General features: G+C 46.3%; 52 protein-coding genes and 1 pseudogene (1 of these 53 running past the window's edge). 44 read left to right on the top strand and 9 right to left on the bottom strand.

What is annotated here, in order from left to right; translation table 11 throughout:
- A protein-coding gene (locus HQN90_RS15050) for an Lrp/AsnC family transcriptional regulator (protein ID WP_173219979.1) crosses the window boundary here: on the bottom strand, window positions 1–108 show its 5' portion. 354 nt of this gene lie to the left of the window's left edge; 108 of the gene's 462 nt are visible here — the first part of the coding sequence; it begins with the start codon at window positions 106–108; its stop codon lies off the left edge, out of view.
- Between the two features lie 280 nt (window positions 109–388).
- Here HQN90_RS15050 and HQN90_RS15045 point away from each other — a divergent pair, with 280 nt between their 5' ends.
- The 11 genes from HQN90_RS15045 (at window position 389) to HQN90_RS14995 (ending at window position 13,842) form a co-directional block, all read left to right on the top strand.
- Complete coding sequence (locus tag HQN90_RS15045; protein ID WP_173219977.1) at window positions 389–1,774, top strand: amidohydrolase family protein; 1,386 nt, start codon at window positions 389–391, stop codon at window positions 1,772–1,774.
- 27 nt (window positions 1,775–1,801) lie between these two features.
- On the top strand, window positions 1,802–2,797 hold the full coding sequence (locus HQN90_RS15040) for an aromatic ring-hydroxylating dioxygenase subunit alpha (protein ID WP_246362429.1): 996 nt from the start codon (window positions 1,802–1,804) through the stop codon (window positions 2,795–2,797).
- A 200-nt stretch (window positions 2,798–2,997) separates the two neighbouring features.
- The gene (locus HQN90_RS15035) at window positions 2,998–4,077 is read left to right on the top strand and encodes an ABC transporter substrate-binding protein (RefSeq protein ID WP_246362427.1); all 1,080 of its coding nucleotides are present in this window, start codon (window positions 2,998–3,000) and stop codon (window positions 4,075–4,077) included.
- Window positions 4,078–4,101: 24 nt separating this feature from the next.
- Complete coding sequence (locus HQN90_RS15030; RefSeq protein WP_246362425.1) at window positions 4,102–5,481, top strand: amidohydrolase family protein; 1,380 nt, start codon at window positions 4,102–4,104, stop codon at window positions 5,479–5,481.
- A 10-nt stretch (window positions 5,482–5,491) separates the two neighbouring features.
- Window positions 5,492–6,211 (top strand): NAD(P)H-dependent oxidoreductase, encoded by a 720-nt coding sequence (locus HQN90_RS15025; RefSeq protein WP_173219971.1) that lies wholly within the window; start codon window positions 5,492–5,494, stop codon window positions 6,209–6,211.
- 111 nt (window positions 6,212–6,322) lie between these two features.
- Window positions 6,323–7,135, top strand: a complete 813-nt coding sequence (locus HQN90_RS15020) for a creatininase family protein (RefSeq protein ID WP_246362422.1) — start codon at window positions 6,323–6,325, stop codon at window positions 7,133–7,135.
- 44 nt (window positions 7,136–7,179) lie between these two features.
- Window positions 7,180–7,986, top strand: a complete 807-nt coding sequence (locus HQN90_RS15015) for an ABC transporter ATP-binding protein (RefSeq protein ID WP_420851050.1) — start codon at window positions 7,180–7,182, stop codon at window positions 7,984–7,986.
- A 12-nt stretch (window positions 7,987–7,998) separates the two neighbouring features.
- On the top strand, window positions 7,999–9,342 hold the full coding sequence (locus HQN90_RS15010) for an FAD-binding oxidoreductase (protein WP_246362419.1): 1,344 nt from the start codon (window positions 7,999–8,001) through the stop codon (window positions 9,340–9,342).
- A gap of 17 nt (window positions 9,343–9,359) precedes the next feature.
- A complete protein-coding gene (locus HQN90_RS15005; protein WP_173219965.1) occupies window positions 9,360–10,256 on the top strand; it encodes an ABC transporter permease in 897 nt (298 codons plus the stop codon).
- 32 nt (window positions 10,257–10,288) lie between these two features.
- A complete protein-coding gene (codA, locus tag HQN90_RS15000; protein WP_246362417.1) occupies window positions 10,289–11,536 on the top strand; it encodes a cytosine deaminase in 1,248 nt (415 codons plus the stop codon).
- Between the two features lie 410 nt (window positions 11,537–11,946).
- A complete protein-coding gene (locus tag HQN90_RS14995) occupies window positions 11,947–13,842 on the top strand; it encodes a sensor histidine kinase (protein WP_173219959.1) in 1,896 nt (631 codons plus the stop codon).
- Between the two features lie 125 nt (window positions 13,843–13,967).
- Here the strand turns inward: HQN90_RS14995 and HQN90_RS14990 are convergent, their stop codons facing one another.
- Together HQN90_RS14990 and HQN90_RS14985 are read right to left on the bottom strand one after the other, a co-directional pair.
- Window positions 13,968–14,207, bottom strand: a complete 240-nt coding sequence (locus HQN90_RS14990) for an NHLP leader peptide family RiPP precursor (protein WP_173219956.1) — start codon at window positions 14,205–14,207, stop codon at window positions 13,968–13,970.
- An 83-nt stretch (window positions 14,208–14,290) separates the two neighbouring features.
- The gene (locus HQN90_RS14985) at window positions 14,291–15,223 is read right to left on the bottom strand and encodes a hypothetical protein (RefSeq protein ID WP_173219953.1); all 933 of its coding nucleotides are present in this window, start codon (window positions 15,221–15,223) and stop codon (window positions 14,291–14,293) included.
- 253 nt (window positions 15,224–15,476) lie between these two features.
- Here HQN90_RS14985 and HQN90_RS14980 point away from each other — a divergent pair, with 253 nt between their 5' ends.
- The 3 genes from HQN90_RS14980 to HQN90_RS14970 all read left to right on the top strand — a co-directional run bounded on the left by HQN90_RS14980 (window position 15,477) and on the right by HQN90_RS14970 (window position 18,957).
- Complete coding sequence (locus tag HQN90_RS14980) at window positions 15,477–16,400, top strand: ABC transporter permease (RefSeq protein ID WP_173219950.1); 924 nt, start codon at window positions 15,477–15,479, stop codon at window positions 16,398–16,400.
- Between the two features lie 19 nt (window positions 16,401–16,419).
- A complete protein-coding gene (locus tag HQN90_RS14975; protein ID WP_173219946.1) occupies window positions 16,420–17,313 on the top strand; it encodes an ABC transporter permease subunit in 894 nt (297 codons plus the stop codon).
- A gap of 69 nt (window positions 17,314–17,382) precedes the next feature.
- Complete coding sequence (locus HQN90_RS14970; RefSeq protein WP_173219943.1) at window positions 17,383–18,957, top strand: extracellular solute-binding protein; 1,575 nt, start codon at window positions 17,383–17,385, stop codon at window positions 18,955–18,957.
- A 41-nt stretch (window positions 18,958–18,998) separates the two neighbouring features.
- On the opposite strand, the gene HQN90_RS14965 is transcribed toward HQN90_RS14970, so the two are convergent.
- On the bottom strand, window positions 18,999–21,263 hold the full coding sequence (locus HQN90_RS14965) for a helix-turn-helix domain-containing protein (RefSeq protein WP_246362415.1): 2,265 nt from the start codon (window positions 21,261–21,263) through the stop codon (window positions 18,999–19,001).
- 205 nt (window positions 21,264–21,468) lie between these two features.
- Between HQN90_RS14965 and HQN90_RS14960 the strand changes: the two genes are divergently transcribed.
- The 7 genes from HQN90_RS14960 to HQN90_RS14930 all read left to right on the top strand — a co-directional run bounded on the left by HQN90_RS14960 (window position 21,469) and on the right by HQN90_RS14930 (window position 27,865).
- Window positions 21,469–21,909 carry a MarR family winged helix-turn-helix transcriptional regulator gene (locus tag HQN90_RS14960; protein ID WP_173219937.1) on the top strand — a complete coding sequence of 147 codons (441 nt, stop codon included), beginning with the start codon at window positions 21,469–21,471 and terminating at the stop codon, window positions 21,907–21,909.
- 14 nt (window positions 21,910–21,923) lie between these two features.
- On the top strand, window positions 21,924–22,253 hold the full coding sequence (locus HQN90_RS14955) for a DUF1904 family protein (RefSeq protein WP_173219934.1): 330 nt from the start codon (window positions 21,924–21,926) through the stop codon (window positions 22,251–22,253).
- Window positions 22,254–22,262: 9 nt separating this feature from the next.
- Entirely contained in the window at window positions 22,263–23,183 is a 921-nt protein-coding gene (locus HQN90_RS14950; protein WP_079421200.1) for an AEC family transporter, read from the top strand.
- A 95-nt stretch (window positions 23,184–23,278) separates the two neighbouring features.
- Window positions 23,279–23,581 (top strand): hypothetical protein, encoded by a 303-nt coding sequence (locus tag HQN90_RS14945; RefSeq protein ID WP_173219931.1) that lies wholly within the window; start codon window positions 23,279–23,281, stop codon window positions 23,579–23,581.
- Window positions 23,582–23,617: 36 nt separating this feature from the next.
- Window positions 23,618–23,986, top strand: coding sequence for a DUF423 domain-containing protein (locus tag HQN90_RS14940; protein ID WP_167388060.1), 369 nt, complete (start codon window positions 23,618–23,620; stop codon window positions 23,984–23,986).
- Window positions 23,987–24,116: 130 nt separating this feature from the next.
- Window positions 24,117–25,988, top strand: coding sequence for a PAS domain S-box protein (locus HQN90_RS14935; RefSeq protein ID WP_173219928.1), 1,872 nt, complete (start codon window positions 24,117–24,119; stop codon window positions 25,986–25,988).
- A 26-nt stretch (window positions 25,989–26,014) separates the two neighbouring features.
- The gene (locus HQN90_RS14930; RefSeq protein ID WP_338042325.1) at window positions 26,015–27,865 is read left to right on the top strand and encodes a sensor domain-containing protein; all 1,851 of its coding nucleotides are present in this window, start codon (window positions 26,015–26,017) and stop codon (window positions 27,863–27,865) included.
- Window positions 27,866–27,911: 46 nt separating this feature from the next.
- On the opposite strand, the gene HQN90_RS14925 is transcribed toward HQN90_RS14930, so the two are convergent.
- Window positions 27,912–28,409 (bottom strand): hypothetical protein, encoded by a 498-nt coding sequence (locus tag HQN90_RS14925; RefSeq protein ID WP_173219925.1) that lies wholly within the window; start codon window positions 28,407–28,409, stop codon window positions 27,912–27,914.
- Between the two features lie 195 nt (window positions 28,410–28,604).
- Here HQN90_RS14925 and HQN90_RS14920 point away from each other — a divergent pair, with 195 nt between their 5' ends.
- Window positions 28,605–28,766 (top strand): hypothetical protein, encoded by a 162-nt coding sequence (locus HQN90_RS14920; protein WP_173219922.1) that lies wholly within the window; start codon window positions 28,605–28,607, stop codon window positions 28,764–28,766.
- 96 nt (window positions 28,767–28,862) lie between these two features.
- Here the strand turns inward: HQN90_RS14920 and HQN90_RS14915 are convergent, their stop codons facing one another.
- Window positions 28,863–29,111 carry a hypothetical protein gene (locus HQN90_RS14915; RefSeq protein WP_173219919.1) on the bottom strand — a complete coding sequence of 83 codons (249 nt, stop codon included), beginning with the start codon at window positions 29,109–29,111 and terminating at the stop codon, window positions 28,863–28,865.
- A gap of 201 nt (window positions 29,112–29,312) precedes the next feature.
- On the opposite strand from HQN90_RS14915, the gene HQN90_RS14910 reads away from it, so the two are divergent.
- The 10 genes from HQN90_RS14910 to HQN90_RS14865 all read left to right on the top strand — a co-directional run bounded on the left by HQN90_RS14910 (window position 29,313) and on the right by HQN90_RS14865 (window position 41,836).
- On the top strand, window positions 29,313–29,615 hold the full coding sequence (locus HQN90_RS14910; RefSeq protein WP_079421194.1) for a YunC family protein: 303 nt from the start codon (window positions 29,313–29,315) through the stop codon (window positions 29,613–29,615).
- A gap of 860 nt (window positions 29,616–30,475) precedes the next feature.
- Entirely contained in the window at window positions 30,476–31,279 is an 804-nt protein-coding gene (locus HQN90_RS14905; protein WP_173220221.1) for a basic amino acid ABC transporter substrate-binding protein, read from the top strand.
- An 84-nt stretch (window positions 31,280–31,363) separates the two neighbouring features.
- Complete coding sequence (locus tag HQN90_RS14900; RefSeq protein ID WP_173219916.1) at window positions 31,364–32,011, top strand: amino acid ABC transporter permease; 648 nt, start codon at window positions 31,364–31,366, stop codon at window positions 32,009–32,011.
- Window positions 32,012–32,024: 13 nt separating this feature from the next.
- The gene (locus tag HQN90_RS14895; protein WP_173220219.1) at window positions 32,025–32,747 is read left to right on the top strand and encodes an amino acid ABC transporter ATP-binding protein; all 723 of its coding nucleotides are present in this window, start codon (window positions 32,025–32,027) and stop codon (window positions 32,745–32,747) included.
- A gap of 119 nt (window positions 32,748–32,866) precedes the next feature.
- Complete coding sequence (locus tag HQN90_RS14890; RefSeq protein WP_173219913.1) at window positions 32,867–34,612, top strand: sensor histidine kinase; 1,746 nt, start codon at window positions 32,867–32,869, stop codon at window positions 34,610–34,612.
- A 7-nt stretch (window positions 34,613–34,619) separates the two neighbouring features.
- Window positions 34,620–36,176, top strand: a complete 1,557-nt coding sequence (locus HQN90_RS14885) for a response regulator (protein ID WP_173219910.1) — start codon at window positions 34,620–34,622, stop codon at window positions 36,174–36,176.
- 153 nt (window positions 36,177–36,329) lie between these two features.
- Complete coding sequence (locus HQN90_RS14880; RefSeq protein ID WP_173220217.1) at window positions 36,330–36,998, top strand: ABC transporter ATP-binding protein; 669 nt, start codon at window positions 36,330–36,332, stop codon at window positions 36,996–36,998.
- Window positions 36,988–38,022 (top strand): efflux RND transporter periplasmic adaptor subunit, encoded by a 1,035-nt coding sequence (locus HQN90_RS14875; protein WP_173220215.1) that lies wholly within the window; start codon window positions 36,988–36,990, stop codon window positions 38,020–38,022. Before HQN90_RS14880 ends, HQN90_RS14875 begins: the two co-directional genes overlap by 11 nt.
- A gap of 20 nt (window positions 38,023–38,042) precedes the next feature.
- Window positions 38,043–40,952, top strand: a complete 2,910-nt coding sequence (locus HQN90_RS14870; RefSeq protein WP_173219907.1) for an ABC transporter permease — start codon at window positions 38,043–38,045, stop codon at window positions 40,950–40,952.
- A 2-nt stretch (window positions 40,953–40,954) separates the two neighbouring features.
- Window positions 40,955–41,836: an ABC transporter ATP-binding protein gene (locus HQN90_RS14865; protein ID WP_173219904.1), complete on the top strand. Its 882-nt coding sequence runs from the start codon at window positions 40,955–40,957 to the stop codon at window positions 41,834–41,836.
- A 202-nt stretch (window positions 41,837–42,038) separates the two neighbouring features.
- Here the strand turns inward: HQN90_RS14865 and namA are convergent, their stop codons facing one another.
- Window positions 42,039–43,043: an NADPH dehydrogenase NamA gene (namA, locus tag HQN90_RS14860; RefSeq protein ID WP_173219901.1), complete on the bottom strand. Its 1,005-nt coding sequence runs from the start codon at window positions 43,041–43,043 to the stop codon at window positions 42,039–42,041.
- A gap of 167 nt (window positions 43,044–43,210) precedes the next feature.
- On the opposite strand from namA, the gene HQN90_RS14855 reads away from it, so the two are divergent.
- The 4 genes and pseudogenes from HQN90_RS14855 (at window position 43,211) to HQN90_RS14840 (ending at window position 47,663) form a co-directional block, all read left to right on the top strand.
- Window positions 43,211–44,506, top strand: a complete 1,296-nt coding sequence (locus HQN90_RS14855; RefSeq protein WP_173219898.1) for a homocysteine synthase — start codon at window positions 43,211–43,213, stop codon at window positions 44,504–44,506.
- Window positions 44,507–44,715: 209 nt separating this feature from the next.
- A pseudogene (locus tag HQN90_RS14850) lies at window positions 44,716–45,487 on the top strand (M15 family metallopeptidase); the annotation flags it as partial.
- 178 nt (window positions 45,488–45,665) lie between these two features.
- A complete protein-coding gene (locus HQN90_RS14845; protein WP_173219895.1) occupies window positions 45,666–46,685 on the top strand; it encodes a Gfo/Idh/MocA family protein in 1,020 nt (339 codons plus the stop codon).
- Window positions 46,686–46,718: 33 nt separating this feature from the next.
- Entirely contained in the window at window positions 46,719–47,663 is a 945-nt protein-coding gene (locus HQN90_RS14840; protein ID WP_173219892.1) for an AraC family transcriptional regulator, read from the top strand.
- A 90-nt stretch (window positions 47,664–47,753) separates the two neighbouring features.
- Here HQN90_RS14840 and mtnA read toward each other — a convergent pair whose 3' ends face one another.
- Entirely contained in the window at window positions 47,754–48,857 is a 1,104-nt protein-coding gene (gene mtnA / locus HQN90_RS14835; protein ID WP_173219889.1) for an S-methyl-5-thioribose-1-phosphate isomerase, read from the bottom strand.
- The gene (gene mtnK, locus HQN90_RS14830) at window positions 48,854–50,080 is read right to left on the bottom strand and encodes an S-methyl-5-thioribose kinase (RefSeq protein ID WP_173219886.1); all 1,227 of its coding nucleotides are present in this window, start codon (window positions 50,078–50,080) and stop codon (window positions 48,854–48,856) included. Before mtnK ends, mtnA begins: the two co-directional genes overlap by 4 nt.
- A 212-nt stretch (window positions 50,081–50,292) precedes the next feature.
- Here mtnK and HQN90_RS14825 point away from each other — a divergent pair, with 212 nt between their 5' ends.
- The 8 genes from HQN90_RS14825 (at window position 50,293) to sufB (ending at window position 57,114) form a co-directional block, all read left to right on the top strand.
- Entirely contained in the window at window positions 50,293–50,742 is a 450-nt protein-coding gene (locus HQN90_RS14825; protein ID WP_173219883.1) for a Dps family protein, read from the top strand.
- A 90-nt stretch (window positions 50,743–50,832) separates the two neighbouring features.
- On the top strand, window positions 50,833–51,003 hold the full coding sequence (locus HQN90_RS14820; RefSeq protein ID WP_158082389.1) for a hypothetical protein: 171 nt from the start codon (window positions 50,833–50,835) through the stop codon (window positions 51,001–51,003).
- A gap of 132 nt (window positions 51,004–51,135) precedes the next feature.
- Window positions 51,136–51,705 carry a DUF1802 family protein gene (locus tag HQN90_RS14815; protein WP_173219880.1) on the top strand — a complete coding sequence of 190 codons (570 nt, stop codon included), beginning with the start codon at window positions 51,136–51,138 and terminating at the stop codon, window positions 51,703–51,705.
- A 164-nt stretch (window positions 51,706–51,869) separates the two neighbouring features.
- Complete coding sequence (gene sufC / locus HQN90_RS14810) at window positions 51,870–52,700, top strand: Fe-S cluster assembly ATPase SufC (protein ID WP_079421178.1); 831 nt, start codon at window positions 51,870–51,872, stop codon at window positions 52,698–52,700.
- 14 nt (window positions 52,701–52,714) lie between these two features.
- Complete coding sequence (gene sufD, locus HQN90_RS14805; RefSeq protein ID WP_173219877.1) at window positions 52,715–54,010, top strand: Fe-S cluster assembly protein SufD; 1,296 nt, start codon at window positions 52,715–52,717, stop codon at window positions 54,008–54,010.
- Window positions 54,007–55,233, top strand: a complete 1,227-nt coding sequence (locus tag HQN90_RS14800) for a cysteine desulfurase (RefSeq protein WP_173219874.1) — start codon at window positions 54,007–54,009, stop codon at window positions 55,231–55,233. Before sufD ends, HQN90_RS14800 begins: the two co-directional genes overlap by 4 nt.
- A complete protein-coding gene (gene sufU, locus HQN90_RS14795; protein WP_173219871.1) occupies window positions 55,220–55,654 on the top strand; it encodes a Fe-S cluster assembly sulfur transfer protein SufU in 435 nt (144 codons plus the stop codon). The genes HQN90_RS14800 and sufU overlap by 14 nt, the downstream gene beginning before the upstream one ends.
- Window positions 55,655–55,716: 62 nt before the next feature.
- Window positions 55,717–57,114: a Fe-S cluster assembly protein SufB gene (gene sufB, locus HQN90_RS14790; protein ID WP_173219868.1), complete on the top strand. Its 1,398-nt coding sequence runs from the start codon at window positions 55,717–55,719 to the stop codon at window positions 57,112–57,114.
- Window positions 57,115–57,671: the final 557 nt, after the last annotated feature.

Below are 57,671 nucleotides of genomic sequence, written 5' to 3'. Positions count from 1 at the left end.
AGATAGATTTAGGGTTTCACCGATTTTGGCAAAAGACATTCGTCCATTCTCATGCAGTAATTTGATGATATCCTGATCCACTTGATCAAGGTGAGGCAGATCTAACATACGCTTATCTCCTTTGAAATCTAAAATATATACAGTTGTTGCTAGAAAAGAAGTTTTTGTATACAAAAAGCAAAATTACAGCGAAAACGAAGATATTGTTAACCGCAATGCTGATAATAAACACCAAAACGTAACTATTCAGTCTTTTCTTATTTACAAAGTTAGTTGACTGAATATTCGATCACGCATATAATCGTGTCAATAAACATAACACAAAAATAAGATTTTTTAAATTAATGTTAGATAAATTAACATTTTTATATTTCGAGGAGGTGGTCACATGTCAAATAAACTGATTTATAACGGCACCGTATTAACGATGAATGCCGCCAATCCAATATTTAAACCTGGCTATGTGTATGTGGAGCATGATGTCATCAAGGAAGTAGGTGAGTGGAAAACAGACGGAAGTATGGATCATCTGCTTGCGAAGTCTTCTTACAGCTACAATGCAGCAGGTAAAGTTGTTATTCCTGGAATAATTAACGGACACACGCACTTGTTTCAAACCTTCATGAGAGGGGTATCCGACCATTCGCCTTTAGCCCAGTGGCTTAAGGAAATTATATGGCCGATGAGCCTTGCGATGGAACCGGAAGATTTCTATTTGGCCGCATTAATTGGATGTATCGAAAATTTAAAATCAGGCGCTACGTATATGATGGACCATCATTATATTCACACGTATCCGGAGAACGACGCGAGTGTGCTGCGGGCGATGGTCGATTCGGGGATTCGAGGACATTTGGCTCGAGGGGGTTCTGATTTGGCTGGGGAAATACGCTTGCGGGAAACGGAGGAGATGATCTTTGACAGCACAGATCGCTTGCTTGATGAATGGGATGGTGCTGCATCCGGCCGTATTCGCATCGCTCTCGGACCGCTGAATCTGTACGGCTGTTCCAGGGGATACCTCGAGAAGGCAGCGCTTTTTAGTCAAGAACGCAAGTTAATCTCGCACGTTCATGTCGCTGAAACGAGTGAGCAGATCGACACTACGATGGCTCGCTATGGCCTGCGTAATTTGGAGCTGCTGAATGAAGTAGGCCTGCTGGGTGAACGAACGCAAGTCGTTCATGGGGTGTGGCTGGATGATGGTGAATTGGAGCTGATCAAAGCTAAGCAAGCTTCTGTCATTCATTGTCCAGTCTCCAATATGTATTTAGCTTCTGGTGTAGCCCGAGTGCCGGAAATGCTGAAAATGGGCATTAATGTTGCTTTAGGCACGGATGGACCGGGCAGCAATAACTGCCAAGACAATTTGGAGGTGCTGAAGTTCACGGCATGCCTGCACAAAGTGAATGAACTAGACGCGACGCTGCTGCCTCCGATGGATGTCCTGCGAATGGCAACGGTGAATGGTGCCAAGGCGGTAGGACGTAGTGCAGATTTGGGCAGCCTTGAGCCGGGGAAGAAAGCGGATATCGTAACCGTCGATATGTTGAAGGCGCATATAAGTCCTGTACATCGTGCCTCCTCATCTTTGGTATATAACGCTAATGGCAATGATGTTGATCTTGTCATGGTCGGCGGGCAGGTCGTCGTTGAACATGGGAGAAGCACGTGGATCGATGAGCAGGAGGTTTTGCAAAGAGCTCAGGCAAGAGTTGATATTCTGCGGGGCAAGCTGGCTGTACAGTACCCTATTTTCGCCATTATCGAGTAAAAAATAGACCACTGGAGGATGATTGTTATGGCATTAGAGCGACTGCAGGATCCTGTTCTTGAAAATGATTGGCACGCGGTATACCTGGCTTCTGAGCTGAAAGACCAGCCGGTGGGAGTTATTGTACTGGGGGAAAGAGTTGCCATTTACCGCTCAAGCAAGGGCGTACATGCGCTGCAGGATCTCTGTATTCATCGTGGAGCGATGCTGTCCAAAGGCTGGGTGCAGGATGACATTCTCGTCTGCCCTTATCATGGCTGGCAGTATAATTCCTCTGGTCAATGTGTTTGTATTCCGGCGCAGCCCAAAGGTGAGAAGATCCCGGCCAGAGCCAAAGCGCAGGTCTACGCCTGTGAGGAAAAATACGGCTTCATTTGGGTATGTATTGGTGAAGCTGCTGCGCCATTGCCACATTTTGAAGAGTTTGCCAATCCGGAGTATCGTCCATTGCCCTGTGGCCCTTACAAGGTTGCGGCAGCAGGAACACGCGTGATTGAAAATTTCACGGACTTTGCTCACTTGATGTTCGTGCATCAGAATCTGCTGGGTCACCCAGATTATGCGGAGCTGCCTGACTTTCAGGTGGTGAAAGAGAAGGAACGTATTTATATCGAAAATATTCCGATTTTCCAGCCGGTGGCTCATTCGGGTTCGGACAAAAAGGAAGGCACGACTTACGTTTATATGAAGGAAGTCTATCGGCCGCTGTCGGCGCGACTGTCCAAAGCGGATCCGAGCAATGGCCAGACCTTGTGGATTATGCTCACCGTATTGCCAGTTGCTGCCGAAGAATGCGTCGTGTTCATGATGGTTTCACGCAATTATGCCTATGATGTGGATGATGCTAACTTTATCCATTTCCAGGATATTGTTTTTGACCAGGATGCCAAGGTGATTGAGAGTCAGAAGCCGGAATTGCTTCCACTCGATCTTCAAGTTGAACTGAACCATAAGGTGGATCGGTTCTCCATTGCGTATCGTCGTTGGCTGAAGGAATTAGGCGTTAAAGTGGGGACGATATAGTAGAATGTTCGTCTTTTATGTAAATATATTGTAAAAATTAAACGGAGATCTTGGGATTCGAATGAAAAGACGTACTATTTATTGTGATTAAAAACAAAACGTAAGTAATTCCGTTGACGCACAAGGGCTGTGAATCTATATTTGACCTAAAGGTTGATACCTGATTTGTAGAGAAAACCAAATATGGAGGGGAAGTTCAAATGAAACGAATTCAATGTACGAACGTGCTTGTTGCCAAACGCCCAATGGTCGTATCGCTCAGCTTAGTGATGATCTCGAGTATGCTTGCTGCATGCGGCAGCTCAAGCACATCGGTTTCAACAACACCAGCACCATCTGCTGTGGCTGCGGCTTCCGCATCTCCGGCTGCCACAACAGCCGCTCCTAAGGCAGTAGTTCCATCGACGCTTGTTCTGAACTGGTTCGCAGAACCTGAGCATGGTGGAAACTTTGCAGCTTTGGCCAAAGGATATTACAAGGATGCAGGCTTTGATATGACGCTAATGCCTGGTGGCCCTTCGGTTTCTTCTACACAAATTGTCGCTTCAGGCAAAGCTCAATTCGGTATGGCGAATGGCGACGATATCTTGGTAGCCAGACAAGAAGGAATTCCCGTTGTTGCTATCGCAACTTCCATGCAGAAAAGTCCGCAAGCGTTGTTCTATCACAAAGATTCAGGGATTAAAGATTTCTCGGATTTAAATGGCCATAAAGTGTATGTGGCTTCAACGGCAAGCTTCTGGCAGTTTATGAAAAAGAAATATAAATTAGACAATGCTCAAGAAATGAAATATACAGGTCAATTAGTCAACTTTGTCAGTGATAAAAATGCCTTAACGCAAGGCTATGTGACAAGCGAGCCATTCACGTTGGAACAGCAAAAAGTTGAATTCGGAACCTTGCTCAATGCAGACTCGGGTTACAACATCTATGCTGGTGTGTATTTTACAACGGAGAAAATGATTGCTGAGCATCCTGACCAAGTGAAAGCGTTCGTTGAAGCTACCGTCAAAGGCTGGGATTACTACAAGGATCACTCCGAAGAGATCAATCCAAGCATTAAAGAGAAGAATCCGGATATGGGCTTGGATATGATGAAATTCAGTGCTGCCAAAGAAATGGATTTTGTTTTCGGTGGAGATGCAGCGACCAAAGGAACCGGCATTATGACCAAAGAACGCTGGGAAGAAGTGCAAAAGCAGCTCGTAGATGTTGGCATACTTAAATCCGCAGAAAGCATTGATAAAGTGTTCACCACACAATTTATGCCTAAAAAATAAGTAGAAACCTGGGAGGTGGCCGTATTGGCTTCTGTAACGAATCTGGATATCGTCAATGTTCGATTACCTATGGAGGATGAAGAGCGCTTATATCGCCTAGCGATTCGAGATGGCAGTTGGACGCAGATTCAGAAGCAAGAAGCGGATACTGCCCAGCCTGGTGCAGTTTCACTGGAACGGTGGACATCTGCTCTAGGGGCAGGCGAGTCAGGCATTCCGGTTATTGATTTGGAAGGTAAAATCATGCTGCCTGGCTTTGTCGATGCCCACATGCATCTGGACAAATCATTTTCGTTAACCTCGGTGGAAAACCTAAGCGGTACATTGGAAGAGGCTGTGCGGAATTATTCGCTGGCATCCCCATCCTTCAGCAAAGAGGAGATTAAGTCGAGAATCATGCGTTCCTCGTTGCAAGCATTGTCTTTTGGCACAACGCACATTCGAACTCATCTGGATTTCAACTTAAGAGCCTCGCGCGAGGTAGCCTTACGTACAATAGAAGCTGCTTTGGAAGCGAAAGAAGCGCTGGCACCTTACATCCGCTTGCAGCTATTCCCGATGTGTCCTTACAACTTCATGGCGCTGGATGTTGAAGCGATCGAGGAAGCTTTGCGAATGGGTGTGGATGGGATTGGCGGCGCACCACATTTATCATCAACGGCGAAGGAGGACATTGATTATATCTTCCAATTGGCGGAGAAATACGATGTGCCGATTGATCTTCATTGTGATGAAACCGATAATCCGAACATGCGGACGATTGAACACATTTCATTGAAAACGAAGTCTGAAGGCTATTCGGGAAGAGTGACGGTTGACCATCTATGCGCACTTGCTTCGATGACCGATTACGATGCCCATGGCATTATTGAGCGCATGGCAGAAGCTGGCTTGAAAGCCGTATCCTTGCCTGCTGTGAATCTGTATTTGCAAGGCAGACACGATAGCTTCCCTGTTCGTCGGGGAGTAACCAGATTGAAGGAAATCTGGGAAGCCGGCATTCCGATCGCTGTCGCTTCAGATAATATTCATGATCCCTTTCACCCGTTTGGCAGGGGGGATCTAATGCAAATCGCGCTCATTGGCTCCTATGCGGCCCATATGGGGCGACCTGCTGATCTCCGCACACTGCTGCGTATGATTACAGATGTTCCCGCAGAGGTATTGGGACTTCAAGCGCATAGCATCAAGTCAGGGAATGAAGCGAATTTTGTTGTCGTTGACGCCCATACGCCGGAAGAGCTTTTCACGATGCTGCCTGAACGGCGCTGGGTGTACAGCCAAGGGAGCTGGGTTCGAATGGCGGCTAGCCAAGCGGAGTGGCAGGAGCCAGCATTAGCGCAGTTTTGGAAGGAAGCAAGCGAACAAGTATCCTTTCATAGGCATGAATTCGCGAAAGGGTGAAGATTTCTCTATGGCGAACCTATTAGTCATTTATTACAGCGCATTCGGCCACGTCTTTCAGATGGCGCAAGCGGTTGCCGATGGTGCCAGTCAATTCGGGACTCATGACGTGCGAATCGTTCGAATTCCGGAAATGATTGCGCAGCAAAATCGGGTGATTCAGCAGGATAAAGAACGGCCGCAGGCCGGAGATGAAAAGCTGGCAAGCGCCAAGGCGTTATCCCATCAATTCCGACTGACAGATCGCTATAGTAAATATGAAGCAACACAAACCTTGCAGCAGGCAATTCGGTTTGCAACGAATGATGATTTGCGCTGGGCAGATGGCATTCTATGGGGATTTCCAACCTACTACGGAACAATGCCTTCCCAAGTGAAGTTATTTCTTGAAATGGCGGGAGAGCTTTGTATCGAAGGCGCATTAGAAGGAAAGCCGACAGGGATATTCAACAGCACGGCTTCGATACACACGGGACATGAAGCAGCTATATTGACGTCGATGGTGCCGTTGTTTCATTTTGGCATGATTTTCGTGGGATTGCCCTATTCGGAAAACCCGGAATATTTAACGGCGGATGCCATTGGATGTTCACCTTATGGCGCTTCAACTTTGGCTGGACCCGACAGTTCGTTATCTCCGGACCCAAGGGAACTTTTGATGGCTGCCAGATTGGGCGAAAGAGTTGCGGATGTGGCCGCTGCCTTGCAATTGTTTCAAGCACACAAGTAGGATCGCAATGAACGCAACTTTGAAAGCTTAAGATCCACTACTCACTTATGAGGCGGGATCTTTTTTCATACGAAGATGTGCACACCTGGCACACAGAAGGAGGTAGTCACCTTGGCATATAGTCGTTATACAGGGAAAGCATGGGATCGTCACTTTTTTCCTCGCCTAAGTAAACGGGAGGTTGCAGAGGTTCCGAAGGAAGATGCTCTGATTGTGCTGCCAGTAGGCGCTGTGGAACAACACGGACCTCACATGCCTGTCTTTACGGATACTTTAATTTCCGAAGTGCTATTAACAGAAGCTTTCGAGCAGCTGCCGGACGAGGTGAATATTTGGCTGCTGCCCGCGATTCCTTATGGGAAAAGCACAGAGCACCTAGGACATCCAGGCACAATTACGTTGTCGGCGATGACACTGATGGCTGTCGTGATGGACATTGCCAAAAGTCTCAGCAGAAGCGGTTTCCGCAAATTAGTGCTCGTGAACACGCATGGGGGCAACACGGATTTATTGAATATGATGGGGCGGGAAATTCGCATCGAAACGGGCTTGGCTGTATTTCGTCTAGATCCTGGCGGGCTTGGGGGCGCTGATGAATGGCTTACTCCACTTGAGAAACAAGCTGGTATTCATGCCGGTGACATGGAAACCTCGTTGGTGATGTCCGCCTTGCCGCATTGGGTTCATATGGAAGTGGCTCCCACCGAATATCCGAATTATCCCGAATCCCGTTATTTGGGACTCCGTAACCGCGCTTTTGCTTGGGTCATGGATGATTTGTCTGAATCCGGCATTTCGGGTGATGCCACGGCAGCTACGATAGCCAAAGGTCAGGGCATGACCATAAGGTATGGAGCTATGATCGCAGAGGCGCTCCTTGAATTTCAAGCTTTTGATATGAAGACATTAAGATTGGACCGATAGAGGCGAAACGCTACAACCAAAAGCATGATAAGGAGATGAAGGCAATGTCCATGAATTCTTCGCTGATCCATACACCTGGTAAAGATGCATACAATGCCAAATTTGTAACGATGGAGAATCTGTCCAAGACGTACCCGAACGGGACGATTGCTTTGCGGGACGTCAACCTAACGATTAAAGAAGGCGAGTTTCTATGCTTTGTAGGCCCGTCCGGCTGTGGTAAATCAACTATCTTCAAAATGATTACAGGGCTGGCTAAGCCAAGCAAGGGCACCTTGGATGTATTTGGCACAACGCCCAAAGAGGCGCGTAAGCAAAGCGATATCGCTTTCGTTTTCCAAGACCATACGCTCCTGCCGTGGTCAACGGTGGAAGCGAATGTGAAATTGCCGCTGGCTTTGCGAGGCGTGGATAAAAAAACACAACACGAAGAAGCGCAGCGAGTTCTCGAGCTTGTGGGATTGAAAGATTACATGAAAGTACTGCCCCGAGAGCTATCCGGCGGTATGAAGATGCGTGTATCGATCGCGCGAGCGCTCATTTCTCGACCCAAGCTGCTGCTTATGGATGAGCCGTTCGGCGCTTTGGATGAAATAACACGCCAAACGCTGCAAATGGAGCTGCTGAATATTTGGCAGCAGGATAAATCAATGACGGTGCTGTTCGTTACGCATAATGTATTTGAATCTGTCTTTCTATCGACAAGTGTCGTTGTCATGACGCCGCGTCCGGGCAAAATATCAGCAACGATCGATATTCCTGTCCCTTTTCCAAGAGACGAAAGCTACCGGACAACAGCACAGTTCAGCGATTTGGTAAGAGATGTGAATGCGGCTTTAGAACATGAATAGGAGAGGGTGACTATGCGAATGGCTATGTATACAGGCTGGGAAAAAGCGCTGAAAGAGCAGTTCAGTGAAGAGATCGTTTATGTTGATGACGCGACAAGAGAGAAGCTATCCAAAGACTATTATTGGTACTCCCCGGTACTTAATCGCCAGTTGGAGCATATCCAAGCTGCCGATGCTGTACTCATTCCTCGAAATGCAGATGAGGTGGCACAGATACTGGCTTTTGGCTATCAGCATCACATTCCGGTAACGGTTCGTGGAGCTGGCACCGGCAATTACGGCCAAGCGGTTCCCCTGCATGGCGGTATTGTTATGGACTTAAGCCGGATGGATGAGATTCTAGAAATCGGACCTGGATTTGCTCGCCTACAATGCGGAGTCAGGCTCAGTATCATTGACAAGAAAGCCCGTGAAGCGGGGCAAGAAATTCGCATTTATCCAAGCACCTATGTGAAAGCTACTGTCGGTGGATTCGTCAGCGGAGGCTCCGGCGGCATCGGGTCAATCACGCATGGGAACTTATGGGATGGCAATGTATTGGAAGCCGTCATCTATACAATGGAAGAAACACCGCAGCGACTGGTTATCCGTGGGGATGAATTAGTTAACTATATTCACAATTATGGGACGACGGGCATTATGACGGAAGTGACGATTCCTTTGTCACCGCGAACGGATTGGGCTCAAGCTATTGCACATTTTGATACCTTTGAGAACTCCATGCTCTTCGGAGAAGCCTTAGCAAGAGAAGACGCAATTCCCAAGCGACTGATCGCTCCAATGGAATGGCCGATACCTTCTTATTTTATTCCGTTTGCGAAAGTGATTAAAGCTGAACTGGCAGCTGTTATGCTTGAATTTGCTGAAGACAGCCTGCCGCTTGTTGAAGCTCTTGCTGCTCGTTATGGCGGCTGCATCGGTCATTATATTGAAGCGAAACAATACCGCAAAACGATCGGCGTGTCGGATTTTACATGGAATCACACGACACTGTGGGCTATGAAGACAGATGCTTCGATGACCTATCTGCAAGCTGGCTTTAAGCTAGATAGCTATATCGAGCAAATCCGTGAGCTTAAAGCCAAATTCGGCGATGAAGTGTATCTTCATTTCGAGTGGGTACGAAGCGGTGGCGCGATTACCCCAACAGCCCTTCCGGTTGTCCGTTTTCAGAGCGAAGAACGGTTGTATGAAATCATTGCCTTCTGCGAATCCATTGGCGTCAAGATCTTCGATCCGCATACATGGGTACTTGATCATGGCGGGCGAGGGGAAGTTGGCAGCATGGAACGCAAGAAACGGGAGAATGACCCAAGAGGGCTGCTCAACCCGGGGAAAATCATGGTTGAAACGTAACTAAGGGGGGGATGAACATGGCTGTAGATTCGAAATACTTGCAAATATTGCCCGATGAAATATTTCCTGCCCGCGAGCGGGCAGCTTGGGCAAACCGCCTCGAAGACGGGGCGTCCCCCGGACTTCGGCTGCTGCTGCTTTTTAAACATTTACTGCCACCGTTGGTCGCCTTTGTTGTATTTATTGGCGGCTGGGAGCTTATTGCCTATCTCATGAAAGCCCCGGTGTATCTCGTGCCTAAGCCTTCCGATATTGTGGCGGCAGCTATCGAAAACAAGTCATCCTTATGGGTATCCGTCAGGACGACTACGCTGGAAGCGGTGCTTGGCTTTTTCCTCAGTATCATTTTGGGGGTAGCGGGCGCCATTCTTCTGGCAAGCTCCAAATGGATTGAAAAAAGCGTGTACCCGTATGCCATCATTTTGCAAACTATACCGATTGTCGCCGTTGCGCCCTTGATCGTTATCTGGTTTGATGCGGGTGTGAATGCGATCGTCATCATTACGTTTTTGATCGGATTTTTCCCGATGTTGTCGAACACGCTAATTGGGTTGAATTCTACGGATCAAAATATGAGCAACTTATTTTATCTCTACAATGCCAATGCCTTTCAAACGATGTGGAAGCTTCGCATTCCCGCTGCACTGCCCTACATTGTAGCTGGTTTGAAAATATCTTGTACCTTATCCGTTGTCGGCGCCATCGTTGGCGAATATATTGCCGGCATTGGCGGAGGGCAGGGCGGGCTTGGATATGCGATTACTTATGCAGCCGCCCGTTTAAAAACACCCTATCTGTTCGCTTGTGGGCTTTCCGCTTCTGCGTTAGGCATTTGCTTTTTCCTCCTTATTAATGCTTTTGCCAAATGGCTGCTGAGTTCATGGCATGAATCCGAAATGAAGAAGGACAATTAATCAGCCATAAGATGAGGGAGGCGACTTCACTGTTGGATCTAGTCATTCGTCATATACGGCTGCTGGGTGACTCTGACAATCAGGGGCCGATAGATATCGGCATTAAAGATGGCTTGATTGCCATGATGGGAAGGTTTGATGGTCAGGCTGAACGAGAGATTGATGGCAGCGGGCATCTGGCGCTTCCTCCGTTTGTAGAGTCTCACATTCATCTAGACACTGTGCTTACAGCAGGGGAGCCTTCATGGAATGAGAGCGGCACACTATTTGAAGGCATTCGGCTTTGGCAGAAGCGCAAAGAGACACTTACTTATGAGGATGTTAGGAGCCGAGCTGAAAAGGTGCTGAGGATGCAGCTTGCGGCAGGCATTCTCCATGTGCGGACGCAGGCGGACATCTCGGATCCTCATCTTACAGCGCTGCGGGCACTTCTCGAATTGCGCGAGCGCGTCAAGCCTTATATGAATTTGCAGGTCATCGCCTTCCCGCAAGACGGAATTCCCGCATGTCCCGATAATGCGCAGCGACTTGAAGAGGCGCTTCAGCTTGGCGCGGATGGCATTGGAGCGATTCCGCATTTGGAGCCTACACGTGAGGAAGGACTGGCTTCGGTTGATTTCGTCTTTCGCCTCGCGGAGAAATACGGATGTTTCGTCCATGTTTTTTGTGACGAGACGGATGATGCGAACTCTACCTTCCTGGAGAGCACAGCGCATCTGGCCATGCGTTCGGGGCTGCGCGAACGTGTGACTGCCGCCCATGCCAGTGCTTCAGCGTATTATGGTGAAGCCTATTTTCAGAAAGTGCTTGGCCTATTGGTTCGTTCAGGGGTGAACGTGGTGTGCTGCCCGCTTATTAACAGTGCTATGCAGGGAAGATTTGACGGATATCCCAAAGGGCGAGGCATTACTCGCATTAAGGACCTGTGGTCAGCCGGCGTGAATGTCAGTCTTGCACATGATGATATTCAGACGCCTTTCTATCCGATGGGCACGGGAAGTATGCTCCAAGCAGCCCATATGGCGGCGCATTTGGGACATATGATGGGACGTGAGGAGGTAGCTGAGCTCGTGCGGATGATTACTATTCGTGCGGCAGCTACGCTGCAGCTCAAGGATTATGGCATTGGAGCAGGAAAGCCCGCTAATTTGATTGTGCTGCCGGGCCAAGATGCGATGGATCTTGTTCGAAAGCAGCCGGACTGTCGATATGTGATTAGCCGTGGCCGGATCGTTGCTGAAACGCAGCCTGCGAATAGCCGTCTATTTATAGCAACTTAAACTGATTTCACAGAGAAGGGTTGTCCCAAAGGTCGCAAGACCTAGCGGACGGCCCTTCTCTGTTTTGCAAATAAGAGCCTTTATGAGCTTCTATTTGCACAGAAAGGGATGATTTTTCATAGATAGAAGTCTCTGGAGGCTCTTATCGTCGGTGAAACACTTAGAATTCTCTGGTAAACAAAGAGATAAGAGCCTCTATAAGCTTCTATTTACTCAAAAAGGGGAGGTTTTTGATGAATAGAAGTCTTTGGAGACTTTTATTTGGAGGCAAGATCTCTCCAAATGTGAATCCTCCCCATTTCTATTATTGTTTTCCATTGTTTACAAGGCTATAAAGCAGGAAAGCATCGAAACCCGTCGAATCTATGCTATTGTAAATTAATGTAAGATGTCCTCGGGGAGGTGCATGTATGAAGTTAATCTTTGAGATGGTTATGAAGTATTTACTGGTTGCAATGATCGGTTTTGGAATCGTGGTACCTCAAGTGTATGCGGAAACTCCTAAAGAGAAGTTAACAATTCCGGATTGGAGCATCATGTGGGGTAATCCGCAAGGAGGAATTGAAGAGGTAAGGACCGCTCCTTCCAAGGAATGGATTACCGTTAAGAATGGCAAAATGTCCCCAGAAAAACCGGCAGAAGTTTCATCAGCATGGATTAAATTTCGGCTTCCAGCTCAAATTCCAATAGATTATGGCATTTATATTCAAGGCATTCATGCGCAGAACATCTCGATATACATGGACGATCGCTTGATTCAAGAAATCAGCTTTGATTTTGCATTCGATAAACAAAGAGTATTATTTCCTATTGGCAATGAGGAGGTAGGGAAAGTCGTTTATATAAAGCTGGAGACATCCATGGGTCGCTTGGATATACATTCAGCTATTATGTTAGATAACTATACGGTTTTGACGCGAGCATTTTTACTTTATGATTTTTTGAATATTATTTTAGGCTGTGTTTTTCTGTTCATAGCTTTGATCATACCCATAGGTTCTTTCTGCCTGAGAAAAGGTCGAGATACAAGTTGGGTTTTAATTAGTGTGCTGAATCTAACACTTGGCATTATTTTTATTACGTATTCTTCTTTCATATACATAAATTTCACGAACCATGGTGGTTTATATATTGCTTTGTTTGATCTATCGCTGGCTGTATTTTTGCCGACACTCACGTATTATTTTGAAAAAACGTTCGCTGATGGTAAATATAAACTGATACGCTGGTTTAGGAAATTTCAGGTTATGTATTCGGTTTTTTTAATTATTATTATGCTGGTTAATCAGTTTAATGGCTCTCGATTTAGCGAAGCATACTTTTTTGCTTCGGTTACTGTTTTGGGATATATAATGATTTGTCAGTTCATCCTCATGATTGGCTTCTCCATTCTTTTTGTAAAAAGGGGGAATAAGGAAGCGATCATTTTCTCAATCGGATTTGCCTCGTTAGCTTTTATGAGTGCACTAGACCTGGTATATTTCTATGCGAGTTCTCAAAGCTATCAATTTAACTTATGGAGATGGGGAGTAGTAGGATTCATTATCGCCACTATTGTCGTCTTAGGCAGGCGCTTCGCCATCAATCAGGAACAAATGATTAACTACTCCAAAGAACTCGAATTTTACAATCATCAACTCCAGCTTTCTGAAAAAATGGAAATCATAAGTGCCCTAGCAGCGTCAGTCGCTCATGAGGTGAGAAATCCTTTGCAGGTAACACGAGGCTTCTTGCAGCTTGTTGCAGCTAGAACGGATGATAAGAACAAAGAATATATGGGAATTGCGATAGAGGAATTGGATCGAGCCTCGGTGATTATCACAGAATTTCTAACATTTGCCAAACCGCAGCTTGATGAGGTCGTGGATTTAAATGTGTTCAAAGAGATTAACCAAATTGAAGGAATTATTGTGCCTTTGGCTACTTTACACGGAGGGCGAATTATCGTTAATGTCCCCAATGATCTATACATACGAGGAAGCTCTTCGAAATTAAAACAAGTGCTGATCAATATTATCAAAAACAGCATTGAGGCTTTCCAAGTAGATGGTCAAATTCATATATGGGCGTATGCGAAACACGGGAAAGTGTATATTCATATCAAAGATAATGGGGAAGGAATTGAGCCTACGCAGTTGATCAAATTAGGGGAGCCTTACTATTCAACAAAAACAAAGGGGACAGGACTTGGGCTCATGATTACTTTTCGAATCGTTGAGGCGATGCAAGGACATCTTGAGTTTCAAAGTCAGAAATATATCGGGACGGAAGCGATCATTTGTTTTCCTTCCATTGCTGTAAAATAAAAAAGGTCTGAGCTAACAAAGCGCAGCACCTTTTTCGTTTGTTATATGTTCCTGGAATAGCTCACTCCGTGATCTCAACAGTGTGAAGTGAGTTATTCCAGTTAATTAAATGTTTTTGAATAAATTTAAGACCAAGTATACTCAACGGCATTCGTAGTAACTAAAACCTTGGCAGGATTCGTGGGGATCACGAGAACAAACTCTGTAGAAGTTTCTTCAATGGCTTTAACTTTAATGTCATCTGGAAGTGTGATGTTAAAGGCTTGCTTCAATGCCGCTTTGGGATTAGCGATTAGTTGGTTCTTGAATGCTTCGTCTTCCCATGCCTTTTGAATAATTTGAGATCTCAATTCATTGGATGTCATTAGGAAATCCCCTTCCATAATTAATTGGTTAATTTTACCTACAAAAAAATTATAACACGAATATTCTGAGTAAACTAGCAAAATTATCTAGATTCAGACAAAAAATAGTAGAATCCGCCTGAAGCTAACTTCTTTCGTTTTTCTTTGATCTCTTGATTGACGGTTTGAATGTTCTTTACTAGCAATTCGTGGAAGCTCGTCATTTGGGACATAGAGGTCTGTAAACCAAGTAAATGTTCATGATGTGCTGTTGCAATTTGTCCATATGTATCTAGGAAATCCTTAACGTATAGTTGATCTTTAAACATATCCACAGTAAGCGTGTTTTCTTCTGAAAGTTGCATGTGCTTCCGCATGGAAGCTAACAAACAATTGTAAGAGCCATCTTCGATATCTTCCTCCCAGTCAGCCCAATCGTCCAGCATCTGTAAAGTCACAAGCACCTGCTCAACAGCAGTTGTCACAGCAGGAATTTGATCAGCTTGGTTGCTGAGTAAAAGCGCACCTGTGCTAGCATTTTTCACAGGACTGGCTTTCTTAGCGACTTTACTCCGATCTGTGTGGAAATAATCGGCATGCTGCTCGTTGGTGACAGCTTCAGCCCATTCAAGGACATAGGCATCATAGTAACTCCAAAATGGTGATGCTGCTGGAAACATTGCTCTATAAATAGTTAAGAATTGCATGTGGAATAGATTCGCGAGCGGCAGCTTCTCCCTATGCTCACCTTTGGTGGAATCCATAATATCGTCCTGAATGAAATAATAAAGCATGACGAATACGTTGGCTAAAGACAACTTTTGCACGTCATCCTGAGGCAAAACACTCATGTCCTTCATCCAGTATGGGAGTAAGTAGCAGATATAGTTCTTGGTAGTGCCTTCTTTACGGGCATCGAATTTAGCCAAATAAGCAAGCCCAAGTTGATCCAGAGGTGCCGGAAACGTGCTGACAATCTGCTTCGTTTGTGCGAATACGTCATGAAGATCTTGTTTATGCGCATCGAGCCAATCCATAGGCATATTCTCCTTTATTGGTATATTCTTGAAACTAGACTAGCACGAATTCTCGCAGGATACAATTCCTATTTTACTCCGCACAATCCGCGCTGTTCATCTATTCCTTGCAAGCCAGTTCACGGAAGTACATATTGTTCATAGCTCATTTCACCGATTAGTTCACTTACCTCAAGAGGCTTCACTATCCGGTTACGACAGGGCGATTTATGATTATCTCATTGCATATCGCTTGAGGGGGATCGAATTAACGATGATGAAACGACGAGGTTTTATTTATGAAATCATGACCAACAAAATCATGTTTCTCATGCTGCTGCCCACATTGATCTTCTTCCTTATTAACTCGTATTTGCCGATGGTCGGCATCTATTACGCGTTTACGAGATTTGATTTCAATGATGGGTTGTTTGGCAGTCCATTTGTGGGATTGGATAACTTTTCTTTCTTATGGAAGTCCGGCATTCTCATGAAATTGACGCTGAATACACTCGGCTACAACTTAGCTTTCATTGTATTTGGCAATGTATTCGCCATCCTCTGTGCTGTGCTTTTGAGTGAAATTCGCAGCGCGTGGTTTAAGAAGATCGCCCAGTCCGTCATGTTTCTGCCTTATTTCATTTCGTTCGTTATCTTAAGCGTCATCGTGTACAACTTATTTAATTATGAAAGCGGGTTTCTGAACACAACCCTGAAGGAGTTTAGCTCGAGTCCGGTAGACGTGTACAATACGCCGTGGGCGTGGGTGTTTCTGATCATTTTGTTTTATTTATGGAAAAATCTCGGGTACAGCATGGTTATTTATTTGGCGGCAATTACGGGGATCAGTGAGGAATATTACGAAGCCGCCAAAATGGATGGAGCAAATATTTTTGAGCGTGTATGGCATATAACCATTCCGATGCTGAAGCCAACCTTTGTGATCCTTCTTCTGTTCGCGCTTGGCAGTATTATGAAAGGCCAATTTGATTTATTTTACCAGTTAATTGGAAATAATGGCGTTCTTTTCAATGCGACAGACATTATTGATACGTATGTGTATCGTTCGCTAAAGGTTACGTTCGATGTTGGCATGGCAACGGCCGCAGGTCTTTATCAGTCGCTATTTGGATTTATTTTAATCATTAGTGTGAACTACATCATTCGCAAAATGAATGATGACTACGCTTTATTTTAGGCGGGGAGGAGCTGTAGGCGTGAGAATCAAGGATGAGAAATATATGTTTCTGTTTCAAATGATGGCCTATGCCGTTATTGTGGTTTCTTTTGTGGTTTGTTTATTTCCTTTTTTGATGATTATATCGGCATCGCTGACGCAAAATGAGTCGATTATCCGCAGCGGATATCATTTCATTCCGCAGGTCTTCTCGATTGAAGGCTATAGGACGGTGTTTCGATTTCCCGAGCAGGTGCTTAAGGCGTACGGTGTTACGCTGTTCGTAACGATTGTGGGAACGGTCACTGGGCTGTTCTTGATGACGATGGCGGGATACGTTCTCCAGCGCAGAGATTTCAAATACCGAAATCACTTTTCTTTCTATATTTACTTCACCACGCTGTTCGGCGGCGGATTAGTGCCTTGGTATATACTGCTTGCCAATTATTTGAAGCTGACGGATACGTATTCGGTCCTCATTTTGCCCGGGCTGATGAGCCCTTTCCTGATCATTCTGATGCGCAGCTTCATTAAATCGGCAATTCCTGAAGAATTGATTGAATCTGCCAAAATTGACGGCGCAAATGATTTCAAAATCTATTACAGCGTCGTGCTGCAATTGTCGATGCCAGGCATCGCGACGGTCGGTTTGTTCCTGGCGCTTCATTATTGGAACGGCTGGTTGCTTTCTTCCTTATTCATTAATGACCCCAACAAATATGAGCTGCAATACTACTTGTACAACGTTATCAACACGATGCGCTTTGTAGCCCAAATGGGCGCAGGCACAGGAGTTGTCATGACGGGAGAAATGCCGGCGGAGTCGACCAAGATGGCGATGGCGATTGTCGTAACCGGCCCCATTCTCTTCTTGTATCCCTTCGTTCAACGTTATTTCGTGAAAGGATTGACAATCGGTGCTGTCAAAGGTTAGAACCGAAGAAGGAGCACACAACTATCCTTCGCGGCTGACATAGATGTTCTCAATAAAGGGAGGATTCAAATGAAAATGATCGCTACACCTCGATTCTCAGCCCTGCTTTCCGGGGCGCTATTCATCACAGTTCTGAATGGTTGCAGCAGCAGCGCAGATCAGCCGAAGAAGGAGACTGTGGCACCCGCTTCGAGCGCAGCTGCAACAGCAGCAGCGGCGAAGGCGGAAGCTCCTAAGAGAGACAAGGTAGAGCTTCAATTCTACATGCTTGGCAACGCTCCCAAAGACCTGCAAATCATTCAAGATGAAGTGAATAAGTTGTCTTCCAAAGATTTGAATACAACCGTAAAATTCAATTACACGACATGGACCGATTGGGATCAAAAGTATAAGCTTCTGCTTTCATCCGGTCAGCAAGTGGATTTGATCTTCACGGCGGATTGGACGCAGTACCAATCCTACGCCAAAAAAGGCGCGTTCTTGCCGCTTGATGACATACTGCCTAAAGCTGCGCCAGGCTTGACGAAATATGTCCCTAAGGATATGTGGGAAGCTGTGAAGGTAGACGGCAAAATCTACACCGTGCCGGCGACATTCAAGGAATATGTCACGAATGGTTTTGTTTGGCGCGAGGATTTAAGAGTTAAGCATAATTTGCCAAAGCCGAATTCCGTTGAAACGTTCGAAGCTTACATGGATGGCATTAAGAAAAATGAGCCAAACATGCTGCCTTTCGCAAGCGGTGCAGACGGCAATCTCATCGTGGGCGGCCTTCGGGATATCGTGCATAACAGTGTAGGCTCACCGTTGTATGGCATAGGCATTAACTACAATAAGCCTAGCGAGGTCTACTCGTATTGGGGATCCGACGAACACCTTGGTGATATTAAGATTGCCAAACGTTGGATGGATAAAGGCTTTATCCCGAAAAACGTGCTGAATGTGAAAGACTCCACTTGGGATCAACTGGTGAGCGGGAAAGCTGCGAGCGAATTTGGCGATAATCCGGCGCGCTTCAACGATTCCTTGAATAAAATGAAATCCACGCATGCAGACTGGAATCTGGACTACTTCCCATTCCCGGTTGCCAAAGGGTATGCGCAGCCCGTACATCCTATTCATAATGGCTTCGCAATTCCGAAAAGCAGCAAGAATGCCGAACGTGCGCTGGAGTTCTATGAGAAGATGGTGACGGACAAAACTTACAATTGGCTCACTTCCTATGGCATTCAAGGTAAAAACTTCGATATTGATAATGGCTATTATAAAATGATTGGCGACAACAATTCGAACGGCTTCCCGCGTGAGGCGATGAACAGCTGGGCATGGCGGAATCCCGATCTGATGTTGTTCGAGAAAAGCTTTGACGGTGTCAAAGCGATCTATAAAGAGCTGGACAAAATTCAAAAACCGGATATCTTCACAGGCTTTGCTGAGGATTACAGCTCATATCAGGCTGAGAAGGCTGCTCTGGAGCAAGTGGAGAAGCAGTACTTGTGGCCTCTGCAAATGGGGCTTGTAGCCGATGTAGATGCAGGATTAAAGACGTTCATGGAGAAAGCGAAGCAAGCTGGTCTTGAAAAGGTGCAAGCGGAGTATAAGAAGCAATGGTTTCAATATATAAACGAAAAAGGCATTAAATAAAACAAACAGCCGCCATGCATACTTTGCAGGGCGGCTGTTTGTTAGGTTAAGGCTTGATTCTCAGATGCCATGACATCCGTTTTCCGATAATCGGTGGGGGTTACGCCAAAGTTCTTCTTGAACATGCGATAGAAGTAGGAGCTGTTCGTATACCCTATACGTTCAGCGATGTCGGCAATGGAGAGATCGGATTGCTTAAGCAATCCTTTGGCTCGTTCCATGCGCATTGTATTGATGACATCTACAACGGCCTTCAGCGTATTTTGTTTATACACGCGACTGATGTAAATAGGTGACATATCGAGCTCATCTGCAATCCAATTCAAGCATAAGTTGGGATCCCCGCAATTCAGCTCAATCATCTCATTGATTCTACGAATCAGATCGTCTTGCTTCATGCTTCGTTTATCATCGAGCCTTCGCTTCATTTCATCGAACGCTTCGAAAAAGACGGCTTCGATTTCTTCAATGGTTTCGAGCTGCGCTAGCGTCTGCCTAGAGATCGGCAAGATTTGGGGCAGGTCGAGGGAGTTGTTTTTGAAGATGGTATATAGGACACCGCTCAGGGTTATAGTTAATCGTGAGAGAGTGGCTTGGAATACACGGATTGGATAAGGGCGTGTTTCTTCTATAATGACGGCATACAGCTTCTTGGCTTCGCCAATCTTGCCGGCCATTAAGGCATCGACCAGCTTTTTCTCTTTTTCAACGGTGAACAAGTAGTCATCGGTTTCCGTGTATAGATGATCCTGCGATGCAATCAAGCAGCCAGGTCCCAGGAAGACGCGATGCTCGGATGCCTCGACGACTTGGCGGTACAGGGCTACGAGGTTCTGAGGCTGTGAGCTTTGCGGGCTGTACGTGATGGATAAGCTGATTTTGAGCAAATCGTTAACGGCCTTTTGAATTTGCTTCAGCAGGGCTTGCAGCATACTCTGATCCCCGTCGCTAGGCACGTTACGCTCATTAATGAGCAGTACCGTACGATCATCGCCCATATCAACGGTCTCCACTTGGAAGGCTTGTGAAGTGATCTCTGAACTTATGTTCATAATGGCATATTTATAAACATGAAGATCATCCTGATGATTGTGCCAAAAGGGTTGAAATCGATCAATACGAAGCAAGATAATTCGATAATCATCCTGAAAGTCAAACGAAATACCAAGCTCACTGCGTTTATCCCGCATCATTTTCGTCGTAACAGGCTCATGCCCTTGGAGCAGCTTACGCAAAACATCTTGTTTGAGAGTGAACAATGAATTGCGTTTATCGGACTCCAACGATTTCATTTTATTCACAATACGGTTAATCGGAATGTAGAGCTTGCGAGACAACAACCAGGAAATGAACAGGCCTACAGCGAGAATCGAAATGCCAATATAGATCGTTGTCGTTCGAATCGCAGTTAACTTTCTGGTAATGATCTCATAAGGGGTAAAGCGGATATAGCGCCATTCCAGCGAGTCTGGAGCAGTATAGGAAATTAAGGATTTGGTGCCGCCAACGGTTCCAATAAAGTATCCAGCATGCTTCGTACTCATAATCTGCTGTGTAATTGCGGATCCAGGGGCAAGCGTTATGGAAGGATCGAGTTGATCCCCAGCAAGCATAGTTCCCTTATCGTCGAGAATAAAGGAGTTGCTAGCCCCGTCTCCCCTTTGCTTGCCGATGTCTTTATTAATCCAATCGGTTGTAATATTGACGATAATGGCAGAATTTAATGCATTGTCGTTTCCAATCGCATCATAACAAAGATACGTGTAGACATTGCTTTTTTGGGTCGCTGAAGCATTTTTCAAATAGGTTCGCGGGATAGGAACAAACGGTTTAAATTCCTGGAAATGATCAAGAATAGTTAAGATATCCTGATCAACAAGCTCATCTTTCTTCATTAAGCCGTTTTGTCCTGTATTAGAAGAAACATACACATAGGGAGCTTTCGGGTTGTAGACATAGATGGAGGCGATATAGGGCATCGAATTCAAGTAATTATTCAGTTCTCTCATGGCAGCGGTCGTGTCATAAATATCGGGATTTTCATAAAACATTAATTTGGTAATATTGCCGTTGCGGTACATTTGAAATGTAAGCGATTGCGCGCTCTCCGTCATCGAAATGACCTCTCGGCTAGTTTGGGTTAAATTCTCTAAGTCAGTTTGATACACCTGATTCAAATTGATGTTCCGATAATTGACGAAATAAATCGTGGAGGATACCAGCAAGGTAAGGACTGTACAAAGTATTGTGCTAAGCAGAAGCTTGATGTACAGGTTGCGATTGTCTCCCGAAGTCTTTATGTTCATCGGCATTCCTCCCCTTAAGAATCTACGGATACAATAATTCCAATTATTTCTACCATATCACCTACTTGGAAACAGATACAAGATGAAATGATCCAACATGTATGAACTAATCAAACTATTCGCATTGACAGTGCACTTTTTTTTAGATACATTTGAAACAAAACGATTGTTCACAATATGAACGGAACGAAAGGAGACGAATGCGATGAGCAGCAGTGAATTTTTAAAATTGGAAAATCAACTGTGCTTTAGTCTATATGCAAGCTCTAGAGCGATTACACGAATGTACCGTCCATTTCTTGAAGAGCTGGGCATCACTTACCCGCAATATTTAGTATTGTTGGTTCTATGGGATCAGAAGGAAAGCACAGTGAAAGAGCTGAGTGAGAAGCTTGACCTCGATTCCGGTACGCTGACGCCGATGTTGAAGCGAATGGAAGCACAGAAGCTGGTTCAACGAAAACGATCCGTTGAAGATGAACGAGTTGTAAATATTCAAATTACAGAAGAAGGTCTTGCTTTATACGAGAAGGCGTTATGCATCCCACAAACCCTGCTTGTCTCAAGCGGGCTTTCTCCGGAAGAAATCTTCCAATTCAATGAACAGTTGAAACATATTATCAGCAGTGTAAATGCGTTTAAATAAAGGGGCGATGAATCATGCCTAGAATTACGATTAGAGGCTTATCCGTGGAACAAGTATGCCAAATCAGCACAAGTGTAGTGGATCAACTAGCCGTGATATGTGAATGTGAACGTGATTATTTTACATTGGAGTGTATCCAGCACACGGCCATCTTCGATGGTCAGATCGTTCCCGCCTATCCCTTCATTGAGGTGGCATGGTTTGAAAGAGGCGAAGAAGTTCGCAAGCAGGTTGCAAAGGCGCTAACGAACCATGTGCTTGGACTAGGTATTCCGGAAGTTGAGGTTGCTTTTACGACCTATGCTCAAGATGCTTACTTCAACAATGGTATTTCATTTAAGTGAGGATCAGCAATGAGTTACTTCTTTTACATCCTGGTTAACAACATCGTTCCTATCAGCATTATGATTGCCATTGGCGTGGCGATGTACCGCGCCTTCAAGATTGATATCAAGACGCTTTCGAAGCTTAACTTCTATGTGTTTTCACCTGCGTTAGTGTTTGTTAAGCTGTATGAATCCGAAATGAACTTGCATGTTTTGATGCAGGTTCTCTTGTTTTTTGTGCTTTTTTTCAGCCTGCTGTTTGCCGTCATCGAGATCTATATTCGGTTGAAGAAAATGCACCGCGGCATGCGGATTGCCATGCGCAACAGTGTTATTTTCTACAATAGCGCGAATTACGCGCTGCCGTTGAATCAAACTGTATTTGGCGGAAATGCTTATACCTTATCCGTTCAAATCGTTATTATGATCATGCAAACCCTAATTCCAAACACCTATGGTATCTACACGTTAAATGCGCATAAATCAAGCTGGAAGGCCACACTGAAAACCATTTTGTCCTTACCGGTGATTTATGCCATTCCGGTTGCGCTTTTACTGCGCTATTTCCATTTGCCGGTTCCGTCACCGATTCATATTCCGCTCGATTATATATCCAATGCTTTTATGGCGACGGCGTTGCTGACGCTTGGTGTCCAGCTGGGCGGAATGAAATGGGAATTTCACTTTTCCAATGTGCTCGTTTCCAACATTTTAAGACTCGCTGTGGGGCCGCTGCTTGGGTTCTTGGTCGTCTGGATGCTTGGCATCGAAGGGCTCACGGCTAAAGCATTGGTTCTTTCTTGTGCTGTACCAACATCCCTCAGCAGTGTGCTGCTGGCTATCGAATATGAGAATGAGCCGGAGTTTTCCTCCCAAGCTGTGTTTGCATCCACACTTTTTAGTATGTTTACGATCCCAGTCGTCATCTACTTTTTGGGTTTTATGTGAACATTGTGGGGAATCATGAAATAAGCAGGAGTTTCGACATTTTTCGGCGAAAAGGTTACATACTTGTTTAACTACGAATAGAGGGGGCATTTATTATGCGTTACCAATTCTGCCAGTATGTAACGATCGTCGACATGAATGAAGAAATTTTATCCGAAGTTTTATTTGAACATGGGGAATTCGAATCGAATGCGCTGGCCATCGGCTCATCTGTTGTTATTTATGAGCTGGGACTGAAGCAATTCGAAGTGGTTTACGACAAAAGAGAAGGTAAAACTGCTCGCAACAAGGTTGTAGATATCGAGCTTGATCTTATTAAGCAGCCAACGGTAACACGTGTCTATTTGGAGCCGGCTCGCCTCATTGTCGGGCAGCATGATATTGGTGAAGTGGAATAAACGAGACCTCGTCATTGAAAGGAAAGAATACCTATGATGAAAATTTTCTTATTGCTGGGCAGCTTGAATGCATTTCTTTCGGTTGCTTTAGGGGCTTTCGGAGCGCACGCTTTGAAGGCTAAGCTGACTCCTGACAAGCTGGATGTGTATCAAACAGGTGTGCATTACCACATGATTCACGCGATTGCACTTATCCTGATCGCTGTGCTATCAGATAAGTTAACGAACAGCAGCGCTTTAGTCAATGCGTCCGGCTGGGCTATCTTTATCGGTATTATCCTGTTCTCGGGCAGCCTTTATGCTTTGAGCTTGACAGGGCTCAAAATTTTCGGTCCCATTACACCGCTTGGCGGCGTAAGTTTTCTGGTAGGCTGGATTCTGCTGGCAATTGCCGCTATGAAATAAGACAAGAAGAGTCGGGACAATCCGACTCTTTTTTCTTCGATTTGTGCCTTCTTGCAGGAAAAAGCGCGCATCATGTAGAAAGTAGTCAATGACGGATACTCATTCTTCCTTAACTGAAAGGATGTAATGCATGGCTGATTTCAACAGCAATCAATCAGAAACGGATAAGCCACTCACTTCAGAATTCAAGCTGCTCACAAGCCATGAGTTGTTGCAACATTCATTTGATTGTGTTGTTATTGCTATGTCCATTGTCACATTGGATGGCAAACTACTCACCGTAAATTCATCGTTGTGCCGATTATTAGGGTATTCCAAACAAGAACTGATAGGTTTGCATTATCAGATATTTTTCTATGCCGATGATGTGGAAGCCGTTGCCCAATTGTGGAAGCAGATTCTTCAGGGAGAGTGTCAGTCATTTCAGGTGGAGAAGCGATTTCTTCATAAAGATGGTTCGGTCATTTGGGGCAGCTTGTCGGTTTCCTTCGTACATAATGAGGACGCTAGTCCGAAATGTCTAATGGTTCAAATCCAGGACATCTCAGAGCGAAAGTGTTACGAACACAAGCTAGAGGAAAGTAGAAGCAACTATCGATCCCTAGTCAAATACAATCCAGATATGATCTTTATGCTAGATGAGGCAGGAAAGCTGGTGGATGCCAATCCTGCTGTAGAAGCCATATCGGGGTATTCGAAGCAAGAGCTTTGTGGAAAGTCCATCCAATTCCTCATTGTACCCGAGTATTTGCCTCTGTTAAAAGGCATGTTTGAACAAGCGAAGCTAGGGATTACCGGGAGTGCAGAGGGGAAAATCTTGCATAAGCAAGGTCACCAGATCACGCTGGAGATTAATTTTATTCCCAAAATTAAACAAGAGCATGTGGAGGGAAGTTACCTCATCGCGAAGGACGTTACTAAGCGTAAACAGAATGAAGCGATGATTGATCAGCTGCATACCAAAAATCAGCTTATTTTAAATGCCGTGACCGATGGGATCTTCGGGATTGATGAGCATTTGGGGACTATTTTCTGGAACCAGGCCGCTGAGCGTTTAACGGGTTATACGTATGAAGATATGGTTGGCAGCAATGCTTATCATATTTTGACACGTACGAATGAATCCGACGAAGCTTTGCAGAGCCATATTTCTTCTGCTTTATATCGAACTATCCGTGATGGCATCTATGATTGCAATGCAAATGAAATTTTTTATAAAAAAAATGGGGATTCCTTTCCTGTTGAGTACATGACATCTCCGATCTTCGATGAAAATCAAATCATTGGTGTCGTCATGACCTTCAAAAATATTACCGAGCGTCAACACACGGAAGAGATGCTTCGCAAATCCGAGAAGCTGTCCGTTGTGGGTCAATTAGCAGCCGGTGTTGCCCATGAAATTCGCAATCCATTGACCTCACTCAAAGGATTCATTCAGTTTCTGCAGCAAGGCGCGGTAAACAAGCAAGAATATTATGACATCATGATGTCTGAATTAACCCGGATTGAATTGATTATTACGGAAATGCTTGTACTGGCTAAGCCCCAGCTCATACGCTACCAACCGAAAAGTATCGAAACGATTGTTCAAAGTGTCATCACCTTGCTGGAAACGCAGGCGAACATGAATAATATTCAATTCGTTGTCGTCATGGAGCATCGGCTGCCGCTCGTTCACTGCGAGGAAAACCAGCTCAAGCAGTCTTTTATCAATGTGATCAAAAATGCAATGGAAGCGATGCCAGATGGCGGGCAAATTGATATCCATATGCAGATGGCGGATGATACAACGGTGCGCGTCATCTTCAAAGACAGAGGCTCCGGTATTCCGGATCATGTCCTTGCCAGACTGGGTGAGCCGTTCTATTCCACGAAAGAAAAAGGAACAGGCCTTGGTCTGATGACGACAAGCAAGATTATTGAAGATCATCATGGTCAGTTAATGGTGGAAAGCAAAGTGGGAGAAGGAACGGTTGTCAGTGTGACGCTTCCTATCACCTAGAGTGAGCAGTAAGAGGAGGCTAATTTGTGAAAAACCGGCTCTATATTGGCGGATATATGTTCATAGTCATATTCGTTAGCCTTTACGTAAAGCCGTATGCTGCGTGGATTTGTGTACTTGCTTCACTTTTGCTGCTCATCATGCTGTTCAGAAAAAGTGAAAGATCAGCTACATTGATTAATGGAATATCGCAGGATCATACTTATCTGAATGTGCTCGACTCCTTATTTGAACACAATCCGAATGCGATTGGCATCTTTGATCAAGAAGGAAAATTCATCAGAATCAACATGGCGGCAGAAACCATTCTTGGCTATTCGGCATCAGAGCTGCTGCATCAGTCATTTATGAGCTTCGTGACCCAAGAGCAATGCGAGCCCACATCCAGTCAGATGGAACATGTAAAGGCTGGGACGCCTGTTACCTTCGAAACCGCAGTGCTCCATAAGAGCGGCTACCGCGTAGATTTGAACGTTACCGCTGTTCCTGTAGATTTGAAGCCCAATGCCAAAGGTAATATTCTGATATGCCAAGATATCACAGAGCGCAAGCGCGGCGATGAACAAGTACGCTATATGGCCTATTATGACGATATGACGGGGCTTCCGAACAGACGGATGTTCCGAGATTATTTGAACGAACGGCTTCATCAGACGAAAGCATTGGGTCAAAAGGTAGCCGTCTTCTATTTGGATATCGATCGTTTCAAGCTTGTTAATGATAGTTTCGGTCATGATTATGGCAATATGCTGCTGCTGCAGTTAGCCGAGCGATTCACTCGCGCTGTGACAGAGAATGACTATCTGGCTCGGACGGAAGGCGACGAATTTGCCTTTTTCTTTACCAATGTGGCGAATGCGAATGATGCAATTGCGGTTATCGCTGAGATCAATCGAGTGCTCGAAAAGCCTTTTCTTCTAGAACAGTATGAGCTGCATATCACAGCGAGCATCGGAATTGCCATATCTTCCGAAGATACCGAAAATGTCGAAGACGCGGAGATGCTTATGAAGTACGCGGATATTGCGCTGGCTAGAGCGAAGGAAAAGGGACGCAACGATTTCCAAATCTTTAATACCGATATGAAATCCGTGTCCATTAACCGGCTTAAGCTCGAGAATGAGCTGCGAAGAGCGATCGCCGGGGATGAATTTATGTTATTCTATCAACCCCAAGTCGATATTGAGACAGGCCGTATTGTTGGTGTTGAGGCCTTGATTCGCTGGAATCACCCTGAGAGGGGGGTTGTATCCCCTAACCATTTCATTCCTTTTGCAGAGGAATCCGGGTTAATCGTGCCGATTGGCGAATGGGTGCTGCGAGCCGCTTGCAAACAGAACAAAACATGGCAGAAACAAGGGTATCCTTTGATGCCGATATCCGTCAATTTGTCGATGCGTCAGTTCTTCCAGCATAATCTCAAAGGCAAAATCCGTCATGTGCTTGAGCAAACGGGACTTGAACCGCAATATTTGGAGCTGGAAATTACGGAGAGTATGACGATGGACGTGGATCACGCCATTCAGTCCTTGCTGGAGCTCAAAGAACTTGGCGTTCATGTCAGCATCGATGATTTCGGAACAGGTTACAGTTCCCTGTACTACCTGAAGAAATTCCCAATTGATAAGCTGAAAATTGATCGTTCCTTCGTTCGCGATATTATGGTCGATCCCAATGACGCGGCGATCGTTGCGACCATTATTGCTATGACCCATCACTTGAACTTGAAGGTCATTGCGGAAGGTGTAGAAACCGAAGAACAGCTGCATTTCTTGCATCAGAATCGCTGCAATGAAGTGCAAGGCTATTGGTTTAGTCCTCCTGTGAATGCGGAAGAATTAGAGGGCATGCTGAAGAACGGCGTTACAACTGCATGAAAAAGAAGAGGGTGTTCCTTGAAGTTCAAGGGCACCCTCTTCTTTTTTATGATGTAGCGACGTAATCGTCGATCTCGTTTAATTTGAACAAATACACTTTTTTCTCATCGACATGGTACACCGTTACATTCTGATTGCTGTCATCATAATTCAAAATCCGGCAAGGAAGATTTAGTTTAATCCCTTTACCTTTGATTACGGTCAACCGAATCAGTGTATTATTGGCTTTATACTTCTCCAATTGTTGGACAATAGCTGCTGCTGCTTCACTAATGGCTGCTTTCGCCTCTGGTGGTGCTGCAGCTAGTGGCGCCTCTACCGCCTTTTTACTTGTTTGCAAGGAGGGCGCGTTGTCTTTTTTCTTGTTTAATTCAATCAACTTGCCCAGGTCGATACCTTTGAGAATTTGATAATCTTTCACAGTGTTGGTATTTAAAAGATGAAGAAGCTTCTCCATGGCAAGACCATTGGTCGTCTCTTCAATTAGAATCTCTACAGTGAATAAATGTCCGTTAGGACTTATGTTTCCTTTTCCCTGACTCATATGGCCTCCTAGCTGTCCAAAACTGCTCATGCTTTAACTATATCATGATCTTCTGCCCAAACATAGCTCGCTTTTTGCAGGAATAGGGGAAAGTGGATCAAGAATGGGATTGGACTAGGAATTCAAATTAGGGTGAAACCAGATTTTTGATGTTATTATTAAAGAAAATTAAATGATGAGAAGGAAGCGAGCAAAATGAGGACTCAAGATCAAATTAAACGTATGGTTAATCAGCTGGAACAGACATTAAAGCAGCTTAACGAAGTAGAAAACAGGGGCGAAATCAATGAAATCCGAGCACAAATTGAAATCCTTGAATGGGTTTTGGATGCCCCTGTAGGGAAGTATCATGATTAGTAAATGGGTTGTTTACCAAAAAAATATAAAAAAGCCCCCTCATTGGACACCATGAGGAGACTTAATCTTGAGATTTTAAACGAATTAATTATCTAATTATTTAACACCAAAATATAGTTTTGCAGCAGCAATATCAGCTTCGTATTGGGCATTTTGCGCGTCGAGCTCCCATTGATCATGAGCGTTGCTTCCATCAATCCAATATTGTTGCGTTAGCGCTGTTAGATATGAGTTGTAACTATTGTAATCGTGAATGTTTACAAGTGGGTGGGCATACACAGATGAGGCACTCAAAATAGAAATAGCGACGACAGAAGATAATAAGATAGATTTAAAAAGTTTCACTATGATTCCTCCAAATGGTATATTTTGTATACACAGGTATCATATAGCATGGGGGAGCAGCCTTCAAGCGATTTACATATATATAACAATTTATGGCATATACGAGAGTTAAAAACGGACGAACAACAAAACCTTTTTCACACCGTACTAGCCGCGCTCGCATATACTTCTGTAAGACTGCGAAGAGGAGCTGTGCAGAGCATGATGCGCGTTGAACCCATTCTCCTTGAAGGACATACAGCCATTGCCATCGAGGTAAAGCTGCCCAAAACCACACTGCTGGTTGTAACGACGGATAAAGGTTATATTATGTGCGGAGCACTTGATGTGGGGCTGCTCAATGAACGCTTGCGGGACCGGAATATTGTAGCGGCAAGAGCAACGGGGGTTCGAACGATTGAGGAGCTTCTGGATGCACCGCTTGAGTCGGTGACGTATACGGCTGAGGACCTGGGGATTGTAGCTGGCATGACCGGTAGGGAAGCAATTCTGAAAATGATGTAACCATGTAACGGCAGAAATAGGACGCTAAGATCGAGAGATCTTGGCGTTTTTTTATGTTTCCGACCGGAGACGAGCTGTGAATCGCAACGAGCCACATATGTGGGATCATTGCTGATGACGCTGGCTGAAAACCTGCAAAAGTGCAGGCATTTTCAGAGAAATCGTCTGAAAAAGGGAAAAGCCTGCGATTATGCAGGAATTTTCGTGCTTTTCTTCCGATAATCAAGAAAAGGCCGGAAAAAGATGCATAATCGCAGGAATTTACCAATTTCGGCCTTTTCAAGCGAGAAAAAGATGCACAATCGCAGGTTTTTAAAGGTGCAGACTCACATGTCAGTACTGTTGGCGCTTGTTGCCAGCATTTCAGCCCCGAAATGAGGCGTTCTAGTAGTTTTTTCGGCTTGTGGAACAACCCTATTTGGCATCTGCCAAGCAGGGGCGAAATCAAGATGGCAAACGGGCGGAATTGTGATGGCACTCAGGGGAATCAAGATGGCAAACGGGCGGAATTGTGATGGTACTCAGGGGAATCAAGATGGCAAACGGGCGGAATCGTGATGGCACTCAGGGGAATCAAGATGGCAAACGGGCGGAATTGTGATGGCACTCAGGCGAAATCAAGATGACTCAGGAGAGAAATCAGGACGGGACTCAGGTGGGCTCAAGATGCTCACGAGCGGAAACCAAGATGGAGCATTCGCAGAATGGTCATTTTGAACAAAAATCCCTCGCGCTTTTGTGCAAAAAAATAAAAATAATTGCGGCGAGCCATTTTCCTGTATTTTCCTGCAAAATTGCGCCTTGAAGGCGTTGTTATTTTATTGACCAAGTGTTAAAATATGATTCGTCCAATATATAGCATGGGGGGAAACATAGTGAAAAAGCTAATGATGATCGTTTTGGCTGTGGGTTTAGCGGCAGCAATATCGGGTTGCGGTTCCAAAGAAAGCGGTGGCACGAAGTACAAATTTGCGACAGATGCTGCTTACTCGCCAATGGAATTTATGGATAAAGATAAGATGACTGGCTTTGATATCGATTTTCTTGCAGAAGTAATGAAAGAAGCAGGTCTTTCCTATGAAGTAAACAACATAGGCTGGGATACGATGCTGACAAGCGTGAAGCAAGGGAAAGAATATCAAGGCGGAATTTCCAGTGTTTCTATCACAGATGAACGTAAACAAAGCTATGACTATTCCATTCCTTATTTCGAATCTAAGAATATGATTCTTGTCAAAGAAGGCAGTCCGGTCAAAAGTGCGGCAGACTTGAAAGACAAGAAAGTAGCTGTGCAAATTTCGACTACGGCAGATACGCTGATGACCAAAATCATGGGTGATACGAACAAATCATTGAAACGTCTGGACAACAATACTCTAGCCTTGATGGAACTGGAAAATAACGGCGTTGACGCGGTTGTAGCCGATATTGCGATTGTTCGTGAATATGTGAAAAACAACCCCAATAAGAAATTCGTAATCATTGCGGATCCTACCAACTTTGAGTCCGAATACTATGGCATTCTTCTTCCTAAAGGCAGTGAATTGAAAGCCAAGCTGGATCCGGCTATTAAAAAAGTGATCGAGAACGGCGCCTACGCGAAAGTGTACAAAAAGTGGTTTGGCGAAGAGCCGGATACCAAAAAATTACTTGAACAAAAATAATAAGGTCAACAGCATGCGTGACTTCAACCTTACGCATGCTGTTGTTCTGTTACTGGCATAATAGTCAACGAAAGGAAGTGTGGAATGGATTTCCGTTTTGATATCATTATTGAATATATACCTTTATTACTCAAAGGGACCCTCTGGACGATAGGTATTTCCATTCTGTCCATCATGTTTGGCTCTGTCTTGGGCTTGGGTGTAGGCTTAAACAAAATGTCGCCTCGAGGCTATCTGAGATGGCCGGCAAGCATTTATGTAAACTTTTTCCGCGGCACGCCGCTGCTGGTCCAAATCCTACTCGTCCACTTCGGAGTCGTTCCCTTATTCATCGGAACAACAAATGCAATTATTGCTTCTATTGTTGCTTTATCTTTGAATTCAGCGGGCTATATGGCTGAGATTTTTAGAGCGGGTATTCAGTCTATTGATAAAGGGCAAACCGAAGCGGCGCACTCGCTGGGAATGACACATTTCCAGACGATGAAGTCGGTCATTTTGCCGCAAGCGATCAAGCGGATGATTCCTCCTTTCGGCAATGAGTTTATCGTACTCGTCAAAGATTCCTCCTTGTTTGCAGTCATTGCTGCTCCGGAGTTGATGTACTGGTCCAATGCTATGCGCAGCCAGTATTTTAAAGTATGGGAGCCTTATTTGACAGCAGCGCTTATTTATTTCATTCTCACTTACTCTTTAAGCAAACTGCTTAGCTATGTGGAAAGGAAAGTGTAGCGCGATGGGTGCAATGATTGAAGTTAGGAATCTAAAAAAATCGTTCGGGGATAACGTTGTTCTCCGAGATATTAGTGCGGATATCCAGAACCAAGAGGTTCTAGTTGTAATTGGTCCTTCCGGATCAGGCAAATCGACGTTTCTGCGTTGTCTGAATCTGCTTGAACAGCCGGATAGCGGAAGTATTTTGATTCAAGGGAAATCCATTATGGACCCGCTTAACAAAATCCATGAGATTCGCATGGAGCTCGGCATGGTTTTCCAACGGTTTCATTTGTTCCCGCATATGAAAGTTATTGATAATATCACTTTGGCACCGATGCAAGTGAGAAAATGGCCGGAAGACAAAGCGCGCAAGAAAGCGCTGGAGTTGCTTGAGAAGGTTGGGCTTGCGGACAAAGCGAATGCCCTTCCCGACTCGCTTTCAGGCGGCCAAGCCCAGCGTGTGGCGATTGCCCGGGCGCTTGCGATGGAGCCGAAGATTATGCTCTTCGACGAGCCTACGTCAGCCCTTGACCCAGAAATGGTCGGCGAAGTACTGGCGGTTATGAAGCAGCTAGCCAAAGAAGGCATGACGATGGTTGTTGTCACCCATGAGATGGGCTTTGCCCGCGAAGTAGGCGACCGCGTTATGTTCATGGAGCAAGGGGTTATCGTTGAGGCAGGAAAACCCGAGCAAATTTTCGAGAATGCCCAGCAGGAGCGGACGAAATCATTTTTGTCCAAAGTACTCTAGCAGACAATAGAATCAAGAGAGAGGGTCGCATGTCGATCCTCTCTTTTATTTTGTATCTTTTTTCCAAAAGATAGTTTTATAATAAGGTTACTACCCATGTATGAATGCAAAGGTGATTTATGCCATCGCTATATTCAGTTCTATTTAAGCGCTTTCAAATTCGCGTGTTTTTGTACTTGCTGCCGGTAACGGCACTTCCGCTTGTTCTCGTCATCTCATTATTTAACCATCAGTTCGCTGAATACAGCGAGAAAACGCAAATGTCTCAAGTGAACCAGACGCATGATCAGCTGTTGTTGAAAATGACACAGGAACTGCGTTTTACTGCTGAAACCACGCATCGCAGCGCAATGGACTATGGCATCATCCGTTATGCGAAACTGACAGATTCTGCAGCAAATGTGAAAGAACTCAAAGAATTGACTACTTATGCCAACAGCCTGCTCTCTGAACAAAGGCAGAGAAGCCAATACGTGGAGCAGGTATGCTTGACGTTACATGCAACGAACCGAACACTTTGCGCCCAAAGCTCGGAAGGAACGGAAGGTCTGGCTGCGCGCCTCAGTGGCCCCTACAAAAGCTTTGAGCCTTTGGCAGTGGAAAACAGCAAATCCAAAGGTTATTTATTGACCTATACGGAGCCAATAACGGATAAGATTAGCCTGCAAGAACTCGGCAAGGTAACGAGCTGGTTCAATATGAGCAAGTTGTGGAATGAGACATTGGTGAAAACCTCCAATCAAGGCTATGCTCTGATCGATCCGCAGCAGCGAGTGGTGTATCGGGATGGTGTGTATCGCGGAGATGAGTTTCAGGGGAAAAAGCCTGGCGATGATGTCCTGCAAGCAGATCACAACGTCATTTATTCCATGAAGCATGTGGATGTAGGCGCAGGGATGCTGTGGAAGTCTTATTATGAAGTACCTCAATCGGCAGCCTCATTTCCCTATTATCACATAGGGCTCTTCTTGTCAGCTACACTGCTTTTCCTTTTGTGCTTGGGCAGTTCTTTTCTTTTTGGAACCTATGTATCCAAGCCTTTGAATGTTTTGAAAATGCTGATGAATCGAGCGGAGCTCGGCGATTTGAGAGCCTACTGGACCAGCAAAAGCTCCAAGGAATGGATGCAGCTGGGTGACAGCTACAATCAGATGTTGAATCGGTTGGAGGATTTGATCAAGCAGGTGAAAAGGGAAGAGTCTTTGAAGAAGGAAGCGGAGATGGAGGCGCTCCATTATCAATTGAATCCGCATTTTCTTTACAATACGCTGAATACGATAAAATGGGTGGCGAAAATTCATAAAACGCCGCAGATTTCTGAGGTGGTCAGTGCGCTGGTTCGCTTGCTGCAAGCAAGCCTTGGCAAAAAGGGAGAGTTTATTCCTCTTCGGGAAGAGCTAAGCCTTATCCATGACTATATGGCCATTCAGAAGTTTCGATATGGGGATCGAATTCAAGTGGAAACGGAGGCTGATGCGTTGACTCTGGGGTGTTTAGTTCCGCGAATGCTGCTTCAGCCGCTTGTCGAAAACGCGATTATTCATGGGATTGAGCCAGCGAAACGAGAAGGCGTAATCAGGATTCGAACGTGGCTGGACCGAGATCTTTTGTTCTGCCAAGTGGAAGATAACGGGATCGGGATGCAGGTGAAAGAGGGCAGCTCAGGCTGGAACGCCATCCATGACTTGGGTGAATCACAAGCGGGCAAGATGCGGAGAGAACGGATGAGCGGAATTGGCCTTTCTCATATTCGCGAGAAAATTAAATTGTATTATGGCCCCCAATTCAAAATGCATATTGGAAGCAATCCGGGTGAAGGGACTACGATCCGCATGTCGCTCCCAATCCATCAAGAAGAGGAGTGAAGCTTAGATGAATGTGCTCGTGGTGGATGACGAACCGATTATTCGTCTAGGTTTACGTACGCTGGTGGACTGGGAGGCGAACGGATTTACGTATGCAGGAGATGCCGAGGATGGTCTGGAAGCTTGTGAGCTGCTGGATGCCTTGAACATAGATATCATCATTACGGATCTGATCATGCCGCGAATGGACGGATTAGCTCTCATCCGAACATTGAAAGAGCGGAATCGGCCGATCAGTGCTGTTGTACTTAGCTGCATGGATGACTTCACTTATGTGAAGGAAGCGATGAAGCTGGGAGCCAAAGATTATATGCTCAAACCAACGATGGAGCCGGAGTCGCTGCTTGAAATTCTGCGGGTAGTTAAGCAGGATTTGGAACTGCTGCACAAGGAAAGAAAGGAGCTGCAGAGCAGACAGCAGGAGCTGGAATCTACCAAGCTCATGCAGCTGTCGGCGAAGCTGCAGGTTTATATTCATACCGAACAAGGGGAGCCGGAGCTCCAGACGGCCTTGTTCGGTGCAGGAGAAGCCAGCAGCCTGGTCAGTCTGCTGCTGGATACAGGCTCCAGCGCGGCCGAGGCCGACTGGCGCTGGACCGGCTGCCTGGCGGCGCTGCCGCTGGCCGCCGGCAGTGTGCTGCTGCTCGTTCCCGCAGCAGCGCAGGAACCAGGCGACGACGCAGACGCCGTCGTCTATGCCGCAGCCGCGGCGCTGGAGCGCGCCGCGAAGGTCCGGCTGCCGCAGGCGCCGGACTGGTTCATCGGAGCCGGCGTCATCATCCGCCGGCTCGCGCAAGTGAAGCCAGCCGCGGCGCTGCACGCGCGGCAGCGGCTCGAGCGATTCTACAGCAATGGCTGGAATCGCCTGATCTTGCAAGCGCCGGATGCCGCGAGCCGGCAAGCTTCGCTGCCGTATGACATCCGCAGCGACTTGCTGCGCTGTATCGTTCACGATAACAGCGAGGGATATTTGCATCATGCGGAAGAGCTGTGCCGCAGATTGAAGGAGCAACGCCCGGATAAGGAGAAAGTGGTCTCCTTTATCCAAGAGCTGCTTGCCCTTGCTGCTGGCTACGCGCGCGAGCGCGGCTGTGCGGACATTGAACGTTATGAAGAAACGTTCGTTTACAGCAATGCGCTGAACGCTTGCAGCCGTTTTGAACAAGTGAAAGAACTACTGCTCCAAGCGATGAGAATGCTGATGGACAGCCGCTGGGCAGCAGGCAAGGAGCACCGGCATCGCTCGAACAACCCATTTATCCGTAAAGTGATGACCTATATGAGGGACAACTATGCCTCTCCGATCAGTACTTCCGATATGGCTGATCATGTCAGGCTGAGCCGCAGTTATTTAAGCGATTTATACAGCAAAGAGGTGGGGGAGTCGCTCAGTGAAACTTTGACCCGAATCCGCATGGAGGAAGCGAAGCAAAGACTGCGAACAGGTGAGATGAAAGTATATGAAGTGGCAGAGGCCGTTGGTTTCCCGGATGCCAAAACATTTGCCAAGACATTTAAGCGGGTGGTCGGCTGCTCGCCGAAAGAGTTTGAGAAGCCGATATAGGCACCTAACAAATAGACACCATATCCAACATGGACTGTCTATTTTTTTATCGCCTTTGGGTTTACATTTAGAAATAAGTTCATCCGAGCAGGAACAAACAGTAGGCTGATAAAAGAGGTGCTGACGTTGAAAAAGCAGGAAGATCAAGTACCGATGGTGCAGGCCATCGGGGTTACGCGTGTTTTTGGGAAAGGAGCTGGCGCCGTTCATGCGTTGAAGGGAGCGCATTTAAGCATTCCTAGGGGCAGACTTGTCGCGCTGCGCGGAAGATCAGGCTCCGGCAAAACTACGCTGCTGAATATATTAGGGGCACTCGACCATCCTTCGGAGGGTGCTGTTTATTTAGAAGGGCTTGAGATCAGCAGCTTGCCCGAATCTAAGCGTAATGAAGTCAGACGCGAGCAGATTGGACTCATCTTTCAATCCTTTGCCCTTGTGCCTTATATGTCGGCTTATGAGAATGTGGAATTTGGCTTGCGCATATCCGGAATTCACCCCAATCAATTCAAAAAGCTGGCGGAAGAAGCGCTTGATTTCGTGGGGCTGAAAGCCCGCATGAAGCATCGTCCATATGAGCTTTCAGGGGGAGAGCAGCAACGGGTAGCGATTGCCAGGGCGATAGCGCACAAACCGAAATTGATTTTGGCAGATGAGCCTACAGCGGAATTAGACAGCCGAATGGGTCTCCAAGTGCTGAAATTATTTAAGGATTTGGTGCAAGCAGGGATGACGATTATTATGACAACGCATGATTTGGCGATTATGGAAATTGTAGATGAAGTGTATGCATTGGAGGATGGTACCATTGTCGATGAAGGTTAATAAATTCGCTTCAGCTCTTGCTCTGCTAACAGGCGTTGTGTTCATACTTACCGGATGCTCACTGCTGCCTCGAGAGGAGGGGGCCCTGAAGCCGCCTTTAGTCAAACCCGTGAAAGAAAACTTTGAGCTGTATGAAGTAAAGAAAGGCAATTTGACCAAAAAAGCAAGCTTGGTAGGAACGTTCAAGTCGAGTCAAACAACCAACTACTATTTCAAAGAATCGGATCATCGTTTGAAAGCGATGCACATTAAGCTGGGGGATACGGTTAAGCCTGGCGATGTTCTGGCGGAATTGGAAGTGGGAGATCTGGAAACGCGAATCGCGCTGCAGAAGTTAAATCTGGAAAAAGCACAGATTGCAAGCCTGCAAACACAACAAACGGATCCCAATCAAACCTATGAGGCCCGCTTGAAAAAGATTGATGTGGAGGCTGCGCAGCTTCAATTGTCCTCCCTTCAGGAGCAATTGGGGAAGACAAGGCTCAAGGCTGACAGGGCGGGCATCGTTACCTATGTAACGGATATGCAGGAAGGAAGTGTTGTGGAAGCTTTCGGGACCCTCGTAACGCTTTCAGATCCGAATAAACTGCAATTATCTTATGAATCATCGGACAGCGGGGCACTCACAGGTATTGAGGTTGGCATGAATGTGGATGTGAAAATCGGAAATTCCGATAAGATCGTTCAAGGCAAGGTTTTGCAAACGCCTTCAAGCGCTCCGCTGACGACCAATAAAGCACTCGCGGAAAGAAATGCGAAGACGATTATCGCTTCGGTTCCGGAGGGCACAGAAGCGGTGCAAATCGGCGGCTCCGGCGACATGACTATTATTATTGAGAAACATGACAATGTTCTGGTTATTCCGAGAACAGGTCTTCGCAGTTATTTAGGGAGAGATTATGTGCAGGTGCTAGAAGGTGAAAGCCGCAAGGAAATTGATGTTGAGAAGGGGCTTGTCACACCGACAGAAGTGGAAATCCGCACTGGACTTAAGGAAGGTCAGAACGTTATTTTAAACAACTAACACTGTTTAGGAGGATTGCAATGGCTTTATTTCTGATGATTCTCCGTAAAATGGTCAAAAACCGCTGGTTGGAGCTTAGCCTTTTAGTCGGGCTCATCATTTCGGTTGCGCTCGCCAGCTCCATGCCGATCTACACCCATGCCATTTTGCAGCGCATGCTGATTAAGGATTTGGAAGTCGGGCAAACGGATACGAAGCAATATCCTGGACAAGTGTACACCTATACGTATTTCATGGAAGAAGCGGAAAAGGGGAGTATTAACAACCGGCTTCTGGCGGAAACAGATGCTTATTTGGTCGAGCAAAGCAAGAAGTTCGGTGTGCCTGTGCTTCTTTCTGCGATTTCGCGCAATACGATGCCTTTCGAGCTTACCCCAAGCGATCCCGCTAAAATAGATCCCAAAGTGAACCGTACCGCTGGACTGACGGCGATGTCGGATTTGGATCAGCATATCCGTATTGTAGACGGTATTGCCCCCGCTTCTGAACCGGTGAATGGTGTATATGAAGCATGGGTTTTTCCAGAATTGTTGACGCAATTCAAAATCGTACTCGGCAGCGAATTTACGATTGCCAGCAAGGATCTGAAGCAGCCTATTCGCATTAAGCCAGTTGCTGTCATTGATCGTTCCGATTACGCGGATTTGTATTGGACGAATAATATGAACGATCTGCGATCGAAACTATTTATTCCATATCCGCTGTTTGAGAAGGATTTCATAGCGAACAATACGTTCAAAAACTTATTTTCCTACATGACGATTGTCCTTGATTATCATCAACTAAAATTAGAAGGGATAGGGACGTATACCCAGGCGAATGAGCGATTGGACACCTTTTTAAGCAACAATTTCAATACGTATACGCTCAAAAACCCTGCCATCGCAACGCTGAAATTGTATGGAGAGAAAGAAAAGAAGCTCCGGACAATGCTCTGGTCCCTTAATGTGCCCGTTAGTATTTTGCTTGCTTTCTACTTATTCATGGTGGCTAATCTGATTACGGATCGGCAGAAGACAGAAATCGCTGTGCTGCGAAGTCGAGGAGCCAGTCGCTTGCAAATTGTGTTTGGCTATGTCGTAGAAGGTGTCTTATTAGGCAGTGTGGCCTTGCTTATTGGTCCTTTTCTGGGCCTCGAGTTAACCAAAATATTGGGGGCTTCCAATGGTTTTCTTGAATTCGTCCAGCGTGCTTCCATGGAAGTTAAGCTGAATCAAGAGGCCTATCAGTACGCGTTCTTTGCGGTTATTGCCTCCGTGTGCATGACACTGATACCCGCTGTTCTGGCTACGCGTGCTACCATTGTTGGGCATAAACAAACGATGGCGCGGAAGAGCAAGCATTCTTTTATTCATAAAACGTTTCTGGATGTGATCCTATTATCCGTCTCCATCTATTTATTGCAAAGCTTTAATCGACGCATGAGTGATCTGGTCTCACTGGGCCTAGATTCCATGGATATGAAAGTGGATCCTCTGCTTTTCCTTGTGCCTGCCTTATTCATATTCGCTATGGGCTTATTCCTGCTGCGTATTTATCCTTGGGTCATTCAATTGATCTATCTGATGGGTCGAAAATGGTGGCCACCCTATTTGTATTCCACGCTGCTGCAGGTCGGCAGATCCACGACACAATATCAGTTCATTATGCTTTTTATCATTATGACCTTGGCTACAGGTTTGTTTAGCGCAAGTGCGGCTCGCACGATGAACAAGAACATTGAAGAGAAGATCCGTTATAAGAATGGGGCGGATATCGTTCTGCAGACGAAATGGGAGAATGATGCGCCTCCGCCGCAATCAGCGCCGGCCAGCGGTTTTGGAGAAACCGAGAAAACCCAGCAGCCCCTAGTCAAAAAGCGCGTACAATATACGGAACCTCCGTTCCTTCCTTTCACACAGCTAACGGGAGTGGCATCAGCGGCACGGGTGTTTCAGAAAAAGGATGCCGTTATCACCTTGGGCAAAGAATCCCGTCAAACCCGGTTAATGGGCATTGATTCGGATGAATTTGGTCAAACGGCTTGGCTTCGCGATCATCTATTGGATCATCATTTCAATGACTACTTGAACCTGCTTGCGTCCAATTCGAAGGCTGTGCTTATTTCTAAATCCGTTGCTGATGAAATGGGAGCCTCGGTGGGGGATGTCGTTCAACTGGGGTGGGATGGGGTGGAAGGCGCTACGTTTATTGTTTATGGGATCATTGATTACTGGCCAAGCTGGAATCCCAATCCAATCTTAACATCAGCCTCCGTTTCGGGAAGCAGTTCTTCAAGCTCTGGCAAGCAGGTGAGGGCGGACGCGCCGAAGATCGTTATCGGGCATCTTTCCTACATTCAAAACAACATGGCTGTGGAGCCCTATGATGTCTGGTTAAAGCTGAAGCCTGACACAACAAGCCAAGCTTTGTATGATGAACTGGTGCTGAAACATATGTCTGTCGAAAATATGACCGATACGAAACAAATGCTGATCCGCACCAAAAACGATCCGTTTCAGCTGGCTGTGAACGGTGTGATGACGCTTGGTTTTTTGATAGCCATCGGCATCAGCTTTATCGGGTTTCTTCTGTACTGGGTGTTGTCGTTGTCTGGTCGGATTTTGCAATTTGGGGTATTCCGGGCGATGGGGATTTCGTTTGGCCAGCTAATTGGCATGCTTATTGCCGAACAGCTGTTAACTTCTGGCGCTGCCGTGCTCATTGGTATGATGACGGGTACCACGGCCAGCCGATTATATGTGCCATTATTCCAATTAACATTCGACTCATCGAGTCAGGTGCCGCCTTTCCAAGTCAGCTTTGATCCGAATGATCAATGGCATCTGTACGTCATTGTTGTAGTAATGATCGGCACAGGTCTTCTGCTTCTCGGTACGATGATGTCCAGAATCAAGATTCATCAAGCTGTTAAGCTTGGGGAGGATTAAGCATGATTCATTGTGAGAATTTAGTTAAAATTTATAAAGCTGCTGACATTGAAGTCGTTGCCCTGCAAGGGCTTGACCTCCACATTGCGGAGGGAGAGCTGATGGCGATTATCGGGAACAGCGGCAGCGGGAAATCGACATTATTGAACATGCTGGGAGGATTGGATCGACCTTCGGCTGGCAATTTGCATGTGGATGGGAAAGATTTGCTGAAGTTTAAGGAATCCGATCTGGTCAAGTATAAAAGAGAGACGGTTGGCTTCGTCTGGCAAAATAATGCGCGCAACCTGATTTCTTATCTGACAGCCTTGGAGAATGTGGAGCTGCCGATACTCCTGCAGGGACGGCGCAAGCGTCTGCGTGCTTTGGAGCTGCTGGAAGCTGTGGGCTTGAGCCACCGCAGAAACAACAGGCTGAATCAGCTCTCAGGCGGTGAGCAGCAGCGGGTGGCGATTGCGATTGCCCTTGCGAATCAGCCGAGGCTGCTGCTGGCGGACGAACCGACGGGCTCCGTGGATACGAAGATGGCGAACCAGATTCTCGACCTGTTCCGTGAACTGAACCGCACCTTTGGTTTAACCGTTGTCATTGTCACGCATGATCCTTTGCTGGCTAAGAAAGTAGACCGTGTCGTTGCTATTCGTGACGGCAAAACCTCCTCAGAGATATTAAGACGCAAATCTTATCAGGAGGAGCTGCTGGAAATGGAACAAGGCATTATTGCTGAGGGAGATTCACATGTGGAATATGCGGTTGTCGATAAAGCAGGCCGCTTGCAAATCCCGGCAAATTTGCTGGAATCCATCGGCGCCTCCGGTACGAACAAAGTTCGTGTTGCCATGGAAGATGGACGCATCGTCCTTCTTCCTCCGGAGAAATCGTAATGGGTTGTGTCGACAAGCTGAGCCAGCCGAAAAGGCCGGCTCAGCAGGGGAAAAGCATCGAACCTGCTCTGAGCCTGCCGAGAAAAGGCAGTCTCAAGCGCCAAAGAAGGCTGCTACCCCGCATATGTAGGCTGAGCCAGGCAAAAAGGCAGCCTCAGAAAGCTGCCTTTTGCAGTTTTATAAAAAACTGCCTAGCCTAACATCACCAACCGCGCGTATAAGGAATTGGCGCTTCTAATTCGGCGTGCAATCTGACCGCTGCTGTCCGTGGCCAATAAGGATCTCGCAGCAAAGCTCTGCCGATGAAGACAAGATCGGCTCGTTCGTTCCGGAGAATTTCTTCCGCCTGTTCAGGCTCTGTGATGAAGCCTACCGCACCCACGGCAATGTTAGCCTTGGCGCGGATTTCTTCGGCGAAAGGCACTTGATAGCCTGGATAGGTTGGCGGAACAACAGGGAATGTCCCTCCGGAGCTGACGTCGATGAGATCAACGCCCAATTCTTTCAGCTTTGCGGCGAAATAAGCGTGATCCTGCGGGGTAAGCCCGCCTTCTAAATATTCATGCGCAGAGATGCGCACAAAAAGCGGGCCGTCCCACCGCTTTTTCACAGCGGCAATAACGTCGTTTAAGAATCGGAAACGCCCTTCGAGGTCGCCGCCATACGCATCCTTCCGCAGATTGATAAGCGGGGATAGAAACTGGTTGATGAGATAGCCATGTGCAGCATGAATTTCAATGACATCAAATCCAGCCTGTTTGGCACGATGCGCAGCGTCGCCGAACGCTGTAATAGTCTCTTGAATTTGCTCAAGCGTAGCTTCATCCGGTGTTTTGAAGGTGTCGGAGAAAGGAATGGCCGAAGGAGCGATAATGGGCGTATCCAATACAGCTTTACGACCTGCGTGTGCAAGTTGAATACCAATATGCGAGCCTTGACCGTGAACGGAATCAACAACACGCTGCAACCCGGCAACTTGGGTGTCATCCCATATGCCCAGATCTCGGGGAGATATTCGCCCTTGGGCTGTAACGGCGCTAGCTTCCACGATAATGAGGCCAACCTGACCAACGGCACGCGTCGCATAGTGAACATAGTGCCAATCTTTGACTTCGCCGGAGTCGTCCGAGGCATACATGCACATTGGTGACATAACGATCCGATTTTTGAGGGTAACCTCTTTAATGGTATAGGGCTGAAATAGCATGCAAACACGTCCGATCTAAAATGGTTTAGAAAAATATGCCAATGTGATATATTGACTAGGACTGGATGTTTCCTTTAAAATAATTGTATACTATTCCAGTAGGAATTATCAAGTATAAAGAGGCGCCAGCGAAATCATGATACTTTTATCCTAGGAGGCATGTTTAAATGTCAGGTTCAGAACGCCAGTACTTACCGGAAACACTCGCAATTCATGCAGGTCAAGTCGTTGATCCAACAACGAATTCAAGGGCTGTCCCGATTTATCAAACGACATCCTATGTATTTAATGACACGGATCATGCGGCGAATTTGTTTGCACTGAAAGAGTTTGGCAATATTTATACGCGTATTATGAACCCAACGACGGATGTTTTCGAGAAAAGGATTGCCGCACTGGAAGGTGCTCCAGCAGCACTAGCTGTTGCTTCCGGGCAAGCAGCAATTACGTTCTCGATCTTGAACATTGCTGAAGCAGGCGATGAGATTGTTGCGGCGTCATCTTTGTATGGCGGAACTTATAATTTATTTGCAAATACGCTGCCTAAGCTGGGGGTTAACGTAAAATTCGTTGATCCGAGCAATCCGGAAAATTTCCGTGCTGCCATTACCGACAAGACCAAAGCGCTCTATGCAGAGTCGATCGGCAACCCTAAGGGCGACATTCTGGATATTGCAGCTGTAGCAGCGATCGCTCATGAGAATGGCATTCCACTAATTATTGACAATACGTTCCCAAGTCCCTATCTGCTTAGACCAATTGAACATGGAGCCGACATTGTTGTTCACTCTGCAACGAAGTTCATTGGCGGGCACGGAACGACGATTGGCGGCGTCATTGTGGATGGCGGGAAGTTCGACTGGGCTGCAAGCGGCAAATTCCCAGGTCTGACGAAACCGGACCCAAGTTATAACGGCGTTGTATATACAGATGCTGTTGGCCCAATTGCCTATATCATCAAAGCACGCGTGCAATTGCTTCGTGATCTAGGGGCATCGCTTTCTCCGCAAAGCGCATTCTTATTGCTTCAAGGACTGGAAACGCTGCATTTGCGCATGGAACGTCACAGCTCGAACGCGCTTAAAGTCGCTCAGTATTTAGAGGCGCACGAGAATGTCGAGTGGGTTAGCTATGCCGGTTTAGAAAGCCATCCTTCCTATAAGCTTGCACAGAAATATTTGCCAAAAGGTCAAGGCGCTATTCTTAGCTTCGGAATCAAAGGCGGCGTAGAAGCGGGCAAAAAGCTGATCCACTCTGTGGAGCTATTCTCCCATTTGGCGAATGTCGGCGATTCCAAATCATTAATTATTCATCCTGCCAGCACGACACATTCCCAGTTGAATGAGCAGGAACAGGCATCCGCTGGTGTATCTCCGGGACTTATTCGCCTGTCCGTAGGGACAGAAGCGATTGAAGATATCATTTACGATTTAGAGCAAGCGATTGCGGCTAGTCAAGCTTAAACGGCTGAGGTCAATACGAACTACGTCAAAACTTGAATCCTCACACCAATACGCATAAAATATGAGAAGGCTGCGATCTAGGCGCAAAACCTATTTGGCAGTCTTTTTTATTTTTAAATCTGCGATTTGTTCTTTGCAACTTTTGCGGCGGGTTTAAAGTCTATTTCATGTGTAAGTTTTTACAACGTTGAGGAGGCAGATTGTAGATCATGAATCAAACAATGAAGTATTCGCTGGCCATACTTTTGGCGCTAACCATAGTAACAGGGTGCAGCAACAAGGCGGAAGTCACACCAACTGTCAGTCCGACAGAGAAAGAGAGCTCTAAGCCAGCCACAGGAACAGGGACTCCTTCCCCTACAACCAGTCCTGCTGCATCGGCCAAAACCACACCCAAACCGACATCGGGGGCTACGGCTGCACCAACGGGCTCGCAGGCACCACCGAAGAGTGGAGCAGTTCAGGTTATCGCTAAGCCGGAAAGTGTCACGGTGTTAGTGAATAAACAAAATTCGCTGCCTTCCAGCTATGAGCCGACGGACTTGGTTTATCCCGATATCCCTTTTGTATTTGCAGAAAAAATAGAAAAACGGAAAATGCGCAGCACGGCTGCAGGTGCGATTGAAAAGCTTTTTGCTGGCGCGGAAAAGGATAATATCCACCTTTCCGGCGTTTCGGCCTACCGCTCTTTCGCCACGCAGAAATCCGTCTTCCAGCGGTATGTCCTGAAAGATGGCGAAGAGAAAGCGAAAACGTACAGCGCTGTTCCTGGTACGAGTGAGCATGAAACGGGACTGGCGATTGATGTCACAGGCAGTGACGGCAAATGTGCAGCCGAAGATTGCTTTGGCGGGACGAAGGAAGCGAACTGGCTTGAAAAGCATGCGGCGGAATATGGATTTATTATCCGTTATCCGAAAGGAAAAGCGGATATTACCGGTTATCAGTACGAGCCATGGCACATTCGTTATGTGGGAGTGGATGTTGCCAAAGAGATTGCCGCCAAGAAGGTAACGATGGAAGAATTTTATAACGCAGTCCCGGTTACCAAGTAGAAGTTGATGTCGCTATATTGCACCCTGATGTGTCGCTAATTCGAAATTTATCAACCTGCCTTGTCATGATACAATGAAACCAAGTCACTTATTTGGAGGATACTATGATAAAAGTAGCGATGTTAAGCTTTTGGCATGTACATGCAGGGGATTATGCGAAACAAGTAACGGAACATGCAAATACGGAGATTGTTGCCGTATGGGATGAGCTCCCGGCAAGAGGACAACAGGAAGCTGAGAAGCGTGGTGTTCCCTTCTATGAGGATTTGGGTGAACTGCTGGCCAATCCGGAAATTGATGCGGTTGTCATCGATACGCCAACGAACTTGCATCGCGAGGTCATGGTTGCTGCTGCGAAGGCAGGTAAACATATTTTTACTGAGAAAGTGATTGCTCCGACCTTGAAGGAAGTGAATGAGATTCTGGATGCCGTGAATGAAGCAGGCGTGACGTTAACAGTTTCGCTGCCTCGTTTGAATTCAGCTTCTACACTCGCAATTCAAGAAATTGTGGAGAAGGAGCTGCTAGGCACGCTCACCCTGGTTCGCACGCGCTTATCCCATAATGGCGGGATTTCCACCGAGTCTAATCCGAATGGCTGGTTGCCGGAGCATTTCTACAATGCTGAGCAATGCGGCGGCGGAGCGTTAATTGATTTAGGTTGTCATCCGATGTATTTAACACGTCTGCTGCTTGGACTTCCAGAAGCTGTAAGCGCTTCTTACGGGTATGTAACGGGGAGAGAAGTTGAGGATAATGCCGTTGCGACGCTTCAATATGCGAACGGGGCGATTGGGGTTGTGGAAGCAGGATTTGTTAACGCTTTTTCACCATTTGTCATTGAAGTTCACGGTACGGATGGCAGTGTGCTCTATTCAGAACATGATGGAAGAGTCTTGATTCGTTCCAATAAGCTTGCTGAGACAAATGGCCAATGGACCGCCTATGAGAATTGGCCGGCGGAAAGAATCTCTGCATTTGATCAATGGGTCAGCCATATCCAAAATGGAACTAAAGCGGAAACCAATATTCAGCTTGCTGTCGATTTAACGAAATTGATGGAAGCCGCCAACCAATCCGTTGCTAAGAAACAACAGATTCGTGTTGATTCCTTAACGCAATAATTGTTTCGCTCAGACAGGGAGGATGTTCATCTTATGAGTCAGCCATTCTATTTTGAACCCATGCTCGAAAATCCGACGGCCTTAGATCGTTTAGATTTGAGCTTCCGATGGGGCTCCTATGGTCTCAGGGTATTGCGCTGCCATCTGACATCCTTCCCTGCAGGAACAATTATCGATTTTCATCATCATTCTGAATTTGAAATTCATTACATCCCCTATGGAAAAGGCAGCGTGAACCTAGATGGTGTCACGCATGCCTTGCAGGAGGGGATGCTTTACGTTACAGCACCTGGAGTGAGCCATCGTCAGGAAGCGGACAAGGGCGAGGAAATGGGCGAGCTCTGCTTGCATGTGGATATTGTCAAGTTGACGGAAGAAGATCAAAGTGAGTTGACCAATGCGTGGGGGGAAGCTTGGGAAATTGCTGAAGCGGATGCTTGCATCCGTCAATTAGGCGAGCTTCCTCATGTTCCTGCTTTGGACCGTCAGGAAGCAATGAAATGTTTTCTTGTCGCCTACGAAGCATGGCGCAGCAATCAACTTGGGCAATACACCATCATCAAGCAGTCTATCGTACAGATGCTTTTACGGACAGTAGGTGCTTATAAAGCTGATCCGCACGGTTTAAACTTGCCTGCCCGCGATATGAAGAGCTACCGTTATCAGCTGGCGATCCAGTTTATTGAAGACAACTACCGGCGTCCATTAACGCTGGAGCTGGTGGCAGAACGAGTTCAAATCAGCTCAAGGCAGCTTCAGCGTATTTTCAAGGAACAGGCAAATCTCTCGTTTAGTGAATATTTAGAGCAAGTTCGTTTAAAGCATGTTTGCAATGAGCTGCTTCAAACCTCGCTAACACTAGAGAAAATTGCTGAAAGCAACGGCTTCGCCTCCAGTAATTATTTACATTATGTTTTCAAAAAAGCGCATGGCGTTACCCCCAACCGATTTCGGGATAAGGGTTTGCTGCAAGGGTGAAAACGTCATGAGGGATAGAACAAAAAACCTTTCATTCCACTTACTGTGGTTTGAAAGGTTTTTTTACTTACTGTGGGAGCTGCCCGAGCTTTACTCAAAAAGCTTGCGCAGATTTTCGGTATAAGGGGCTTGTACGATTCCTTTTTCAGTAATAATAGCTGTTACATATTCGTTAGGCGTCACGTCGAAAGCCGGGTTAAATACTTTCACGCCTTTTGGTGCTGTGCGTTTGCCGAAGCCTTGGGTGATCTCGTCTTCGTGACGTTCTTCAATCGGAATGTCTCCGCCTGTTGGCGTGTTTAAATCAATTGTGGAAAGCGGGCTCGCCACGTAGAAAGGAATTCCGTGGGCTTTGGCCAGCACGGCCACGCTGTAGGTGCCGATTTTGTTGGCTACGTCTCCGTTAGCCGCGACACGGTCGGTGCCTACGATGACGGCTTGAATCCAGCCCTTGGACATGACCGCGCCAGCCATGTTGTCGCAGATCAGCGTCACGTCGACGCCGGCTTGCTGGAGTTCGAAGGCCGTCAGCCGTGCGCCTTGCAGCACGGGCCGGGTCTCGTCGGCGAACACTTTGATGTTCAAGCCTTGTTCTTTGGCCAAGTAGAACGGCGCTAACGCTGTGCCATACTTGGCTGTCGCCAAACCGCCGGCGTTGCAGTGCGTCAGCACGCCGAAGCCGTCCTCGAACAGCGTTAACGCATGTTCGCCGATACGGCGGTTCGTCTCCTCGTCCTCCGCTTGAATCTTCTGCGCTTCGTCCAGGAGCGCTTCCTTGAAGGCAGCCGGGCTAACGCCCTCGGCTGCCAATCTTCCCGCATGCGCTCTGATGCGATCGAGCGCCCAGAACAAGTTCACCGCTGTCGGACGGGACGTCGCCAGATAGTCGGCTTGCTTCTGGACTTCCGCCAGAAGCCCCTCCACCGGAGCATCCACTTCACGGATGCCGAGATATACCCCATACGCGGCGGCGATGCCGATGGCTGGCGCGCCGCGGACTTTCAAGTGCTGGATCGCTTCCCACACCTGTGGGGCTGTTTCCAGCGGCAAATAAACGATTTCTTCCGGCAGCAGCCGTTGATCTAACAGATCAAGCTGCTGGCCGTTCCAGCGCAAGGATTGCAAAGCCCCTTGAATTTCCTGGTTTTCAGCCCCTGTGTTGGGCGATTCGATGTTGTTGTTTGTGTTTGTCATAGCGCAAATCCTCTTTCTACAGCTGATTCTTGGGTCACGATGGCAATAAGCTCATCGATAGAAGTTACTTGGCGATTGATGCGAATGAGCGCTTTGCCTGTATTTAATGCCAAACGCTGTGCTCGCTCCCTAGCCGCAGCATCTTCGATTTTATCAATATCGGCGACATGCGCCAGTCCGACAATACGGCGGACCATTTTGGCACCTGTGAAACCGACTGTGTCTTGAAGCAGATTAGTTAAGAAATAATCTTGGTAACCGGCCGTTTGGAAAACGCGATCTACGCCATGCTCGTTCCACAAGGCGCGGAAGTTCGCTTCGAAATGTGTCCAAACGTCTTTGACTGTTTGCAATAAATAGCTGCGATAAGCAGCGCGGCTCTCGTCATCCTTGCTCCAGCCTTCTTGCCCAGCGAAATTGAGGATAAGGTTAGCCAGCACAGCGCCAATATCGAATCCCATAGGTCCATAATAAGCGAATTCTGGATCGATGACTTTGGTTGAATCGGGCTTGATGAAGATACTGCCTGTATGCAGATCGCCATGGAGAAGGGCTTGCGCGCTGGTCAAAAATTTCTGGCGAAGAATCGCCACTTCAAGATGAAGCGCATGGTCAGTCCAAAGCTGTTCAGCAGCATCCCGAATCTGAGCTTCGATATTGTTCGTTTCCGCATCACGGTAAGGGTCGTCGAAGATCAGATCCTCCGTGATTTTGCAAAGCTCCGGATTGATGAACCGACCTTGCTGAATTTTTTTATCCTGCTGGTTTTTGCCCAAATCTGAGGTGAAGAATAATGTAGTAGCTAGGAAACGACCGATGTGCTCGGCAAAAAGCGGGTATTGGTTCCCTTCAATTAACCCTTTGCGCATAATAACATGGTCACTCAAATCTTCCATGACCGTTAGCGCAAGATCAGCATCATAGGCATATACATGAGGCACGAGATCCGGGTTCAGTGCTTCTTCAATCAGCAGCGCTTCACTTTCAATACGTGCACGATCCAGCGTTAACGGCCACGATTCACCGACAACTTTGGCATAAGGGAGAGCTTGCTTCAAAATGATACTTTTCCCAGTGGCCGTTTCGGATATGCGAAAAACGAGATTTAGGTTGCCGTCGCCAATTTCTTGGCTTTCAAGGTCAGCGCCCTCTTGAAATAAATGAGGAATTTGACGTGAGTACGCAATGGCTTGAACTTCCGTTAAAGGATGATAAGTGGACATATCGAAAGCCTCCTATGAGTCATTGGAATTAATTCCAACTAATTTACTGTGTATTAGTCATCTTTTCCTAGTATAAGGCAAAATGTTGCTGCATGAAATACAAACTTCGGAAATGTTGCATAATCTACATAAAAAAGTTGCTTCTAACGTAAATTAGCGTGTACAAGCATATTCGTCAGCAGTTCACCAAGACAACTAAGGAGGCTTTCATCATGAACACAACGCTAACACAATCCATCCCGGCTGTTCTCAATAAGCAAATTGCCAATTGGGGCTTGCTGTTTGTGAAGCTGCACAATTTTCATTGGTATGTAAAGGGCAATCAATTTTTCACGCTGCACGTTAAATTTGAAGAACTCTATAATGAAGCGGCTCTTCACGTGGATGAGCTTGCCGAACGGCTGCTAGCCATTGGCGGACAGCCAGCCGCTACGATGAAGGCGTACCTCGAGTTGTCGTCGCTTAAAGAAGCATCGGGAACCGAGACAGCGACGAAAATGGTCGAAGCGGTCATTGAAGATTTCACGATTCTTACCCAGGAACTGAAAGCAGGCATGCAAGCCTGTGAAGAAGTGCAGGATGAGACTACGTCGGACATGCTTTTGGCTATACAGACCTCTTTGGAAAAGCATCGCTGGATGCTGCAATCGTTCCTGGGCTAGTCCTCATTTACAAAATCTTCAATCTGAGCAAACATGTATCTGATAAAACAAGGCTATACTAAAAGCAAAACAGTTCCGGAGGCTATTGTCATGATGAAAATCCTGAATGTCCTGCTTGTTATGGCCGCATGCGCTTTTCTCCTCCTGATGGCTTTCGGTGCTGACACTCCATCTGAAACAGCGGATCCGAATCCGATGAAACAGAATCAGGATCAGTTTGCCCGAATCCAACATTCGTATTACGCAGAAACGTCAAAATAAAATAAATAGAAAGGGATGGCCTTTAGGGTCATCCTTTTCTTTTGTTTATGCTGACGCAGGCACTCGGTTTGTTTTGCTCCGCAAAATTCCTTATAATAAAAGGATTAATGTGGGGAACGAGGAGTTGGCGTCATGGGGAAACCAAAGGCCTTGAAAGAATGGGCATCGGCTGTTGAAGCTCTGGAAACGGGACAACAAATAGTTATTATGCGCAAAGGAGGTATTGCGGAGGAGACAAGAGATTTCCAAGTGGAATCAAATGATTTTTTTCTTTATCCGACGTATGAGCACCAGAGAAAGGAATTGCTGAAAGAAGCATACCGAGGCGTTATCGACGAGACATTAGCAGATTGGAGTGCGGAAGATACACACATCAGGCTAACCGCTTTTGCTCGGATGATGGAAGATATTGAAGTGAGCGATCAAGAACAATTGAATAAACTGTTTCCATTTCACATCTGGACGGAGAATTTCACGGACGAAAGATTAAAGTGGAAACGCAAAAATCCCCTGCATGTTATGCTGTTAAGAGTGTACCAATTGGAGCAGCCTTTGCTGATTCCAATCGAACAAGCCTATATGGGCTGCAAGTCATGGATTGAGCTGCAGGCAGACTTGCCGAACGATGCTTCGTTGGTTCCTGTTATAGGTGACGAGGAATTTGCCCGGCAAGTTTCTGAAATCAAGCAAGCTTTGGCGTAATATAAAGCAGCATTTTCAGAAAATGCTTGGTTTTTTAGCATAAGTGCCCTTTCTTGATTTGTCATAGTAAGTTATAATAGAATTATTCTAATGAGAATCAATGATAATCATTCTTTTTGATTGTCGTGTATCTAGTACATCTAAACATTATGGAGGCTTAAGAAATGGCGAATTCATCAACATTTACAATAGACGGTCTGAAAGCGAACGTCGAAGGAAAGGAAATTTTGAAAGGCCTTAGCTTGGAAATTAAGGGCGGAGAAATTCATGCCATCATGGGACCAAACGGTACAGGTAAAAGTACTTTGGCATCCGCGTTGATGGGTCACCCGAAATATGAAGTTACAGAGGGTTCCGTTACTCTAGACGGTGAAGACGTTCTGGAAATGGCTGTTGACGAGAGAGCACGCGCTGGATTGTTCTTAGCTATGCAGTATCCAAGTGAAATCACTGGCGTAACGAATGCTGACTTCCTGCGCAGCGCAATGAACGTTCGTCGTGGCGAAGGCAACGAAATTTCTTTGATCAAGTTTATCCGTCAAATGGAAGCGAAGATGAAACAACTTGAAATGAACCCAGAGTTCATGCACCGTTATTTGAACGAAGGTTTCTCCGGCGGTGAGAAGAAACGTAACGAAATTCTGCAAATGCTGTTGCTTGAGCCGAAATTCGTAATTTTGGATGAAATTGACTCCGGTCTTGATATCGATGCTTTGCGTATCGTAGCTGAAGGTGTGAATGCTATGCGCAGTGAAGACCGCGGTTTCTTGATCATTACGCATTACCAACGTTTGCTCAACTACGTTAAACCTGATTTTGTACATGTTATGATGCAAGGTCGTATCGTAAAATCCGGTGGTCCTGAGCTTGCTGAGCGTCTGGAAGCGGAAGGCTACGACTGGATCAAAGAAGAACTCGGCATCGTGGATGAAACCGTTGGTCAAGACGCGGAAGAATTCAAAGTTCCAATGAACACGACTGCGCCGAAGTACTAATCAGGAGGAATACCATGAGCACTCAAACAACACTTTCCATAGATTCTAACGCTGTCATCGAGCTCTCCCGCAGCAAGCAAGAGCCGGAATGGATGACTGCCCTTCGTACAGAAGGGTTAACGTTAGCGAATTCTTTGGAATTACCTGCACTAGAGAAAACAAGAATTGATCGTTGGAGCATTTCCTCCTACGGTTCCTATAAAACGCAAGCTCCTTTAACTTCCATAGATGCTTTGCCTGAAGTTGCCAAAGGTTTGGCTAACTCGGATAACTTGATTGTTCAACGCAACTCCGGGATCGTGTACAGCCAAGTTGCTGAAGAATTGAAAAAGCAAGGCGTCATCTTCACCGACCTGGAAACAGCGCTTCGCGATCACGCGGATCTGGTGAAGCCTTACTTCATGAAAGCGATCGAAGCGAACGAGAATCAGCTTACGGCGCTGCACGCAGCTCTTTGGAACGGCGGTATTTTCATCTATGTTCCCAAAGAAGTTCGTGTCGATATTCCGCTACAAGCTTTGTTTGTTACGGACGATGCAGAAGCCACATTTGCTCCTCACGTATTGATCGTTGCCGAGCAGTTCAGCTCCGTAACGTATGTAGATAACTATGTTTCTGCTCTGTCTGGAGCTCCATTGGTGCAAAACGGCGTCGTGGAAATTTTCCTAAAACCGGGCGCGCGCGTAAATTATGCGTCCATTCATAATTTGGAAGAATCCGTAACTGATCTGACTTACCGCCGGGCTGTCATTGATAATGATGCGAGCATGCAATGGGTAGTCGGAGAAATGAACTACGGCAACACCCTTTCAGATACAACGTCGATTCTTAAAGGCAAAGGCTCTGATTCCGATGCCAAAGTGATCTGTGTTGGTACACAAGAACAAAAGCTGAACCTGACAACACGCGCTGTTCATTGGGGGAAAGCTTCAACAAGCGATATGATTACTCGTGCCGTTATGAGAGATGGCGCAACCGCGATCATCAACGGAATTACCAAGATCGAAAAAGGCGCAACTGGCTGTAACGGTCAACAAACTGAGAAAGTGTTGATGCTCAGTCCCAAAGCGCGCGGCGACGCTAACCCGATCCTGTTGATTGATGAAGATGATGTTAAAGCGGGCCATGCAGCAAGCGTTGGTCAAGTAAATGCGGAGCAAGTTCATTACTTGATGTCCCGTGGTATTACGAAGGAAGAAGCTCAACGTCTAATCATTTACGGATTCCTGGCACCAGTCGTATCCGTTATTCCAATTAAGAGCGTTGAAGAACAGCTGCAAAGCTTAGTGGAGAGGAAGCTGGGACAATGAGACCTGCTGAGATACGTGAACTTTTTCCCATCCTAAAGCAAGAAGTGAACGGTCATCCTCTGGTGTACTTGGACAGCGCTGCAACTTCCCAGAAACCTATTCAGGTGATTGAAGCACTTAAGCATTACTATGAATGGGACAATGCGAACGTTCACCGCGGGGTTCATACACTAGGTTCTCGTGCCACGGATGCTTATGAAGGAGCAAGAGCTAAGGTTGCCAAATTCATAGGCGCTTCCAGTGAGCAGGAAATTATTTTCACTAGAGGCACAACGACAGCTATTAACATTGTGGCAAGCAGTTATGCGAGATCGATTCTGCGTGAAGGCGATGAAATCGTCCTCACGCCGATGGAGCATCACAGCAACCTGATCCCTTGGCAGCAAGCAGCCAAGGCGACAGGAGCCGTTCTCAAATATATTCCTTTACAGCCAGATGGCACGATTCTGCTTTCTGATGTTGAAAATGTGATTACGGATCGTACCAAAATCGTCTCGATCGTGTATGTCTCCAATGTGCTTGGCGTCATTAATCCCGTCAAGGAAATCGCCAAGATCGCTCACAAGCATGGCGCGAAGATTATGGTCGACGGTGCACAGAGCACACCTCACATGAAAGTGGATGTGCAGGATCTGGATTGTGATTTCTATGGACTTTCCGGACATAAAATGTGTGGCCCTACCGGAATCGGGGCATTGTATGGGAAGAAGGCCTTGCTTGAAAGCATGGAGCCCGTTGAGTTTGGCGGCGAGATGATTGATCATGTAGATTTGTATGAATCGACATGGAAGGAACTGCCTTGGAAGTTCGAAGGCGGAACACCCATCATCGCAGGTGCTGTTGGTCTTGGTGCTGCTATTGATTTTCTGCAGGAAGTCGGAATGGACACTATTTTTAAACATGATATAGAGTTAACGAATTATGCGATGGAACGTATGACGCAGATCGAAGATCTGGTTGTTTATGGGCCAACTCACAATCGTGCGGGGCTCGTAACATTCAATCTGGGCGATGTGCATCCACACGATGTAGCAACCGTTCTGGACGCGGAGGGAGTTGCTATACGTGCCGGCCACCACTGCGCTCAGCCATTGATGAGATGGTTAGAAGTAAGCAGTACGGCGCGCGCAAGCTTCTATCTCTATAATTCCGAAGAGGATATTGACCGTCTTGTGATGGCCTTACTAAAAACAAAGGAGTACTTCGGCCATGCAATTGGATGATTTATACCGTAGAGTGATTATGGATCACTATAAAACACCGCGCAACCGTGGGAAATTTGAGTCTGGCGAAGCCGTTACCATTGATTTGAACAATCCTACCTGCGGCGATAAAATTTCACTGCAAATGCAGGTGGAAGATGGTATCGTTAAGTTGGCAAAATTCACAGGTGAAGGCTGTTCGATCAGCTTATCCTCGGCATCCATGATGACGGATGCAGTCAAAGGCAAGACGATCGAAGAAGCGCTGAAGATGGCAGAAAATTTTTCTGGCCTAATGAAGGGCGAATCTGTAGAATTTGAATATGAAGATATAGAAGCATTATCGGGTGTGAATAAATTCCCTGCACGGATCAAATGTGCAACGCTGGCATGGAATGCGCTACGCAAAGGCATTGAACAATCCCAGAAGACCGATAACTAACGCGCAAGCGACGCATAGAGCAGCAATTCAAGCAATACCAAAGCACTAAGGAGGAATCAATCATGGCTAAACAAATGCCGGATCTCGAGGATTATAAATATGGTTTTAGAGATGAGCACAAATCGATTTTCCAATCGGGTAAAGGCTTAACTCGTGAAATCGTTGAAGAAATCTCCCGAATTAAAGGCGAACCGGAATGGATGTTGGAGTTCCGTCTGAAATCATTGGAGCAATTCTTCAAAATGCCGATGCCACGTTGGGGCGGCAACATGGATGATCTTGATTTTGACGATATCCAGTACTACGTAAGACCTTCTGAGAAGCAAGGTAAAACGTGGGAAGAAGTTCCTACAGAAATCAAAGAAACGTTCGACAAGCTGGGGATTCCAGAAGCGGAACAAAAGTTCCTTGCTGGTGTATCCGCACAATACGAATCTGAAGTTGTTTATCACAGCATGCAAAAGGAACTTGAAGACCAAGGCGTTATCTTCACAGATACGGATTCGGCGCTTCGTGAATATCCTGAACTGTTCAAACAATATTTCGGAACGATTATTCCACCAAGCGACAACAAATTCGCGGCGTTGAATAGTGCGGTATGGTCCGGTGGATCTTTCATTTACGTACCAAAAGGCGTGAAATGTGAAGTTCCTCTACAAGCATACTTCCGTATCAACTCCGAAAATATGGGGCAATTCGAGCGTACATTGATCATTACCGACGAAGAAAGCTTCGTGCATTACGTAGAGGGCTGTACAGCTCCTATTTACAGCACCAACTCCCTTCACAGTGCGGTAGTTGAGATTGTATGTCTCAAAAACTCCCGTGCTCGTTACACAACGATCCAAAACTGGGCACCTAACATCTACAACCTCGTTACCAAACGTGCGGTTGCCGAAGAAGGTGCTACAATGGAATGGGTTGATGGCAACATTGGATCCAAGCTGACCATGAAATATCCGGCAGTTGTGCTTAAAGGCCGCGGCGCTAAAGGGATGGTTCTTTCCATCGCAGTAGCGGGCAAAGGCCAGCACCAGGATGCAGGCGCCAAAATGACGCATCTGGCTCCGGATACAACATCAACGATCGTGTCCAAATCGATCTCCAAGCACGGCGGTAAAGTAACGTACCGTGGTCTCGCTTCCTTCGGACGCAACTCCCAAGGTTCCAAAGCGAACATCAAGTGCGATACGCTGATTCTGGATAACGAGTCCACGTCGGATACAATTCCTTACAATGAGATCATGAACGACAACATCACGTTGGAGCATGAAGCAACAGTATCCAAAGTTTCTGAGGATCAATTGTTCTACCTCATGAGCCGTGGTTTGACTGAGGCAGAAGCAACGCAAATGATCGTTATGGGCTTCATTGAGCCATTTACGAAAGAACTTCCAATGGAATATGCTGTTGAGATGAACCGTCTTATCAAGTTCGAGATGGAAGGCTCCATCGGCTAATCGATTAGACCATACAAAAACCTTCAGCTCCACGTTTTGGCGTGGTGTTGGAGGTTTTTTGTTGTTGGTTTAGATGTTGTTGGTTTAGATGTTGTTGGTTTAGATATTGTTGTTGGTTTAGATATTTAGATTTAGATTTGTTCTACTTGCTGCTGATCTGTAGGCGGGCGGCAAAGCCAGGTGGGAGGATCTGTCTGCTATGCCGCGGCAAGGTGGCAGCCGTTGGCTGCAGCAGCTTGAAAAGCCTGCAATTGTGCAGGCTTTTTCAGTAAAATCGCAAAAAAGGAAGAAATGCCTGCAATTGTGCAGGTATTTCTTCCTTTTTTGAGCTGAAAACGAAAATGAGCCTTAAATTGATGCATAATCGCAGGAATTTACCAATTTTCCACATGAATGGAGCTAAAAAGATGCACAATTGCATCTTTTTACTTACTCCCTCTGAAGCCCCCTAATTAGATTGGAGTCATCAATATGCAATAAGGTACAATATTGGTGAGGGGGAATGAGATATATGAAAAGCAATATCCTTTATGATGAGCAACGGATCAAGGTAGCTC

It is taken from the genome of Paenibacillus alba (assembly GCF_013204855.1).
Lineage (GTDB): Bacteria > Bacillota > Bacilli > Paenibacillales > NBRC-103111 > Paenibacillus_E > Paenibacillus_E alba.
This window is presented reverse-complemented; position numbering and strand designations above follow the sequence as displayed.

Bases quoted from the DNA above. Each gene is read 5' to 3' on its own strand.
- sufU (WP_173219871.1), top strand. From the start codon at position 55,220: ATGCAATTGGATGATTTATACCGTAGAGTGATTATGGATCACTATAAA.
- HQN90_RS14865 (WP_173219904.1), top strand. From the start codon at position 40,955: ATGATTCATTGTGAGAATTTAGTTAAAATTTATAAAGCTGCTGACATT.
- HQN90_RS14870 (WP_173219907.1), top strand. From the start codon at position 38,043: ATGGCTTTATTTCTGATGATTCTCCGTAAAATGGTCAAAAACCGCTGG.
- HQN90_RS15045 (WP_173219977.1), top strand. From the start codon at position 389: ATGTCAAATAAACTGATTTATAACGGCACCGTATTAACGATGAATGCC.
- HQN90_RS14980 (WP_173219950.1), top strand. From the start codon at position 15,477: ATGATGAAACGACGAGGTTTTATTTATGAAATCATGACCAACAAAATC.
- HQN90_RS14840 (WP_173219892.1), top strand. From the start codon at position 46,719: ATGAGTCAGCCATTCTATTTTGAACCCATGCTCGAAAATCCGACGGCC.
- HQN90_RS14800 (WP_173219874.1), top strand. From the start codon at position 54,007: ATGAGACCTGCTGAGATACGTGAACTTTTTCCCATCCTAAAGCAAGAA.
- HQN90_RS14965 (WP_246362415.1), bottom strand. From the start codon at position 21,263: ATGAACATAAAGACTTCGGGAGACAATCGCAACCTGTACATCAAGCTT.
- HQN90_RS14970 (WP_173219943.1), top strand. From the start codon at position 17,383: ATGAAAATGATCGCTACACCTCGATTCTCAGCCCTGCTTTCCGGGGCG.
- sufB (WP_173219868.1), top strand. From the start codon at position 55,717: ATGGCTAAACAAATGCCGGATCTCGAGGATTATAAATATGGTTTTAGA.
- HQN90_RS14885 (WP_173219910.1), top strand. From the start codon at position 34,620: ATGAATGTGCTCGTGGTGGATGACGAACCGATTATTCGTCTAGGTTTA.
- HQN90_RS14890 (WP_173219913.1), top strand. From the start codon at position 32,867: ATGCCATCGCTATATTCAGTTCTATTTAAGCGCTTTCAAATTCGCGTG.
- HQN90_RS14995 (WP_173219959.1), top strand. From the start codon at position 11,947: ATGAAGTTAATCTTTGAGATGGTTATGAAGTATTTACTGGTTGCAATG.
- sufC (WP_079421178.1), top strand. From the start codon at position 51,870: ATGGCGAATTCATCAACATTTACAATAGACGGTCTGAAAGCGAACGTC.
- HQN90_RS14855 (WP_173219898.1), top strand. From the start codon at position 43,211: ATGTCAGGTTCAGAACGCCAGTACTTACCGGAAACACTCGCAATTCAT.
- HQN90_RS14950 (WP_079421200.1), top strand. From the start codon at position 22,263: ATGAGTTACTTCTTTTACATCCTGGTTAACAACATCGTTCCTATCAGC.
- HQN90_RS14925 (WP_173219925.1), bottom strand. From the start codon at position 28,409: ATGAGTCAGGGAAAAGGAAACATAAGTCCTAACGGACATTTATTCACT.
- HQN90_RS14920 (WP_173219922.1), top strand. From the start codon at position 28,605: ATGAGGACTCAAGATCAAATTAAACGTATGGTTAATCAGCTGGAACAG.
- HQN90_RS14945 (WP_173219931.1), top strand. From the start codon at position 23,279: ATGCGTTACCAATTCTGCCAGTATGTAACGATCGTCGACATGAATGAA.
- HQN90_RS15040 (WP_246362429.1), top strand. From the start codon at position 1,802: ATGGCATTAGAGCGACTGCAGGATCCTGTTCTTGAAAATGATTGGCAC.
- HQN90_RS14985 (WP_173219953.1), bottom strand. From the start codon at position 15,223: ATGGATTGGCTCGATGCGCATAAACAAGATCTTCATGACGTATTCGCA.
- HQN90_RS14825 (WP_173219883.1), top strand. From the start codon at position 50,293: ATGAACACAACGCTAACACAATCCATCCCGGCTGTTCTCAATAAGCAA.
- mtnA (WP_173219889.1), bottom strand. From the start codon at position 48,857: ATGACAAACACAAACAACAACATCGAATCGCCCAACACAGGGGCTGAA.
- HQN90_RS14955 (WP_173219934.1), top strand. From the start codon at position 21,924: ATGCCTAGAATTACGATTAGAGGCTTATCCGTGGAACAAGTATGCCAA.
- HQN90_RS14820 (WP_158082389.1), top strand. From the start codon at position 50,833: ATGATGAAAATCCTGAATGTCCTGCTTGTTATGGCCGCATGCGCTTTT.
- HQN90_RS14815 (WP_173219880.1), top strand. From the start codon at position 51,136: ATGGGGAAACCAAAGGCCTTGAAAGAATGGGCATCGGCTGTTGAAGCT.
- HQN90_RS14940 (WP_167388060.1), top strand. From the start codon at position 23,618: ATGAAAATTTTCTTATTGCTGGGCAGCTTGAATGCATTTCTTTCGGTT.
- HQN90_RS14880 (WP_173220217.1), top strand. From the start codon at position 36,330: ATGGTGCAGGCCATCGGGGTTACGCGTGTTTTTGGGAAAGGAGCTGGC.
- HQN90_RS14895 (WP_173220219.1), top strand. From the start codon at position 32,025: ATGATTGAAGTTAGGAATCTAAAAAAATCGTTCGGGGATAACGTTGTT.
- HQN90_RS14990 (WP_173219956.1), bottom strand. From the start codon at position 14,207: ATGACATCCAATGAATTGAGATCTCAAATTATTCAAAAGGCATGGGAA.
- HQN90_RS14900 (WP_173219916.1), top strand. From the start codon at position 31,364: ATGGATTTCCGTTTTGATATCATTATTGAATATATACCTTTATTACTC.
- HQN90_RS14845 (WP_173219895.1), top strand. From the start codon at position 45,666: ATGATAAAAGTAGCGATGTTAAGCTTTTGGCATGTACATGCAGGGGAT.
- HQN90_RS15015 (WP_420851050.1), top strand. From the start codon at position 7,180: ATGTCCATGAATTCTTCGCTGATCCATACACCTGGTAAAGATGCATAC.
- HQN90_RS15005 (WP_173219965.1), top strand. From the start codon at position 9,360: ATGGCTGTAGATTCGAAATACTTGCAAATATTGCCCGATGAAATATTT.
- HQN90_RS14905 (WP_173220221.1), top strand. From the start codon at position 30,476: ATGGGGGGAAACATAGTGAAAAAGCTAATGATGATCGTTTTGGCTGTG.
- sufD (WP_173219877.1), top strand. From the start codon at position 52,715: ATGAGCACTCAAACAACACTTTCCATAGATTCTAACGCTGTCATCGAG.
- HQN90_RS14875 (WP_173220215.1), top strand. From the start codon at position 36,988: ATGAAGGTTAATAAATTCGCTTCAGCTCTTGCTCTGCTAACAGGCGTT.
- HQN90_RS15025 (WP_173219971.1), top strand. From the start codon at position 5,492: ATGGCGAACCTATTAGTCATTTATTACAGCGCATTCGGCCACGTCTTT.
- HQN90_RS14910 (WP_079421194.1), top strand. From the start codon at position 29,313: ATGATGCGCGTTGAACCCATTCTCCTTGAAGGACATACAGCCATTGCC.
- namA (WP_173219901.1), bottom strand. From the start codon at position 43,043: ATGCTATTTCAGCCCTATACCATTAAAGAGGTTACCCTCAAAAATCGG.
- HQN90_RS14935 (WP_173219928.1), top strand. From the start codon at position 24,117: ATGGCTGATTTCAACAGCAATCAATCAGAAACGGATAAGCCACTCACT.
- mtnK (WP_173219886.1), bottom strand. From the start codon at position 50,080: ATGTCCACTTATCATCCTTTAACGGAAGTTCAAGCCATTGCGTACTCA.
- HQN90_RS14960 (WP_173219937.1), top strand. From the start codon at position 21,469: ATGAGCAGCAGTGAATTTTTAAAATTGGAAAATCAACTGTGCTTTAGT.
- HQN90_RS15035 (WP_246362427.1), top strand. From the start codon at position 2,998: ATGAAACGAATTCAATGTACGAACGTGCTTGTTGCCAAACGCCCAATG.
- HQN90_RS15010 (WP_246362419.1), top strand. From the start codon at position 7,999: ATGCGAATGGCTATGTATACAGGCTGGGAAAAAGCGCTGAAAGAGCAG.